Source organism: Prosthecobacter gellanilyticus (assembly GCF_007992435.1).
Lineage (GTDB): Bacteria > Verrucomicrobiota > Verrucomicrobiia > Verrucomicrobiales > Verrucomicrobiaceae > Prosthecobacter > Prosthecobacter gellanilyticus.
Map to the genome: position 1 here is coordinate 1 of NZ_BKAG01000056.1, position 43,666 is coordinate 43,666.

Annotated in this window: 31 protein-coding genes; 19 read left to right on the forward strand and 12 right to left on the reverse strand. The window is 61.7% G+C overall.

Annotated elements, in window-relative coordinates:
* Positions 1-46 precede the first annotated feature (46 nt).
* The gene (locus tag BGE01nite_RS24710) at positions 47-1,213 is read right to left on the reverse strand and encodes a S1C family serine protease (RefSeq protein WP_146854797.1); all 1,167 of its coding nucleotides are present in this window, start codon (positions 1,211-1,213) and stop codon (positions 47-49) included.
* 142 nt (positions 1,214-1,355) lie between these two features.
* Between BGE01nite_RS24710 and murI the strand changes: the two genes are divergently transcribed.
* Positions 1,356-2,168 carry a glutamate racemase gene (murI, locus tag BGE01nite_RS24715; RefSeq protein WP_146854799.1) on the forward strand — a complete coding sequence of 271 codons (813 nt, stop codon included), beginning with the start codon at positions 1,356-1,358 and terminating at the stop codon, positions 2,166-2,168.
* Position 2,169: 1 nt separating this feature from the next.
* Here murI and BGE01nite_RS24720 read toward each other — a convergent pair whose 3' ends face one another.
* Positions 2,170-2,835, reverse strand: coding sequence for a PEP-CTERM sorting domain-containing protein (locus BGE01nite_RS24720; RefSeq protein ID WP_170267033.1), 666 nt, complete (start codon positions 2,833-2,835; stop codon positions 2,170-2,172).
* Between the two features lie 229 nt (positions 2,836-3,064).
* Between BGE01nite_RS24720 and BGE01nite_RS24725 the strand changes: the two genes are divergently transcribed.
* Complete coding sequence (locus BGE01nite_RS24725) at positions 3,065-4,288, forward strand: Tm-1-like ATP-binding domain-containing protein (RefSeq protein WP_146854802.1); 1,224 nt, start codon at positions 3,065-3,067, stop codon at positions 4,286-4,288.
* Between the two features lie 36 nt (positions 4,289-4,324).
* Positions 4,325-5,437: a zinc-binding dehydrogenase gene (locus BGE01nite_RS24730; protein WP_146854804.1), complete on the forward strand. Its 1,113-nt coding sequence runs from the start codon at positions 4,325-4,327 to the stop codon at positions 5,435-5,437.
* 25 nt (positions 5,438-5,462) lie between these two features.
* Here BGE01nite_RS24730 and BGE01nite_RS29140 read toward each other — a convergent pair whose 3' ends face one another.
* The gene (locus BGE01nite_RS29140; RefSeq protein ID WP_170267034.1) at positions 5,463-5,702 is read right to left on the reverse strand and encodes a hypothetical protein; all 240 of its coding nucleotides are present in this window, start codon (positions 5,700-5,702) and stop codon (positions 5,463-5,465) included.
* Positions 5,703-5,768: 66 nt separating this feature from the next.
* On the opposite strand from BGE01nite_RS29140, the gene BGE01nite_RS24735 reads away from it, so the two are divergent.
* Together BGE01nite_RS24735 and BGE01nite_RS24740 are read left to right on the forward strand one after the other, a co-directional pair.
* On the forward strand, positions 5,769-6,230 hold the full coding sequence (locus BGE01nite_RS24735; protein ID WP_170267035.1) for a periplasmic heavy metal sensor: 462 nt from the start codon (positions 5,769-5,771) through the stop codon (positions 6,228-6,230).
* Positions 6,205-6,816, forward strand: a complete 612-nt coding sequence (locus BGE01nite_RS24740; protein ID WP_146854808.1) for an RNA polymerase sigma factor — start codon at positions 6,205-6,207, stop codon at positions 6,814-6,816. The genes BGE01nite_RS24735 and BGE01nite_RS24740 overlap by 26 nt, the downstream gene beginning before the upstream one ends.
* 18 nt (positions 6,817-6,834) lie before the next feature.
* Here BGE01nite_RS24740 and BGE01nite_RS24745 read toward each other — a convergent pair whose 3' ends face one another.
* Positions 6,835-7,035: a hypothetical protein gene (locus tag BGE01nite_RS24745; RefSeq protein ID WP_146854810.1), complete on the reverse strand. Its 201-nt coding sequence runs from the start codon at positions 7,033-7,035 to the stop codon at positions 6,835-6,837.
* A 126-nt stretch (positions 7,036-7,161) separates the two neighbouring features.
* Between BGE01nite_RS24745 and BGE01nite_RS24750 the strand changes: the two genes are divergently transcribed.
* The 5 genes from BGE01nite_RS24750 (at position 7,162) to BGE01nite_RS24770 (ending at position 11,238) form a co-directional block, all read left to right on the forward strand.
* Positions 7,162-9,246, forward strand: coding sequence for a TonB-dependent receptor (locus tag BGE01nite_RS24750; RefSeq protein WP_146854812.1), 2,085 nt, complete (start codon positions 7,162-7,164; stop codon positions 9,244-9,246).
* A gap of 57 nt (positions 9,247-9,303) precedes the next feature.
* Complete coding sequence (locus tag BGE01nite_RS24755; protein ID WP_218033092.1) at positions 9,304-9,627, forward strand: type II toxin-antitoxin system RelE/ParE family toxin; 324 nt, start codon at positions 9,304-9,306, stop codon at positions 9,625-9,627.
* Complete coding sequence (locus BGE01nite_RS24760; RefSeq protein WP_146854814.1) at positions 9,624-9,914, forward strand: helix-turn-helix domain-containing protein; 291 nt, start codon at positions 9,624-9,626, stop codon at positions 9,912-9,914. The genes BGE01nite_RS24755 and BGE01nite_RS24760 overlap by 4 nt, the downstream gene beginning before the upstream one ends.
* A 3-nt stretch (positions 9,915-9,917) precedes the next feature.
* Positions 9,918-10,364, forward strand: coding sequence for a pyridoxamine 5'-phosphate oxidase family protein (locus BGE01nite_RS24765; protein WP_146854816.1), 447 nt, complete (start codon positions 9,918-9,920; stop codon positions 10,362-10,364).
* A gap of 109 nt (positions 10,365-10,473) precedes the next feature.
* Complete coding sequence (locus tag BGE01nite_RS24770) at positions 10,474-11,238, forward strand: YdcF family protein (RefSeq protein WP_170267036.1); 765 nt, start codon at positions 10,474-10,476, stop codon at positions 11,236-11,238.
* Between the two features lie 123 nt (positions 11,239-11,361).
* Here the strand turns inward: BGE01nite_RS24770 and BGE01nite_RS24775 are convergent, their stop codons facing one another.
* The 3 genes from BGE01nite_RS24775 to BGE01nite_RS24785 all read right to left on the reverse strand — a co-directional run bounded on the left by BGE01nite_RS24775 (position 11,362) and on the right by BGE01nite_RS24785 (position 15,604).
* A complete protein-coding gene (locus BGE01nite_RS24775) occupies positions 11,362-13,386 on the reverse strand; it encodes a sulfatase family protein (protein ID WP_170267037.1) in 2,025 nt (674 codons plus the stop codon).
* A 179-nt stretch (positions 13,387-13,565) separates the two neighbouring features.
* Positions 13,566-14,660 (reverse strand): histidinol-phosphate transaminase, encoded by a 1,095-nt coding sequence (hisC, locus tag BGE01nite_RS24780; RefSeq protein WP_146854822.1) that lies wholly within the window; start codon positions 14,658-14,660, stop codon positions 13,566-13,568.
* Between the two features lie 146 nt (positions 14,661-14,806).
* Entirely contained in the window at positions 14,807-15,604 is a 798-nt protein-coding gene (locus tag BGE01nite_RS24785) for a sialate O-acetylesterase (RefSeq protein WP_146854824.1), read from the reverse strand.
* Positions 15,605-15,718: 114 nt separating this feature from the next.
* On the opposite strand from BGE01nite_RS24785, the gene queA reads away from it, so the two are divergent.
* Positions 15,719-16,693 carry a tRNA preQ1(34) S-adenosylmethionine ribosyltransferase-isomerase QueA gene (gene queA, locus BGE01nite_RS24790; protein WP_146854826.1) on the forward strand — a complete coding sequence of 325 codons (975 nt, stop codon included), beginning with the start codon at positions 15,719-15,721 and terminating at the stop codon, positions 16,691-16,693.
* 102 nt (positions 16,694-16,795) lie between these two features.
* On the opposite strand, the gene BGE01nite_RS24795 is transcribed toward queA, so the two are convergent.
* Entirely contained in the window at positions 16,796-17,716 is a 921-nt protein-coding gene (locus tag BGE01nite_RS24795; protein WP_146854828.1) for an adenylate/guanylate cyclase domain-containing protein, read from the reverse strand.
* Positions 17,717-17,891: 175 nt separating this feature from the next.
* On the opposite strand from BGE01nite_RS24795, the gene BGE01nite_RS24800 reads away from it, so the two are divergent.
* On the forward strand, positions 17,892-19,373 hold the full coding sequence (locus BGE01nite_RS24800; protein ID WP_146854830.1) for a carboxypeptidase M32: 1,482 nt from the start codon (positions 17,892-17,894) through the stop codon (positions 19,371-19,373).
* A 131-nt stretch (positions 19,374-19,504) separates the two neighbouring features.
* Positions 19,505-20,029, forward strand: a complete 525-nt coding sequence (rlmB, locus tag BGE01nite_RS24805; protein ID WP_246145794.1) for a 23S rRNA (guanosine(2251)-2'-O)-methyltransferase RlmB — start codon at positions 19,505-19,507, stop codon at positions 20,027-20,029.
* Between the two features lie 4 nt (positions 20,030-20,033).
* Here rlmB and BGE01nite_RS24810 read toward each other — a convergent pair whose 3' ends face one another.
* From BGE01nite_RS24810 to BGE01nite_RS24825, 4 genes are all read right to left on the reverse strand, one after another.
* Entirely contained in the window at positions 20,034-21,251 is a 1,218-nt protein-coding gene (locus BGE01nite_RS24810) for a hypothetical protein (protein ID WP_146854833.1), read from the reverse strand.
* Between the two features lie 137 nt (positions 21,252-21,388).
* The gene (locus tag BGE01nite_RS24815; protein ID WP_146854835.1) at positions 21,389-22,330 is read right to left on the reverse strand and encodes an MJ1477/TM1410 family putative glycoside hydrolase; all 942 of its coding nucleotides are present in this window, start codon (positions 22,328-22,330) and stop codon (positions 21,389-21,391) included.
* A gap of 43 nt (positions 22,331-22,373) precedes the next feature.
* Entirely contained in the window at positions 22,374-23,117 is a 744-nt protein-coding gene (locus BGE01nite_RS24820; protein ID WP_146854837.1) for a hypothetical protein, read from the reverse strand.
* 143 nt (positions 23,118-23,260) lie between these two features.
* Positions 23,261-27,940: a DUF4175 family protein gene (locus BGE01nite_RS24825; protein ID WP_146854839.1), complete on the reverse strand. Its 4,680-nt coding sequence runs from the start codon at positions 27,938-27,940 to the stop codon at positions 23,261-23,263.
* A 202-nt stretch (positions 27,941-28,142) separates the two neighbouring features.
* Here BGE01nite_RS24825 and pyrR point away from each other — a divergent pair, with 202 nt between their 5' ends.
* The 6 genes from pyrR to BGE01nite_RS24855 all read left to right on the forward strand — a co-directional run bounded on the left by pyrR (position 28,143) and on the right by BGE01nite_RS24855 (position 43,604).
* Complete coding sequence (pyrR, locus tag BGE01nite_RS24830; RefSeq protein ID WP_170267038.1) at positions 28,143-28,703, forward strand: bifunctional pyr operon transcriptional regulator/uracil phosphoribosyltransferase PyrR; 561 nt, start codon at positions 28,143-28,145, stop codon at positions 28,701-28,703.
* Between the two features lie 37 nt (positions 28,704-28,740).
* Positions 28,741-29,667: an aspartate carbamoyltransferase catalytic subunit gene (locus tag BGE01nite_RS24835; protein ID WP_146854843.1), complete on the forward strand. Its 927-nt coding sequence runs from the start codon at positions 28,741-28,743 to the stop codon at positions 29,665-29,667.
* A gap of 338 nt (positions 29,668-30,005) precedes the next feature.
* On the forward strand, positions 30,006-39,494 hold the full coding sequence (locus BGE01nite_RS24840; RefSeq protein ID WP_170267039.1) for a choice-of-anchor Q domain-containing protein: 9,489 nt from the start codon (positions 30,006-30,008) through the stop codon (positions 39,492-39,494).
* Between the two features lie 80 nt (positions 39,495-39,574).
* The gene (locus tag BGE01nite_RS24845; RefSeq protein ID WP_146854847.1) at positions 39,575-40,513 is read left to right on the forward strand and encodes a hypothetical protein; all 939 of its coding nucleotides are present in this window, start codon (positions 39,575-39,577) and stop codon (positions 40,511-40,513) included.
* A 58-nt stretch (positions 40,514-40,571) separates the two neighbouring features.
* Complete coding sequence (locus BGE01nite_RS24850) at positions 40,572-43,277, forward strand: beta strand repeat-containing protein (RefSeq protein ID WP_146854849.1); 2,706 nt, start codon at positions 40,572-40,574, stop codon at positions 43,275-43,277.
* A gap of 60 nt (positions 43,278-43,337) precedes the next feature.
* Positions 43,338-43,604 (forward strand): hypothetical protein, encoded by a 267-nt coding sequence (locus tag BGE01nite_RS24855; protein WP_146854850.1) that lies wholly within the window; start codon positions 43,338-43,340, stop codon positions 43,602-43,604.
* Positions 43,605-43,666 lie beyond the last annotated feature (62 nt).

Here is a 43,666-nt window from a genome sequence, read left to right on the forward strand (position 1 = left end):
TTCGCGACTTCGACGCGACTCACCTAACCACATTTGCCACTTCGCTTCACCGGGCATCCGGCCTGCGGCCGATGGTGACGGGAACGTTGATGATCTGGCCGTTTCGAAAGACGGTCAGCGAAGCTCCAGAGCCGGGAGGGAGCTGGCGGATGGAGTCCAGCAGCTCGCGTGGAGTTTTGAAAGGCTTGTTGTTCAGCGCGGTGATGACATCACCCGGGGCGACGCCTGCTGTGAGCGCGGGCGAGCCTGCATCCAGATCGGTGACATAGGCACCGACACGGGAAGTGCCGAGCGAGGCATCAATGCTGACCGATTCTGAACTGAGTTCGAGGCCGAGGTAACCTGAGGTCACATTTTTGGACTGGGTGAGGACGGCATCAATGACGGTCTTGGCATCATTGGAGGGCACGGCAAGGCCCACCCCCTGCCAGGCGCGGACGTTTTCATCACCCCGATAAATGGCCACGTTGATGCCCACGATCTCGCCCCGGATGTTCACCAGAGGTCCGCCGGAGTTACCAGGGTTGATGACGGTGTCCGTCTGGAGGTAGTCGAGCTGGCTGTCACTCAGGTGACGGTCACGGGCACTGATGATACCCTGGGTGACGGTGCCGCTGAGACCGAAGGGATTCCCGACCGCGAAGACAAGCTGGCCAACCTTGGCCTGGTCGCTGTTGGCAAAGCTCAGCGCGGGGAAATCTTGTTTGCCGCCTTCGATCTTCAGGAGGGCGATGTCGCGCTCCACGCTGGCCCCGAGGATGCTGGCGGAGTACTTTTTGTTATCGTTGGTGGTGATCATCACCTCACTCACATCCGCGATGACGTGGTAGTTCGTGACCACATGGCCTTCCTTGGAGATGATGGCTCCGGAACCGAGACCGGGAATGACCTGGGGTCTGCCGGAGACGAGGCCGAAGAAGGGATGCCAGGCCGTCTGGCCACGGCGGACGGTGCGGGTGGTGACGCTGACCACACTGGGCAGGACGCCCGCGCTGAGCCTGGCAAACTCGTCATTCATGGCGGACAGGACCTTCACATCCTCCAAATCCAGCTTTGGAGTGGCTTGTGAGGTAAACTTCTCCTCACCGGGCTTCTCACCCCGGAGAAAGTTCAGCAGTCCATATCCCTCCTGCCCACCGCGCCAGAGCGAAAAGACGATGATGGCCAGCATGAAGACGGCGATGGCGAAGATGAGGCGGCGGAAGGTGTCCATGACGGGAGGCTAAAGATACGGATGATCCTACTATTCTGTCTGCGGATCGCAGGCAAAGATGTTTTCAGGCAAACGTCATTACGGACAGCGCAAACGCCGCTTGCCCTGCCGCCCGCCCGTGCTTCCAATCGCCCATCCCCAAATGTCTGCTTCTGATCCCCAACAAGCCCCGCTCGGCGTCTTTGACTCCGGGGTGGGCGGACTGACCGTGGTGCGTGCCCTGCGTGAGCTGCTGCCGAACGAGTCCATCGTCTACCTGGGTGACACCGCGCGTGTGCCCTATGGATCCAAGTCTCCCGATACCATCCGCCGCTTCTCGGTGGAGGATTCGCAGTTCCTGGTCAGCCACGGGGTGAAGGCGGTGGTGGTGGCGTGCAACACGGCGACGGCGCATGCGCTGCCGGTGTTGCAGGCGACTTTTCGGGTGCCGGTGATCGGGGTGATCGAGCCGGGTGTGGAGGCCACTTTGGCAGATGGCAAATGTGAGCGCGTGGGGATCATCGGCACCGCAGGCACCATCCGCAGCAGTGCTTACCAGTATGCGCTGGCCATGAGGAGGCCGGGTTTGCAAATCCATGCCACAGCCACGCCGCTGCTGGTGCCGTTTGTCGAGGAAGGCTGGGTGGAGCATCCGGCACTCAAGCTGGTGCTGAAACAGTACCTGGATCCGCTTTTGGAAAAAGGCATTGATACGCTGATGCTCGGCTGCACGCACTATCCGCTGCTCATGCCGGTGCTGCAAAAAATGCTCGGCAAAAAGGTGCACCTGATCGACAGCGCGAGCACCTGCGCCGCGCATACCAAGCGGGTGCTGGAAGAGCAAAAACTGCTGCGCAAAGGCCGGGGCAAGCCCACGCTGGACATCTATCTCACGGACCTATCCGAGCAGGCCGAGGCCATGGCCCGGCGCTTCCTGGGCACGGAGTTTGGCAAGGTGAAGAAGGCGACGCTATGAGTCACGCCTTCAGCCGGCGACGGCGTGCCGCCACGGATGCGAGGCCAAGCATAACCAACATTGCTCGCGAAGGCTCGGGGACGGCCGTGTAGGTGTAGATGAGGCTGCCCGTGTAGCCGGAGGTCGACCCATACGTCGTCGTGAAAGGAATCGTGTTCGGATTCGGCGATGTCTGGGTGTAAGTGGTTGTGTTGCTCTGCGTGGAGTGAGTGTGAGCATTGGTCAGCCCCCAGATGATGTTCAGGGTGCCGGTGCCCAGATAAGACGTGAGGCCCGAGGTGAGAACACTGGAGAAATCACCCGAGTTCGCATTGTGCGTGCCGGAGACATTGACGGGCGAGGAGAGATTGGACCAAGTCTGTGAGACACTGCCCACGTCCACGATCCCCGTCGCGCTGAGTCCACCAGGGCCGGTGAAGCTGACGTTCGTCTTGTCTGTGATGAAAGCATAGCCACTCCAGGTCGGGTTCAGTGTGCCATTGGTGACGGAAATGTTGTAGGAGAGCGCGCTGGTGTTTACCGTGACCAGCAGTGAGACGGATTCCAAAACGCCTAACGTGGAATCAAACTGCGGCACTGAAATACTGCCTGAAGGATTCTGTGTGGCCGCGGGACCGGTGAGCGAATGGATGACGGTCGCGGCGTTCGCTCCGCGATGGAGGGCCAAAAGGAAAAGGCAGAACAACAAGATTCGCTTCACCCGTCCACCCTAATCAAAAACCCGCTCTGATGACAATAGTGAAGTGCATTTTAGGTATTCTGATTTTTGAGACTGGTCGGAAAATCCATCAAGTGGTGGATTTCAGTGAGGTGAAAGTGGAGCGGGACGCTTGAGAAAGGCACACGGGTTTCGTTCACTAGGCACGTATCTGGTAAAATCATTTCCCCCGAACTTTATGCCTACCATCGCCGTTCTCGGCACATTTGACTCCAAAGGTCCTGAACATGGCTTCGTGGCCGAGCGCATCCGCGCGCGTGGCTTTGAGACGCTGCTCATCAATGCGGGCAGTCTGGCCGAACCAGGGATCACACCAGACATCAGCAGCGATGAGGTGGCTGCCGCAGGAGCGCCGGACTGGAAGGCGGTGCTGGCGAGGCAGGATCGCGGTGAATGCGTGAGCCTGTTGGCCGCAGGCGCGGCGAAGGTGGTCGCGGAGCTGGTGGAGAACGGGAAGGTGCAGGGCATCATCTCACTCGGCGGCGGGGGTGGCACGGCCATCTGCACGGCAGCCATGCGCGCGCTGCCTATCGGCTTTCCGAAAGTCATGGTGAGCACGCTGGCGAGCGGCAACACAGCGCCGTATGTGGGCACGAAGGACATCGTGATGATCCCGGCGATTGCGGACGTGGCGGGGATCAACCGGCTCACACGCGTCATCTTTGAAAATGCAGCGGGTGCCATCTGTGGGATGGTGGATGCCGCGGAGGGCCGCAAGCAGGCTCCAGCCTATGACCGGCCGCTGATCGTGGCCAGCATGTTTGGCAATACCACGACCTGTGTGACCGAGGCCAAGAAGGTGCTGGAGCATGCGGGCTATGAGGTGCTGGTGTTTGCGGCCACGGGCAATGGTGGACGGGCAATGGAGGCGCTGATTGAAAGCGGCATGGTGGCCGGGATACTGGACGTCACGACCACGGAATGGGCGGATGAACTGATGGGGGGTGTGCTGAATGCCGGACCTGAGCGGCTGGATGCAGCGGCGAAGGCCGGGGTGCCGGCCATCGTGGCGCCGGGCTGCCTGGACATGGTGAACTTTGGCGAGCCGCAGACGGTGCCGCCGAAGTATGACGGGCGCACTTTCTACCAGCACAATGGGCAGGTCACGCTGATGCGCACGAATGCTGAAGAGTGTGCGAAGCTGGGCAAGATCATCGCGGACAAGGTCAATGATTACACCGCGCCTGTGACGGTGCTGCTGCCAAAGAAAGCGATCAGTGTCATCAGCGCGGAAGGCAAGCCCTTCCATGATGCGGCGGCGGACAAAGCGCTCTTTGAGGCGATCAAGACGAACCTGGATCCGCGTGTACCGGTGATCGAGCTGGATCTGGAGATCAATGACGCGGTCTTCGCCTCTGCCTGTGCCAAGGCGCTGCTGGAGAACATTGCCGCGAAGGCATGATTGACAGGCGGTGAAGGTTTCCGCTTCACTCCGCGCATGCCCAAAGCCCTCGCCGCCGTCCTTTACGAATCTGGAAAGCCTCTCGTCATCGAGGAGGTAGATGTGGCCGAGCCGCAGGCCGGTGAGGTCATGGTGCGCATGAAGGCTGCGGGCGTGTGCCATAGCGACCTGCATGTGATGAAGGGTGATCTGCCCATGCCTGCGCCGATCATCCTGGGGCATGAAGGCGCGGGCATTGTAGAAGCCGTAGGACCAGGGGTGATCAGCGTGAAACCGGGGGATGCGGTGTGGCCGATCTGGCGCTCCTCCTGCGGGCGCTGCGACTACTGCCAGCAGGGTCGACCTGCGCTCTGTGATCTCGGCACGGCGATGCGTTTCACGGGATTGATGCCGGATGGGAAGACCCGCTTCCGCAACTCGAAGGGTGACAGCGTGCGGCACTATGCGGGTGTCTCGACCTTCAGTTCCATCTCGACGATGCCTGAGGCTGCTGTGGTGAAGATCGAGGGTGATTTTCCGCTGTGGAAGGCGGCGCTGATCAGTTGCGGTGTCATCACGGGAATCGGTGCGGTGACGCATGCGGCGCAGGTGCGGCCAGGATCCACAGTCGCGGTGTTTGGCTGCGGTGGGATTGGGTTGAACATCATCCAGGGAGCGCGCATGATCAGCGCGAAGCAAATCATCGCGGTGGATACGGTGGCTAGCAAAGAGGTGCATGCACGTACGATGGGGGCCACGCACTTCATTGATTCCACCACCTGTGATCCGGTGAAGGCCATCAAGGACCTCACGGGCGGACTGGGTGTGGATTTCTCTTTTGAGGCGATCGGGCTTCCGGGGCCGATCGAGCAGGCTTTCGATTCGCTGCGCAAGGGAGGGACCTGCGTGGTGGCTGGCATCTGCCGGGGTGATGCACGGGCCCAGATCAACGCCAACCAACTGCTCTATGCGGAGAAGACGCTGAAGGGCAGCCTCTATGGTTCGATGAGGCCGCGAATCGATCTGCCTCGCCTGATGGATCTGCACCAAACTGGGGCGCTGAAGCTGGATGAGCTGCTGACTCGAACCTGGCGGCTGGATCAGATCAATGAGGCCTATGCTTCTCTGGAACGTGGCGAAGTGGCGCGAAGCCTGATCGTCTGGGATTGAGGCTGATTTGAGGCCAAAAAGGGATTCAAAAGCTTCCAAAGCCATTCATAGATGCAGCGATGAACGACTCTGACCTCAACGGCATGCTCAGACGGGCCGCTTCGGCGGCACCGGCGACTGTGCCGTCGTCGCTGGAGGAGGCGATCATGGCGCGGGTAAAAGTGGATGACGGCCGGGCGAAGCGCTGGCGCTCGTTTGTGCAATGGTTGTTAGTCCTGGCGCTGATTTCCGGCGTGATCACGGCATGCATGATCTGCTGGTCCATGGCTTCACGCGACACCACACATTCCGTGCCACCGACAATGGAGCTTTTTCGAGAGGGGGGGCAGCCATGAGTTCGCGTCCGAAGTGGCTGATCCTCTCCGTGCTCTGCTCCATGCTGCTGGCCGGAGGCACGGCGTGGTTCGTGACCGACTGGGTGCTGCATCGTCATGCCGAAGGGCACGCGCATGCGCATCTGGAGCCGGACTTTCATGCGTGGATGCATGAGCATCTGGACATCACTCCGGAGCAGCATGACAAGCTGGAGCCTCTGGAGGAGGAGTTTGAGCAGCGGCGCATTGTTTTGCGCAAAGAGATCCGCGAAGCGGGAATGGAACTGGCCTCAGCCCTTAGTGAAGCGGATGCGAACGACGCGAAGCTCAAGGCGGCGCTGGAGCGGCTTAACCAAAAGCAGGGAGAACTGCAGCGGGTGACTTTGGAACATTTCTTCACCATGAAGCGCTACCTGCGCCCGGCGCAGGCGCAGCGGCTGATCGAATGGACGCATGACAGCCTTACCCGCGAGCATTGAACTCCTCTTTGTGGAGACCGAAGCTGCGCCGCATGAGAGTGTGGAGCAGCAGAAGGTGCGTGCCGCGCAGGCGGGGGACATGGCAGCGTTTGAATGGATCGTGCAGCAGCATGAGGAGCGCGTGTTTGGTTTCTGCTGCCGCTGGCTGCGCTGTGTGGAAGATGCACGCGAGGTGTGCCAAGATGCCTTTGTGCGGGCCTGGCAGGCGCTGCCGGAGTTTGAAGGACGGGCGAGGCTTTCGACCTGGCTTTATCAGATCGCCCTGAATCTGTGCCGGGATCGGGCGAAGACCCGTGCGACTCGTCAGCGAGACAGCACCGTGGCGCTGGATGAAGTCATCTCCCAGCCTGAGTGTCCGAAGCAGTCCCCGGATACGAACGCCGAATGGCAAAGCGAGATGCAAAAGCTGGAGCGCGGTCTGGCTGTGCTGCCGGAGAAGCTCCGAGCCGCGCTGATGCTGACCACGATGGAACACCTCAGCCACGAGGAATGCGCGCAGGTGCTGAACTGCTCCGTGCGCGGTGTGGAGGGACGGATTTATCGGGCCCGGCAGATGCTGATGGAGTGGTGGGAGCGGGAGGGGTAAAGCTAACCTTCAGAAGCGTCATCCAAGTCCAAATGTCTGGCGGATGGATTGATGCTTATGCTTGCGACCTGATTTGAGATCATCCAGCCCTGCCTCGATCTTCTGACGCACGTAGATTTGATGCATGAGATCATCCCAGGTTGCTGTCTCAGGCAGGGCGCTGACCAGACGCAAGGCTTCAGCCTTGATAGTGATGCATGAATGTTTCGAGACAGGCATGAGCTAGATTGACCGGCCAATGCAGCCAAAACAAGATCTGAATGGCATCTCTCATAAGATAGGAAATTATTTCTGTGGGGTCGGGGTCGGGAGGTCGTCTCAGGATGCGACAACTCTTTCCCGAAGATGCTTTCCTCCCGAATCCCCCTCTGGCTGGGCCTGGCTTTTTGCCCGGTGCTGGCTGCACAAACACCTGCCGCGACTCCCTCTGCGGCGCCGGCCAGCGGTGAGGTGGAAGAACTGCCTGAAATGGTGATCGACGGGAAGGCGGACGATCTACTGGGGCTGACGGACACGGCGAGCAAGGGGCGAGCGACGCAGCAGGATTTTCTTTCCCGTCCGCTGCTGCGCAAAGGAGAAATCCTGGAGACGATCCCGGGGATGACGGTCACCCAGCATGCAGGCGGAGGTAAGGCGAACCAGTATTTCCTGCGTGGATTCAACCTGGACCATGGCACGGACTTCAGCATCAGCCTGGAAGGCATGCCGCTGAACATGCGCACGCATGCCCACGGCCAGGGTTACACGGACCTGAACCCGCTGATCCCGGAGCTGGTGCAGTCGCTCGACTATGCGAAGGGCACGTACACCGCCGCCGATGGTGACCTGAGCAGCGCGGGCAGCGCGAATTTCCTGCTCTGGGATGTGATGCCACAGAACATGATCCGTCTCGAGTTCGGCGAGTATAACTACTACCGCGCGCTGGTGGCTGGCACGCTGCCGTTTGAAGCTGGTAAAGAGGATGGCGTGACGCAGGGGCTGACCTATGCGCTGGAGTACAACTACTATGATGGTCCCTGGCAGCAGCCGGAAGAGTTCAGCCGCTGGAACGGGCTGCTGCGCTGGTTCAAGCAGGATGATGACACGAAGCTCTCCGTGACCTTCATGGGCTATCGAGGTACCTGGACGAGCACGGACCAGATTCCCTCTGACCTTGTGGAGAACGGCACACTGGATGCCTTTGACACGCTGGACCGCACGGCGGGTGGTGAGAGCGAGCGCTACAGCGTGAACGTGGCCTTTGAGCATCGCGGTGACGATGATGTGGTGACTCGCGCGAACCTGTATGCGATCCACTACATGCTGGATCTTTATTCGAACTTCACCTACTTCCTCGATGACCCGGTGAATGGTGACCAGTTCCAGCAAGCGGAGCAGCGCTGGGTGCTGGGTGGCAATCTTTCCCGCACGTGGGAGAAGCGTTCTTTGTTCGGCGCTGAGACAGATTTCACCCTCGGTCTACAGACACGCACGGACATCATTGATGGCATCGGGCTGTGGAAGACACGCCAGCGCAATCGTCTCTCACAGGTTCGTCAGGATGACATCCTGGAAAGCAGTGTGGGCCTGTATGGTGAGGCGGTGACACGCTGGACGCCATGGTTCCGAACCACGCTGGGGCTGCGTGGCGATCTCTTCTACTTCGAGCCGATGAAGAGCAGCGTGAACGGTCAGGATGCGGAGGTGGATGGCATCATCAGCCCGAAGTTCAGCGCCGTCTTTGGCCCCTGGAAGAAGTCGGAGCTGTATCTGAATTTCGGCACGGGTTTCCACAGCAATGACGCGCGTGGTGTGTCGGCGGGCAAAAACTCCGCGGATGCTTTGGCGAGGACAATGGGCGCGGAGATCGGCCTGCGCACCCAGGTGGTGCCGGACCTGACGACGACGCTGGCCTTCTTCTGGCTGCGCAGTGACAGCGAGCTGATCTATGTGGGTGATGCGGGCACCAATGAAGCAGGCCCGGGCAGTGATCGCTACGGCGTGGAGATCGCGAGTTACTGGCGTCCTACCAACTGGTTCACCGCGGATGCTGAGCTGGCCGTCACTCATGCTCGTCTGCGTGATCAACCGAACGGGGCAGATCACATTCCGAACAGCATCCCAATCATGTTCAGCGGTGGTATCACTCTCGGGGCGCAAGGGAATGACAATGGCTTCTTTGCCGGTGCGCGTGTACGCTGCTTTGCCAACAGCCCGCTGGAGGAGACAGACAGCGTGCGCGGGCGTGACAGCGTGCTCGTGAACGCGGTGGTAGGTTATCGCCGCAAGAACTGGGAGTTTGCCGTGGACGGCCTGAACCTTCTGGACCGCGAGGACAATGACATCTCCTACTTCTACGACAGCAATCCGGGCACGGGGGTGATCAGTGACACGCACATTCATCCGATGGAACCGCGTATGTTCCGCTGCCGAGTGACGTATCGGTTTTGAGTGGTTCTGATGGAAAACAAGCGCTTGCGCAGATCCGTCATTGACGGATATTGAGGCGTGCGCCTGACCTTTAAAGAAACTCCGGTTTTCACCCGCCAGATCAGTGATCTGATTTCGGATGATGAACTCAGTGCTTTGGAGTGGGTGTTGATGGCCAATCCAGAGCGAGGCGATCTTATTCGTGGCTCCGGTGGTCTGCGTAAAATCCGCTGGGCAGGTTCGGGCAGAGGAAAGCGTGGTGGGTTGCGAGTGATCTACTACTGGCATGTGCCGGGCAGCACCATCCTCTTTCTCCTCGCGTATCCGAAAAACGAACAAGACGACCTGACGCCAGCTCAAATCAAACTCCTGAAAACCCTCGTCCAAATTGAATTCCCATGAATGAGCAACTCTTCCAGCAGCTCGTCACCAGCATCAAGCAAGGCGGGCCCATTTTGCGCTCTCAGAAGAAGGCGTCCCGCAAGCGCACCCATGAATGGCCGGACGCTCAGTCTGTCCGCGAAAAACTTGGCCTAACCCAGGCTCAATTTGCCGCCCTCATCGGTACCAGCGTCCGCACCCTGCAAAACTGGGAGCAAGGACATCGGCGTCCAGAAGGGACTGCGCGAGCCTTGCTGCGCATTGCAGAACGTCATCCCCAAGCTGTGCTGGAAGCCTTGCACGCATAGACCATGTCCCGGCCACAGCCCAAGCCCGTCGTTCCCTCTGAAGTCCGTGACCTTGCGCTCGCCACACTGAAGCGGGCGAAGTTTCCGGTGCTGGCGACAGTGGAGGGAGATCAACCAAGAGTGCGGCCGGTTTCGCCGGTGAAGACGGACGGGTTCACCATCTATGTGGCGAACCTGAGGCGATACGGGAAGACGGCGCAACTGGCGGCGAATCCGAAGGCGGAGCTGTGCTACACGGATGACGATCATCATCAGGTGCGCATCACGGCGACGGCGAGTGTCTTGACGGATCCGGTGATGCTGAAGGAGATCTGGGATGGGAATCCACTCTTGAGAGCTTATTTGCGGACGCCGGACAATCCGGAGCTGATCATCTATGTCTTCACACCTAACGAAGTGCGGTACATGCGCGAGTGGGCGCTGGAATATCATCTGGTTCCGATTGAGTGAAGAGTGTTTCACTTTGGCTAGCGCACCTGACGAAACACTTTGGGCTTGCCGAATCCCCGGGCAGGCGGTCTTCTCGGGAGCTTAGCTCCCTGACGCACCCATGGATTTGATGAAACAACTGCTCCTCTTTGTCCAACCGCTGGGATTCGCGTGGTTGCTGCTGACGGTGTGGCTGGGGTGGCGGTTTTGGAAGAAGGAGCGCCGAGGGCTACTGCTGCCCTTTGCCGCGTGGGCGGTGCTTTCACTCTTTTCCTGCACGCCGCTAACGGCCTGGCTGCTGCTGGGGCTGGAGGACAAGTATCCGTCCATCAAGGTGGCGGATGCGCCGACGGCGGATGCGATCATCTGCCTGGGCGGGAGTGCGGCGCCATCGCTCACCGAACCCACAAGAGTGAACTTTAACAGCAATGTGGACCGGGTGACGAGTTCGTTAGGCCTGCTGACGCAAGGGAAGGCTCCGGTGATGATCGTGACAGGTGGAGCCTACAAGGAGAAGGGGCAGTGGTATTCGGAGGCGGACGTGGTGGTGGCTTATTTGAAGGAAACGCTGAAGCTCACGCTGCCGATTGAAAGCCTCGGCCGATGCGCGGACACGCATGATGAGGCGGTGAAGATCGCGGCGCTGGCGAAGGAACGAAGCTGGAACAATGTGCTGCTGGTGACCTCGGCGGCGCATATGCCGCGGGCGGTGGCGGTGTTTACGAAAGCGGGAGTGAAGGTGCAGCCGATCCCCTGTGACTACATCAGCAGCTTCAAGATGATGGGAGATGACTCATGGGTACACCTGCCGCAGCTCGGGTCCATCCAGGGGATCACGTCATGGCTGCATGAGATGATCGGGTGGGCGGTGTACAAGTGGCGGGGGTGGATTTGAGGGCGCTCCCAGAGAGGGCGTGATGTGCGGAGGTTGGCGCGTGACAGCCACGCGGTTTAGAGCGCCAGAGGACAGGCGCAGTCCAGGACGCTGGCGCGACTTCGTGAGGACCGTGTGAATGCCTTATTGCCTGGCGAGGACGAAGCGCTGGAGGCCCATCTCGCCATCGAAGGCGATGAAGTTTGCCTGCACTTTTTGTTCGGCGAAGATGGGATTTTTCACCTTGGTGGTGGTGCCGGCGACCTGGACGGTGAGCTCGTCACCCTTGAAGGTGGCGCGGATGGGGAGCCATTCCTTGGGACGGAACTGAACTCGTGTGTGAGCCAGGGAGAGCGTCTTGTCAGGGGCCTCACCTTTCTCGGGGTTCCTGGCGATGTCCATGAAGCCGTGGGAAAGCACGATGCGGAAGCTGCGGGCACCACCAGCGGTGTGGATGCGCAGGGAGTGGCGGTCGGCCTCGCCAAGACGGAGTTCGAACTCGAGCGAGCCGTCCTTCATGTCGAGAGGGCCGGTGAGGGCACTGCCCTTCTCCCCTGCCCTGCCGAGCATGGCCTCACCATGGGATGACCACTCCTTGCCGCGTGAGGATTTGAAGCTCTTCAGATCTACGGGCTGCGCATTGGGGATCGGAGGCAGCTTGGCGAACAAGGTTTTGGGTTTGGCATCGGCGGGCGGCACCTCGCGGCTGTAGCCGCCATCACGATAGCGGTTGAGGAGGGTTTCGAGTTCTTTCACCACCTCTGGATGCTGGGCGGAGACATCTGTGGTTTCGGCAACGTCAGCCTTCAGGTCGTAGAGCATGCGCTTCATCTGATTGGCGCGGGCTTTTTTGGCAGCGGGCTTCACGTCGTCCGCTGGCACGCCTTCGATCCATTTCCACTGGCCTTTGCGGATGGCGAAGGTGCCGTCCGAACCATGGACGATCACGTCCTGACGGATGGGGCCTTCATACTTCTCGCCTAACCAAGCCTTTGACACGTCACGGCTGTCCTCGGCAGCTTCGCTGACCTTCGGAAGCTTGGCACCGGTGATGGTGGCGATGCTGGCGAGGGTATCGACAATGCTGACAGTGTCATCGCAGACCGAATCTGCGGGCACGTGACCAGGCCAGCGCACAAGGTAGGGCACGCGAAAGCCGCCTTCCCAGACATCATGCTTGCCGCCACGGAAGTGGCCCACGGGCTTGAGTCCAGCGTTCTGCGCCACGTTCTGTGGCGTTTCGCCCATGGGTTTGTTCACGCCACCGTTGTCGCTGCTGAAGAGGACTAACGTGTTCTCCGCGAGGCCTTGCTTGTCGAGGGCTTCCAGCACACGGCCGACACTGATGTCGAGATCGCTGATGAAGTCGCAGAAGGGGCCGCCCTTGCTTTTGCCGGCGGTTTGTTTGGATGGCGTGATGGGATTGTGCACGGCCACGGGGGTAAAGTAGACGAAGAAGGGTTTTTCTTTCGTCTGCTGGCCGATCCAGGTCACGAGCTTGTCCGTCAATGTGGCCATGACCTCGTCGTCCACGCGTTTCGGGACATTCAGTTCGAGAGCAGCGACGGGCCGGCCCTTTTGCTGGCCCATGGTGACATAGGGAGGGCTGGGTGATTTGGGGCTTTTCTTGTCCAGGCCATAGACCCAGTGGTTCTCGACATACACACCGGAGAGGTCGCCGTGATTGGCAGGCACGCCGAAGTGGTAGTCGAAGCCGATTTCGAGCGGGCCAGGCTTCAGTTCCTTGGTGTAGTCACAGCGCTCAGCGGTGCCGTAACCGAGGTGCCATTTACCCACCGCAGCGCAGTTGTAACCCTGGGCCTTGAGCATGGAGGCGATGGTGAGGCGGGTGGGCTCGATGTGCAGAGGTGCCCAGGTGCTGAGGACCTCGCTAATCAGGGAGGTGCGCCAGCAGTAGCGACCGGTCACCAGCGAGTAGCGAGTGGGGGAGCAGACGGAGGAGGTGGTGTTCGCATCCGTGAAGCGGCGGCCTTCCTTGGCGAGGCGGTCGAGGTTCGGGGTCTGCACCAAGTCAGGGTTGGCACCATAACAGCCGATGCTGCCCCAGCCGAGGTCATCGCTCAAAATGACGACGACGTTAGGTTTGTCTGCGGCGGGAAGGAGGGAACAGAAGGCGAGAAGGAGGACGGCTGGGAGGAAGCGTTTCATGCCTCCAGGAACGACAGATTGAGGCGTAGTTTTCATCCTGTCGTGGATACGTCTAGCGACCTCCGTCCGGCCCTGTCATTCCTCAGCCCGAAAACAGTCTGCCCCGTCCGCTGAAAGGCGGACGGGGCAGACGTGAGATTTGGTCGATTAGATGGGCAAGCTGGAAGCTTGCCCCACCTTTACTTGCCGAGGACCTGCTTCAGGACCTCGATGCAGCGCTCGTTCTGCGGCATGGTGCCGATGCTGATGCGGACCCACTCAGGGAGCTTATAAGCGGCCATGGCGCGGACGATGATGCCCTTGTCCATCATGGCCTTGAAGACGGCATTGCCATCTCCCACCTTCACGAGCACGAAGTTCGCGTAGCTGGGGATGTACTCGAGGCCGAGCTCGCCGAACTTATTTTGCAAATAGGTGCGGCCTTCGTCGGTGATCTGCTTGGTCTTGGCCTGGTGCTCGTCGTCCAGCAGACCAGCGAGGGCGCCTGCCTGGGCGATGGCATTCAGGTTGAAGGGCTGGCGGGTGCGCTGAAGCACATCGATCAACTCCTTGTTCGCGATGCCGTAACCGACACGGGTGCCGGCGAGGCCCTGGATCTTTGAGAAGGTGCGGAGGACGACCACATTACGGCCTTCGCGGACGTATTTCAGAGTGTCTGGCGGATTATCGAGGAACTCATAGTAGGCCTCGTCAAACACGACGACGACGTGCTCCGGGACCTTGGCCATGAAGCGGTCGATCTGCTCCTGGGTGACGAGGGTGCCGGTGGGGTTGTTCGGATTGGCGATGAAGACTTCCTTCGTCTGCGGCGTGATGGCGGCGGCCATGGCGTCGAGATCGTGGACATAGCCGGGATCTGGCACCTCGATGGTGTCCGCGCCGAAGACCTTGGCCATGAGTTTGTAGACCAGGAAGGCGTGCTCGGCTGTGATGATGTTGTCACCCGGTTTTAGGAAGGCGTGACCGATGAACTCGATGACTTCATTGCTGCCGCAGCCCATGATGAAGTTCCCCATCTCGAGGTTAAACTTCTCCGCGAGGGCATTGCGCAGCTTCCATGAGGCGCCGTCTGGATAGATGTGCACTTCCTCCACGGCCTTGCGCATGGCCTCAATGGCCTTCGGCGAGGGGCCGAGCGGGTTTTCATTCGACGCCATCTTGATGATGTCCTCCGGGCGAAGGCCGCGCTCGCGGGCCACATCTTCGATAGGCTTTCCGGGTTCGTAGGCGACGAGGTCTTTGAGCTGCGAGTTGGCGTGGTTCCAGATGGACATGAGGGTTGGCGGGAAAGCGCGGTTTATCAGCCGAAACGGGCGGGCTGGCAAGTGTGAAGCGGGAGGTGGATTTTTACCGAACCGGATTTAACCGCAGATAGCGCAGAGGGCACAGATGGCTCCAAGCCAATGTTCTGGCAGCTCTACTATTGTTGCTTGGTGAGCAGGGTGTAGGCGGCGGCGTAGCGTTTGCCGAACTCGCGGAAGGAGGGGGAGTCGAAGTGGATCTTGTCGCCTTTGTGCTTCAGGCCTTCGGAACCGACGTAGAGAGTGTTTTTGACCTTCTTGGGGAGGTTGCGATGGGCTTCATCCACGAGCTTCATCTCGGGGGTCCAGGGGACGTCGTCAAAGGAGCCCATCTGGCCGACGATGAAGGGAACGTCCGGGGCATCCAGCTCTTTGCGCAGGCGCTGGATGAGATCGTGGAGCTTGTCCTCATAGGTGGCGGCGAGCTCGGGTTTGCAGTCGGACTCGCCTTGATGCCAGAGGATGCCTTTCAGGGTGCCGTCCTTGAGGGCAATCTTGGCGCGGCGGATGGCATCGTCCCAGGGATGGCTTTTGGTGGGGGCATACATGATGCCGGGCTTCCAGGCATCAATGGGTGAACCGCCGACGGCGCAGGGAATGAGGCCGACGGCGATGCGTGGGTTGGCATTGGCGATCTCACGGCCAAAGGTGCGGCCCAGGCCGACGCCCGCGCTGGGTTTGTCCCAATGCATGGGGTCAACGGCAGGGGCCCAGGTTTCGTCCTTCCCCAGCATGTGGACGCGGCCGTGAACTTTCTGATCCTCAGGCTCCACGTTGCCGCGACCTGCCATGTTGGACTGCCCCACGAGGAGGAAGAGGTGCAGCCTGTCCTTCGGCGGGAGGATGATGGGATCAGCGGCAGAGGCGAAGGGCGCGGCGAGAGCGAGCAGCAGGAGGGCAAAGCGGCGGGAAATCATGAGTGGGGAAAAACGGGATGGTGGTGTGGGTTCTTCCGCATCGGTGAAAACATCCCGGATGACCAAGTGGAAGTGTTATGCAAGGGATGCGCTTCCCCTTTCCCTTCACGTTCCGTGCTTACTTCTGACTTCGACTATCATCTTCCGCCTGAACTCATCGCCAGCGAGCCGCTGACAGATCGTGCAGCTTCGCGGATGCTGGTGGTGCATCGGGAGAGCGGGGAGATTGAGCATCGCTCCTTTCGTGAGCTGCCGGGGTATCTGCGCGCGGATGATCTGCTGGTGCTGAACAACACGCGGGTGGTGCCAGCGCGGTTCTTTTCCAATGACGGCAGTCGTGAGGTGCTGCGGCTGGAGCCGATCTCTCCGCTGCGCTGGCGCTGCATGGTGAAACCGGGGAAGAAGTTCAAGATCGGGCACATGGTGCAGATCGGTGAATCGAACGGGACGGTGCGTGAGATCCTCGAGAATGGGGAGCGCATCATCGAATGGGACTCGCTGGTTGACGAAAATGTGCACGGGCATCTGGCGCTGCCGCATTACATGGGGCGTGATGACCAGCCTGCGGATCGGGAGCGTTACCAAACCGTTTTCGCGCAGTCAGCAGGAGCCATTGCAGCACCGACAGCGGGGCTGCATTTCACGCCGCAGATGCTCAGCACGCTGCCGCATGCTTTTGTAACCTTGCATGTGGGGGTGGGAACGTTTCAACCGGTGAAGGTGGAGAAGCTCAGCGAGCATCAGATGCACTCGGAGGTGTATGAAGTGGGTGTCGAAACCTCAAAACGCATCAGTAACGCTAAACGCGTTATCGCCGTGGGCACGACCTCCATGCGCACGCTGGAGACGGTGGCGCGGGACCATGGAAAAGTAGTGCCTGCGTCAGGTAGCACGGACATCTTCATTTATCCCGGATTTCAGTTCCGGGTGGTGGGGGCACTGCTGACGAATTTCCATCTGCCAAAGTCCACGCTGATGATGCTGGTGAGTGCCTTTGCGGGACGTGACCTGATCATGAAAGCGTATACAGAAGCGATACGTGAGCGTTACCGATTTTACAGTTACGGGGACTGCATGCTGATTGTGTGAATAAGTTATTCACAGTTCGGTGTAGCCCGGAATGAAGTCCTTGATGGATTCGATACTCAAAAGGACTCCTTAGCGCCACCCCATCGGAATGGGGTGGTACGTTCAAGCAAGCACGGGATTGCTCTCGACCAGGGCGTAGACCTCGACGGGGTCGGGCTGGCCTTTGACGGGATGCACGCCGACGTTTTTGTAATCGGCCAGGCCATCGGGCCAGCCTTCGACGAAGGCGGCTCCGGCGAGGACCGGGACCTGGAGCTTGCGGGTGAGGCTCTCGATACGGAAGGTGACGTTCACAGCTTCGCCGACGGCGGTGTTCACGCCGCGGCCCATGGCACCGAGGGCCACGTCCCCGATGTTCAGGCCGATGTGGCAATGGACTTCGAGATTGCGAACTTCCTTGAGCTGCTTCCGCACGGGTGAGTCGCTGGCTTCGGGGCCGCTGAGCAGTCGAGCGGCTTCGGTGGCACGGACACGCACTTCCAGGCTGTCGCCCGCCCAATAAGCGAAGACGCCATCGCCAATGAACTTGTCGATGATGGCACCACGAGATTTGAGCACCTGCTCACACTGAGCATACCATTCGCGCAGCATGGCGGCGACTTCCTCCGCACTGAGCTGGGCGGAGATGCTGGTGAAATTTCGCAGATCGCCGACGAGCAGCGTGGCTCTCACGGTCTTCACCGGGAGGGCCACGGTGTGCAGCATGCTGTTACCACTCACGGACTGGCCGGTGTGGTCACCATCGTCCGTTTCAAAAGTAAAAAGGCAGGTGCCGAGCTGGATGCGGTCTCCATGACGCAGCGCACGTGCGGTGGTCACAGCCACGTCATTGACGAAGCTGCCGTTCGCGCTGCCGAGGTCAGAAACCCAGTAGAGGGTGCCATCACGACGCACGGTGGCGTGCTGACGCGACACCCCTCCATCCTGGAGGCGGATGGTCGCGTCCGGGCTGCGCCCCAGGAGGTTGAAGTCCGCGAGCGCGTACTCCACTCCCTTGTCATGCTGTCTCAAATAGGCGGCCATTGTTTGTTTTCTATGTTTTTTCAAGCAACTGCCACGCCGGAAGTCAAGCCTCCCGCGAAGAAGTTTTCTGAAATGAACACTCTGCGATAGAACGCCACCGGACGGCTTCTGTGTGCAGTAAAGATGCAGAGCGCCGGGCTTGCGCGGCGGAGAGTGCTCACGATCATGGAGTCACATGCCTGCCAACGCCTACGACCAGCTCTGCGACCATGTGCGCGAGGTTTCCCTCCTCACCTCCACTGAATCCACTCTTTCCTGGGATCAAGAAACCTACATGCCAGCGAAGGCGCTGGCCTTCCGCGCGAGACAGATGTCCTGGCTCAGCGGCAAGGCGCATGCGCAGGCGACAGGACGCATGATGCAAAAGCTGCTGGTGCAGGCCAGCGAGTCCAAGCTGAATGATGCGAAGCAGGCCGCAAATGTGCGCGTGATGACAGAGGAGCATGAGCGCAATGCGAAGATCCCGAACCGTCTCGTCATTGAGGAAAGTGAACTGACCGCGCATGCCAAGCATGCGTGGGTGGAGGCGCGGAAGAAGTCTGATTTTTCCGGCTTCGCACCGCATCTGGAGAAGCTGCTGGGCATCGCCCGGCGCAAGGCAGACCTCTGGGGTTATGCGGATGAACCGTATGATGCGCTGCTGCACACGTATGAGCGCGGCACACGCACGCGTGAGGTGGCGGCGCTCTTTTCGAAGCTGAAGCCGGAGCTCACCGAGATCGCGCGAGCGGCGGTGGCACGTGGCAAGCGTGTGAAGCCCAATCTTCTGCGCGGCAACTATCCGGTGGCGAAGCAGCAACAGCTGAATGCAGAGATCGCCGCGAGCATCGGCTTTGATTTTGAGGCGGGCCGCATCGACACCACGGCGCATCCTTTCTGCACCACGCTGGGTCCGCGCGACATCCGCCTGACCACACGCTATGATGAGAAGGATTTCACTTCATCACTCTTCGGTGTGCTGCATGAGAGCGGCCACGGTTTGTATGAGCAGGGTCTGCCGGAAGATGATTTCGGACTGCCATCCGGGCGTGCGTGCTCGCTGGGCATTCACGAGTCGCAAAGCCGTCTGTGGGAGAATCATGTGGGACGCTCGACGAGCTTCTGGCAGAAGTGGCTGCCGCGTGCGGCGGAGATCTTTCCGAACCTGCGGAAGATCAAGCTGGAGGACTTCATGGCCACGATCAACCGCTCCGAATATTCCTTCATCCGCGTGGAGGCTGACGAGGCAACTTATGATCTGCACATCCTCCTGCGTTTTGAGATCGAGCGCCGCATGGTGAATGGAGATCTGCCGGTCGCGGATGTCCCGGAGGCCTGGAATGCGCTCTTCACGGAGATGTTTGGCATGACGCCGCCAGATGCGGCGCATGGCTGCCTGCAGGACATTCACTGGAGCATGGGCGGGCTGGGCTACTTCGCCACTTACACGCTGGGGAATCTGAATGCGGCGCAGCTCTTTGCGACCGCGAGGAAGCAAAAGCGCATCGCGGCAGGCATCGAAAAGGCGGACTACGCACCCCTGCTGGCCTGGCTGCGGAACAACGTGCACTCCCTGGGTGGCGCCACGTTGCCCGGAGACATCATGCAGCACGCCACCGGCAAGGCCACGGATGCGCGGCACCACCTGAAGCATCTGCGCGAGCGGTTTGTGGGGTGACGTGATGAAGTGATGAGGCCCTCAGGGCTTGACGCGGCGGGGGAACTGCCTTGATGGTGAGGGGTCTTTTCACCATGCCCAAGCCACCGCCCGTCGCGCGCCAAAATCGTCACAGCTCACCCTCCGCGGGAATGCCGCATCTTTATGAGGAGGGGGATCTGCCGGGACTGCTCGCAGACAGGCCTGATCCGCTCATTCTGATCCTGGACTGCATCCAGGATCCGCACAATCTCGGGGCCTGCCTGCGCACGGCCGATGCGGCGGGTTGCGCCTGCGTGATCATGCCGAAGGACAAATCATGCCAGGTCACGGAAACGGTGGTGCGTGTGTCCTGCGGTGGCGCACACAGCGTGCCGCTGGTGCGGGTCACGAACCTCGCCCGCGCCATGGAACGGCTGAAGGAGCTCGGCGTGTGGATCGTCGGCACGGCGGATGAAACCACGCAGTCTCTCTACGACATCGATCTCAAGGGCCCCATCGCCATCGTGGTGGGAGCGGAAGGTGAAGGCATGCGACGTCTGACAGGCGAGCTGTGTGATTTCCAGGCGCGCATCCCTATGGCGAGCAGCGGCCGAGTGCCTTGTCTGAACGTCTCCGTGGCCACGGGTGTGAGCCTGTTTGAAGCCGTGCGGCAGCGGAAGGCAGCGAAGAAGTGACGCTTTACTCCCCCTCGCCGGTGGTCGGGGGGGACACCAGGGTGACCCAGCCAGGGACGACGACCTCGGCGATCCATGCCTGATCGTGACTGACGGCTTTCTCGGGATACGAGAGCTTCACAGTGAGAGGCAGAGGATCTGAGCCTGAGGATGAAAGCCAGGTGGCAATCTGACGGCCCAGGTCACTGGTGGTGGGCACGTAACCATAGACGGGGGCGGCGGTGGGATTTTCCGCCGGCACGAAGCGCACGCAGCTGAGCGTCCTGGCATCACTGAAGGAGCCGCTGAAGTGATCACCCGCAAAGGCCAGCACACGCATGAGCACGGGCTTCGTGGGGCGGGTCTGGCGCATCTGCTCCCACTCGAGATCACCGAGGGCCACAAAGCTGGCCCAATCAACACGCGGACCTTCAGGCGTGGTCATCACGGCGGCGAACTTGCGGGTGCCGTCTGTCAACACGACACGGAACTCGGCAAAGTCACTGCGCAGGCTTTGCGGATGGCGCTCGACGTGGCTGTAGGAGAGAGCGCCGACCTGATGCTTCTGATAGTAGGCACGCATGGCGGGCTCCACACGCACAGCGTCATGCACGAGGGCCAGCTTTTCATCCACCGTGGGAGCCTTGAGAAACGACTCCAGGGCGCCTTGAGATTCATCCGCCGGCCTTGGCGTGGTATCCGTGGCGGAACGGAAGGTGATCCGCATGGGAGACGAAGGACTGGCAGCGTGGGAGGGTCCAGCAGGCGCTGGCACAGCCGAGGCGACCGGGCGCGGCTGCGATTGGACAGCGGCCTCCGTCTTGGCCATGACGGACGCTGAAGCGGGAGACTCAGCCACATCGGCAGAGGTCTCCTCAGGCTGGCTGCGTGGAGACGTGAAATGCATGACCGCGAGACCGATCACGAGGGCGACGACACACACGGCACCCACCATGAACTGCCTGCGGGTGCGGATCAGCTCAGGGTCCAGGCACATGCGCTCAAAGGCATCACCCGGGAAATTGCTGGCCTCATGACTGACCTCGGCCTTGAAGGGAATGCTGTCCGTGGGCGGAGTCGGTGCCATGAGCAGCGCCTTGTGCTTCACCCGGGAGGTGCGGCCTGCGAACTGCAGCATGATGGACTGCCCGCACTTCGGGCAGGGACGCGAGCGCGTGACCGCCGTCACCTGGATTTCGACAGGCGTCTCACAGTGAGGACATGTGACTTGGGCGGCAGGCATTCGTCAGGGGGACAACGAACAGCTACCATGCCAAAAAAGGGCCCAACTGGCAAGAGACGAGGTTAAAAGGTTTGTCAGGGACATCCCGGCAACACGCCCGTCAGCAGGCCTACAAACTTCTTACGAAGGTGGCTGCTTTAGCGGGACTCGCCCAGCGTCGTCAGTTCGCGATCCGTGAGCAGCAGGGTGAAGCCCTGTTTCGCAGCCGCGCTGAATGCCGCGGGATAAATATCCTTTGATTTCGGGTAGTCGATGACAAGCACCCGTTTTCCAGAAGGTTGCAGCTTCTGCAGGAAGCTCATGACATAGCGCGACTGCGCCGCCGTGGTCAGCTTTTTGCCAGCCACGAACAGATCCTCCACCCCGATGGCGCTGATGAGTTCGCGGTAATCGGCATGATCGAGCAACTGAGAGGCATTCTGCGGAATGACCAGGAAACCGGGACGCTTGGCACGCGCACGTCTGGCGATGGTGCCCACCCAGGCGATCATATCTCGGCGATAGGTGGCACCCGTCTCGGGATTTCGACGGTCATCAATCCAGTCCTTTTTCGCCGCGTCGTATTCGTAAAACTCAAAGGCGTCCACGATGTCGAGATAGATGCCGTCAAAGCCCTGGGCGACGATCTGGTCCACGTAGGGCAGCATGATCTGCTGCCAGGCCGGCTGCCAGTAGCGCACGCGGTAATTACCCTCCCAATCCGGATTTTCGATATTCAGGAAAGCGGGCGCGCCAGCATCTGGCTTGCCGTCTTTGTTCGCATCCCAGGACTTCTGCCAGTAGGGGCGGTAGTCCTCGGCCTCGCCAATCGAGAGATAGGCGACGATCCGGCGGCCGCTTTTGCCACGACGGATCGTTTCAAGCTCTGCGGAGGTCCATGCACCACCCGGCTGCGTCTGGTAGGACGCATCGAGCACGATGAGGTCGCGACCACTGGCGGCGAGCTTTTGCACCACAAAAGCACGATTCGCCGCCAGACGATCCGCCTGCAGGACATAGGCGAAGGACTTTGGTGACCACACTTGGGCCTCCGCATGAAAGCAGAAGACAAGCAGACAGCAGGCGATGATGAACTTCATGGTTAAGTGAGCCAGGGCAGGTTAAGCCAGGCCGCCCATAGTGTCATTCCACCTTCGAACTGGCACTCTTTTTCTTCCCGACGGTCACGGGGGTGAGCTTGGGCAAGGAATCCCGCTTCGCGGCCCATCCTGCCTGGGCTTCGGGTTTGATGGACCAGAGGGTCACGTTGTCGAGTTCAGCCACGCCGTCTTTGGGTCCCGCGATGCCGAGACCGGAGCCACCTTTCTCCGCCGGCTTGGCAAAGCCGGGATGCTTCGCGTAAAGCGTGGGGCCATCAGCGAACTGGATGACGAACTCATCGCCCTTCATCTCGGCGAGGGCGTGATACCACTTCCCGGGCTCATACTTGAGCTCCTTGGATTCAGCGACCTTCAGTGATTCGCCATCGGCGAGCATTTCTGCACCGTCTTTGGTTAGGCGGAGGCGGCAGACATGATGACCGAACTCCATGAAGGGCACGATGGCGGTCTCGCTGCCACCGGTGAAGCGCACCGAAAACTGCGCGATGAACTGCGGCGGTGTGACCGGCGCGGAGATGCGCGGCTCGTAGCCGAAGTGGTCTTTCTTCCTGGCCTGGAACTCGGGCGTGGAGGGTTTGCCGCGGAGGACACCCTCTTCAACGGACCATTGTGTGCCCTGACGTGCGCCCCAATGCTGGCGGTTGATGGGGCCTGGCTTCGAGAAGTCATCCTGCATGACGATCTGGTCAGGCTGGGCGAGCAGAGGTTTTAATTCGGCGCCTTGGGAGAGGCTGGCGGCACTGAGAATGGAAAGGATGAGACGCATGCGTGCACTTGGAACGACGAACAATGAGTGAAATTGCGTTGTTCTTGGTCACCATAATTCCCAAACCAATTTTGGTAGAAAAATTTAGGGGTAGAAAGATTTCAGAAAATTTTTCTACCCTTAATCTTTCTACCAAACCTCATTCACTTCCGGGCCTTGGTGGCGATGGCTTTGTAGTAGCTTTCGATGGCGGCGCGATATTCGGGAGCGGCTTCGGTGCGGGTGGCTTCGGTGAGGTCCTCGGCCATCTTGCTGGGCAGGTGGCCCCAGTCGCCTTTGACGAGGATGATTTCTTTGCCGAGCACGCCGTCCTTCAGCATGGCCTGGATGTCGCCATCCGCGTTTTCCGTGGAGGCCTGGGACTGGTTCTGCTGCTGCTTTTGATTCTGCTGATTTTGCGCCATCTGGCTGGAGGGCTTCGGCTGCTGCGTGCCTGGGGTCTGGCCCTGGTTGCGCTGATCCGCCATCTGCTGCTGCTGGCTCTGCTGAGCCTGGGAGAGGCTCTGCTGCGCGCCGGGCTTCTGCGCCTGCTGCTGGCCTTGCTGTCCCTGCTGCTGTTGCTCACCACCTGGCTGGGGCTGGCCGTTCTGTGCCTGCATGGGGTGAAGCTGGGCATCAAGCTGATCGAGAGCCTGCGCGAGGAAGGTGGCCTGCACGGCTTCCAGCGGATGCGGCGTCATGGCCGGAGGTGTGGCAGCCGCAGTAGCTTCCGCGGCTTTCGTGGCCTGTCCTGCAGGTGAGAGAGCCTCCTGGCCGACGGGCTTCGGTGTGGGAGGTGCAGGCTGGCCTGGGGCTGCCGGTGAGGTGCGGGCAGCGGAGGCCTGCTTCTGCAAGGACTGGGCTGCCTGAGCGGTTTGCTGCGCGGCTTCTTTCTGACCAAGACGTTCTTGGTGACGAGCCACACGCTGCAGATCATTGGCGGCCTGCTCGGTGGCGAGGCCGAGGTTGCTCGGCTGCTGGGCTTCCGAGGCCACGGCCTGCTCGCTGGCTTTCGCGGTTTGTTTGCCAAGTTCGGCGAGAGCCTTCTGCATGGCAGCATTCTTGGGCAGTTCCTTTTCAAGCTCGGCCAGCACCTTGCCAGGATCTTGCTGCGCATCCTGCGCCATCTGGGCAAGAGCCTGGGCACGGGCATAAGCTTCATCAAGAGGCTCCTTCACTCCGATGTCCTGCTCCATCTTCGCAGCATCGGCGAGCTCTTGAGCGCTCAACTCCTGGCCTGCTTCGGCCTTGGCCATGTTCTTGGCGAGTTGATCCAAGGCTTGCGCAGCTTGTTGTTGGGCCTGCGCGGCTTGATTCAGCGCCTGGGCCTGAGGCTGGCTCTGCTGGGCCTCGGAAGCCTGCTTCAGGTTCTGCTCCACCTGCGGCTGGGCCTGCTGCATCTGCGCGAGCGCTGCATCCGCGGTGCGGGCCATCTGGCGCTGGCTTTGCTTTTGCAGATCGGCGGCGTTGGCCTCCTGACGAAGAGCGGCCTGCACTGACGCCATCTTCTCGGCATTTTCCTCGGACTGGGTTTGAAGCTCGGAGGCTTTCTGCGCGACATCAGCCACGGGCTTGTTCGCCTGCGCTTCAGCGGCGGCAGCCTGGGTTTCCTGCTGCGTCTGCTTCAAGTCCTGCGCCACGGCCTTCATCATGTCACTCACCTTGGGTGTGAGCTGGGCCAGGGCTTCACGTGCCTCACCTGTTTGCTCGGCGAGCTGCTGAGCCACTTCTGAAGCCTGCTGGCGGGCTTGTTCAGCAGCCTGCTGGGCGGGTTGTGTATTCAAAGGTTGGTTAGGCGGCTGGGTGGCGGCCTGGCGCTCGAGGTTCTGAAGCTGCTCGGCCGCATTACGGTTCTGATCCGCGGCTTGCTGGGCCTTCTGTGCAAGCTGCTGCGCTGCCTGAGCCTTTTGCGCATCCGGCTGCTTCATGCGGCGGATGTTTTCAGGAAGCTGACGCAGGGCTTCAGCGGCGGCGCGGGCTTGATCAGCGGCAGGGTTTTCATTCGGCTGCTGCGTGGCGCTGAAGGCGGCCTCTTCCGCAGCCTTCATGGCTGTTTGCGCCAAGGCATCGGCCTCAAGAGCACGCACGGCATCACGAAGCTGCTCGGCTTTCGCCACGAGAGGATCAGGTGTGTTGTTCTTGTTGTCCTCCTTGCCAGCAGGCTGGGGCATGGCGCGGGCACCTTCAGGGGTCGTGGCTTCCTGGACTTCGCGGGCGAGCTTGTCCGCAGCGCGGCTGGCGCGGTTGGCATCGAGCGCGGCCTCGTCATTGGTGAGGGCATTCTGCTCGCGCAGCGCTGCCTGCTCCTCGAGCTGCTTGGCAGCATTCGCGAGCTCCTTGGCGGCCTTTTCCTGGGCGGTGTCGCCATTGCGATCTTCACGTGGCTTTTGGTTAGGCTTCTTGGCCTCGGCAGCGGCCTGGGCGACGGCCTCGCGGGCTTCATTCAAAGCCACGACGGCCGGGTTCTCCTGACGGGCGATCTGCTCACGAAGCTGCTGCGCGCGGTTCGCGGCCTGCTCAGCCATGGCACGGGCTGCATCGGAGGTGCGGGCGAGACGCTGGCGGAGGTTGTCTGCGGCGCCATACAGATGCTCCGGGCTTTTGGCCTGATCCGGTTTGTCGAGACTGGCGGCGAGATCGGCGCTGGCTTCGGTGAGTTGTTTTTGAAACTCCTTGAGCTGGTTCTGCTGACCACCATCGACAAGCGGTTTCAGCTCTTCCATCTGCTCACGCAGAGGCTCGGCGGCGGCGAGGGCGCCGCGCTGCTGCTCCTGCCATTTCGGGCGCTGGGCGGCATCGCGGTTCGCCGGAAGAGACTGCTCGGTGAGCAGGGCTTCTTGACGAGCTAATTGCTGGGCCTGCTGGGAGACGAGGCGGGCGTTGTCCTCAGCCGCAAAAGCACGCGCGGCACTGGCGATGGTGTCGATGTCTGACTGCGCCTCGCTGGCAGCGTGCTTGATGCTTTCGGTCTGCTCGATATCGCCCGACATCTCCTTCTCCATCTGCTTCAGCGAATCCTGACGCATGTGGGCGAGGCGCTCGCCAAGCAGCTGCACTTCAGCGGCATCGAGATGCGTGGGAGCCTGGCGGGCACTTTCCTGGAGCTGCTTCCAGAGGTCCTCGGCTTTTTCCTGCACCTTTTCCAGATCCCCCTGCGCACGTGCCACGGCATCCTGGGCAGCACGCGCGGCGTCAGGATTTTTCTCGGCCTGCTTCTCGGTCCTGCGCAGTTGTTCCGTGGCTTTGCGGAGTTCACGTGCATCTTCAGAGAGGCTTTCCGCCTGCTGCGCAAAACGGCGTGTCTGCGCTGCCCACTCACGCTTCTGCGGACTCATGGTCTGCTCGAGAATGACAATGCGCACCGGCTCCGACTCCGTCTTCAAACCTTTGAGATCGATGGCGATGAGCTTGAGCATCACCGTGTCCCCGGCCTTCACCTGCAAGGGAGAAAGGGGCAGAGTGGCCTGCACCTGGGATTCCTTGCCGGTCTTGCCGGAGAGTTCCTTCTCAGTCCAGTTCCCGGCATTAATCTGATGCGCGAGCTTCACCGAAGCGAGGCCCACATCATCCGTGGCCGCGCCGCTGAAGCGGATGGATTCATCTGGCAGCATCTCCAGCTGCTCCGCAGGCTCGATCACCTGCACAAAGGGAGGCAGGTCAGGAAGCACTGTGACGCTCCAGGGAGAGAATTCCTCATTGGTGAAACCGGTTTCCTCGGCAGTGAGGGCAATCTGCCAGGACTCGACCTCTGGCTTAACCAACAGTTCAGCATGGATGGTGCCGTCCTTGATTTCCTTCACCGGAACGGCGGGAGGATGATCCGCATGATCAGGATTCAGGAGAAGCTCCGCCTTGGTGACCGGCTGGTTGGCCTTCAAGGAAAGCTTGAGCGTGCTGCCTTCGAGGGCTTCGACATCGCCATGGTCCTCGGTGAGCTTGACCTCAGGAAGACCGGAGTAGGCGGGCGGGACGATGGTCTTGACGAACTCGGTAACACGCGGACGCGGACGAGCGCTGAGCGTATGCCAGGGGCTCATGGCATCCTCCGCGACGATGCGGTAGCGCAGATCACTCTGGCCGATGCTGACGAGGGCCTGATACTGCGAGCCTGCGCGCGTCATGTCTTGAAGGCGGGGTTTGGAATCGCCGGAAACGGTTTCGATCTGCACGCGCTCCGGCTGGGGACCGACGACATCCGCGAGGATCTCCAACTCCGAAGCGATGGGCACGAGCATGCTCGCGGGTTTCGGCGCGACGATGTTGATCTGCACGCTCGAGGGGCGGGCAAAGTTCACAAAGGGGAAGGCGGCGCGGGCGAGGAAGCCGGGAAGATGCAGGCTGGAGACCAGGCACAGACCGATGATCAAGAAGAAGGCACCGCCAGCGCCCAGGATCCAGGGTTTGAGCGAGCGGGAAGGCAGCGCGGAGTCTAACGAAATGTTTTTCACTTCACTGGCCACTTCATCTTGCAGGCGGGCGCGGAACTCCTCGGACTCGTTGCTGTGGCCTTCGGAAAGCTCGACCGCCGCGATGAGGCGCTCATGCATGTTGGGCGCGGCGGCTTCAAGCAAGCGAGCTGCGCCGGGGAGGCCGCGGGCATCGCCAATGAAGCGCCAAGCCACGCGCCAGGCGAAGAAGGCGGCGCCAGCATAGACGCTGAGCGTGAGCCAGGGGCGGATGAACTCCGGCATGAGGCGTGCGCGGTCGAGCAGCGCGATGACGAGCAGGGCAGCGAGGGCGATGCCTGCCCAGGCGAGGTAGGCGCGCCATTGGAGGAGCTTTTGCCGGCGCTGGCGAAAAGCGGCGAGGGCTTCGAGCGTGGCGGGGCGGAGGGAGACGTTCATGAAAAAAGGGGGAGCGCAGACAACGTGCCGTTTGGCAGGGTTCTTCCCTGCGAAGACCAGTCTTTAAACCACTAATGGACACTGATTTACACTTATGACCAAGCCATTCTGAAAAGAGCGAGCAAGCTGCGAGTGTCTGGGCGATGTGATGGACTCGACTTTTGCCGTTGACGCCCCTGCCCTGCCGCGTTCATCTCAGGGCGTGCCTGACTCCTCCCCGACCCAACGCCAGCTTCTCGATGCCGCAGGGGTGAACCGTTGCCTGGATGAGATCGCCGAGGCGATTTATGAGCGCTGGAAGGATGAGGAGAAACTGGCGCTTGTGGGGGTTTACCGCCGTGGTGTGCCGTTTGCGGAAGCTCTCGGTGCCCGCTTGATCGCCAAGGGCTTGCAGATCGAGCTCGGGAAGATCGACATCACCCAGTATCGCGATGACCTGCACTCCTTCACCGTGCTGCCGAAGCTGGAGGGATCCGAGATCGATTTCGACCTGGATGATGCCGTGGTCATTCTCTGTGATGAGGTGGTCTACACAGCTCGCACTTCGCGCGCGGCTTTGGAAGAGCTTCTCGGCTTCGGTCGTCCACGCATGGTGCAGATCGCCGCGCTGGTGGACCGTGCGGGTCGCGAGCTGCCGTTCACTGCGGACTTTGCCGGCTTGAAGGTGGACCTTCCGAAGGAAGACCGCGTGAGAGTGCGCTTCGCCGCCATGGATGGCCGTGACGAGGTCTTTGTGACCGCCTGGCACAACAAGACTGCCTGATTTTCTTCCCTTACTTTTCTTTTCCGACCTACTCACCATGACACCCCGCAAAGACCTCCTCGATATCGCCTCTCTCACGGATGAAGAGATCGAGTTCGTGCTGGCGAATGCGGGGCCTTTCAAAGACCTTTTCAAGCGCACCGTGAAGAAGGTACCGACGCTGAAAGGCAAGTCCGTGCTGACGCTGTTTTATGAGCCGAGCACACGCACGCGCTCCTCATTTGAGGTGGCCGCGAGCCGCCTTTCCGCAGACGTGATCGGCTTTGACATCGAGTCCTCCAGCGTGGTGAAGGGCGAGTCTGTGCTCGACACGGTGGAGACTCTGGAGTCGATGAAGGTGGACTACATCATCGTTCGTCACAAGAAGTCCGGCACGCCGAACCTCATCGCCCAAAACACCCGTGCGAGCGTGATCAATGCCGGTGACGGCTGGCATGCGCATCCCACGCAAGCACTGCTGGATGCCTTCACGCTGCGGGAGAAGTTCAAGGATCTGCGCGGGGCGCGTGTGCTGATCGTGGGAGACATCCAGCACTCCCGCGTGGCACGCAGCACGAGCCTGATTTTACGCCGTCTGGGCATGAACGTGGCCTACCTCTCCCCCGGCTCCATGATGCCGAGAGAGATCCCGCAGGAGATCGCCCAGTTTGGCAATTGGGATGATGCCCTGGCCTGGCGTCCTGATGTGGTGTACCTCCTGCGCGTGCAGAGCGAGCGCATGGACGAGCCTTTCTTCCCCAGCGCTGCGGAGTATCACCGCAACTACGGCCTCACCGATGCGCGTGTGGACATCATCCGCGAGCGTGGCCTCTGGCTCATGCATCCAGGTCCGGTGAACCGAGGTGTGGAGATCACGGATCGTGGCATGAACTATGAGAAAAGCCTGATCAACCAGCAGGTGGAAAATGGCATCGCCGTGCGCATGAGCGTGCTCTACTGGCTGAAGCCGGGCGCGGAGGGCTAAGTGCGGAGGTTTGAGGCCGGAGGGCGGAGTAGGGCGTTAGACCTCGTGGGGCGGATGCAGAAGACTGGGAGTGATGGAGTTTTGGGGGAATGGAAGTGAGGAGGGTAGAAAGATTGTGGGTAGAAAGATTTCAGAGAGTTTTTATACTTTTGGTTTTTCTCGATCTTGAGGATCAGGCGAGGGATTGGGCTTCCCGGATGGAAGACATCCTGCTATGGGAGTAATGATGCGTCGTTGTTACGGTTTATAGAGCCGTGGGCAGATCCCCTGAAGGCTGCCAGCCCCCTCCCTTTTGCATTCGCTTTCCCATGGTCTTCTTCACGTCTCAGCGGTTCCTCTTGCTGCCCCTATTGGTCCTGTCGGGACTGCTTGCCACCTCCCTGCACGCAGGCACCTGGACGGTGCAGCCCTGGACCGGCGATGCCTCCACGGGCATCATCAATGGCGAGACGCAGTGGGCCTACCACTTTGGCTCTGCCACCGCCGCCACGGTCAATGGCGTGTCCGTCCCGGGCTTCGCCGGACCGCCGCCTGTCAATGTGGCGGGCCAGTTCGACCTCACCGGCGCACAGTTTGTGCTCAATCCTGACCCCAACAACCTGACCAGCCTGGGCGGCACCAGCAGCGCGATCATGGGCGGCAGTTTCTTTTATGGCGGACTGCCTTCCACCAACCTGACGGTCAAAGCCGCCTCCCTCCAGGCTGGGGGGCAGTATGTGGTCTCCTTTTACAGCGTGGGCTGGGATGGGCCCACCGACCCGCGTTTGATCAAGTTCGTCTCCGGCACCGATGAGATGGCGATTGATCAAAACCTGTATGGCGAAAATTTTGGCCTGCGCGCGGATTATGCCTTCACGGCGGGTGCGGGGGATCAGGCGCTGCGGGTAGACATGAACAACGCTTTCAACCGCACCTTCCATGTTTATGCCGTGGCGCTGAGGAAAGTGGCGATTCAGACCAATGTCACGCTCACATCGAGCGCCAATCCAGCGGTGCCGGGCGCATCGGTCACCTTCACCGCCACGGTCACCCCGGTCTCGGGCGGTGGCACACCCACGGGCAACGTCGTTTTCAAAGACGGAGCGACGACTCTGAACACCGCCACCCTCAATGCCGGCGGTGTGGCCACCTACACCACCAGCGCCCTTAGCGAGGCCAGCCATGACATCACCGCCACCTACGTAGGCAGCACCACTTACCACAGAAAGGTCTCCCCCACGCTCACCCAGGTGGTAAGCAAGATAAACACAAACGTCAGTCTGGGCTCGAGCGCCAACCCCGTCCTGCCAGGCACGCCCGTCACCTTCACGGCCACTGTCACCCCCCTCACCAGCGGCAGCACGCCCACGGGCATCGTGACCTTTTTCGACGGCGGCACTCCGATAGGCGGTCCGCTGGCACTTGATGGCGCGGGTTCCGCCGCGTTCACCACCAGCGCGCTGACGGCGGGGCTGCACAACATCACCGCCAGCTATGGTGGCAACACCATTTACAATACCAGCGTTTCCGGCCTCCTGCCCCAGTCTATCGCAGGCACCTACACAGTCACGACGACAGCTGCTGCGGGCGCAGGCTCCCTGGCTCAGATCCTCACAGACGCTTCGCCAGGCTCATTTGTGGTGTTTCATGCCAGCCTCGCGGGGCAGTCGGTGCAGATGCCCGCCAGCGAGATCATCCTGGACAAAGACGTCACGATCGATGCCGCCGCCCTGACGGGTGGAATCATCCTGCAGGGCGGTGGCACGAACCGGCTCTTTTACATCCAGGCAGGCAAAACCGCCATCTTCAAAGGACTCACCCTGACCGGTGGCGGGGGTGCGGGAGCGGCAAACACACTGCGCGGTGGCGCCGTTCTGAGCGCGGGCACCCTGACGCTGGAGGACTGTGTCCTCCGAGGAAACACGGCCAGCCTGGGAGGAGCTCTCGCCAGCGGCTACTCCACCCAAAACACCTCGCTGACGGTCCGCCGCTGCCGTTTCATCGGCAATTCAGCCGCCGCAGGGTATGGAGGTGCTTTGATGAATCTATGCCTGAACAGCACGACCGCGCAGGCGCTGGTGGAAGACAGCACCTTCACCGGCAACACAGCCTCCGGAGCTGGCGCAGCGATCTACAACAGCGGCAACACAGGCACCTCCAGCCTGCAACTCCGGACCAGCACGATCCAGGGAAACAGCAATTCCAGCCCTTTGATTGGCGGCAGCGTGCTCAACTACTCAAACAACGTCACAGGCACTGCCAACATGACAGTGGATCAGTGCACCATCACCGGGAACACGGCGGCAGCTTCGGGAGGTGGACTGCTCAACGCCGCCTACGACACGACCGCGGGATCCCCCACCGGTCCCGCCAGCCTCACCATCACCCACTGCACCGTGGTGGGCAATGCGGCCCGCAGTGGCGGCGGTCTGTTCTCCCAGGGCGCTCCGGCCGTCACGACCGTCACCTCCAGCATCATCGCCGGCAATACCAGCGTTCAAGACGGCAGAGACGTCCGGCTTGTCTCCGGCACCGTCACAAGTCAGGGGGGCAATCTCATCGGCTCCACCACGGACAGCCAGATCACCTGGCAGGGCACTGACCTCACCGGCACGGATGCCGCGCCCCTGAATCCGAAGCTGGCCCCCATCGGTTCCTATGGCGGCCTCACCGCCACCATGCCGCCGGCTTCCGGCAGCCCTGCACTGGACAGCGCCCCCACCCCTGTCTTCCCCACCGACCAGCGCGGCCTGCCACGGGTGGTGGATGGTGATCAAAACGGCACCGCAAGCGCAGACATTGGCGCGGCGGAGTCTTCCTTCATGCGGGTGGATGTGGCGACGGATGAACTGGACGTGCCTGCAGGCGCGGGAGATGTGTCCCTGCGCGAGGCTCTGCGAGATGCTCCCGACGGAGCTATCATCACCTTCGCCCCAGGTCTGAGTGGCACCACGCTTAATCTGGCCGCCGGACTAGGTTCCCTGCAGCCAACCAAGTCGGTTCTGGTGGATGCCACCAGCCTCCCGGGCGGCTTCACCATCCGGCGTGAACCAGGAGGCCCCAGGCTCTTTCAGGTCGGCGCGGGAGTGGGTCTCAGCTTGAAAAACCTGTTTCTCACTGGCGCAGTCACCACTCTGGCGGACGCCGGGGGCGCCATCTTCAACCTGGGCGGCTCCGTCAGCCTCGAAAAGTGCATCATCACCGGTCACAATAGCAGCGCAGGCGGTGGGGCCATGTACCTGAGTTCAGGCAGCCTGGAGATCTCCCAGTGCACCATCTCTGGCAATACTTCAGGCACCCTGCTGGGCGGTGCCATCGGCGTGGGGTCAGGCACCCTGACACTCAAAGACAGCACCCTGCTGGAAAACGGCACCGGTGGCAAAGGCAGCGCTCTGTTCATGACCGGTGGCACGGCCATGGTGAGCCAGTGCACCTTTGAGGGAAATGCCGCCGGAGCGGTGAAACTCAGACCTGTCGATATCTCCAACATACCAGTCCTGAGCCTCACTCACTGCACGATCACCCGCAATGCCTCATTGGACGGCGGTGGCGGCCTCCTGATCGCGGGCGCCACAGCTCCGGTCATCAGCTTGCACAATACCCTCATCGCGGGCAACACGGGCTCTCTAGGCTGCCCGGACATCAGCAATCTCGACAATGCCCCCATCACCCGCAGCGGAACCAATATCATCGGCAAAAATGACGGTGCTGAAGCCGTTTTTGCCCCCGGCTTGCCGAATGCTGCTGGCGACTATGTGGGCACTGGGGCAGCACCGGTGGATCCTTTGTTAGGCGCGCTGGCCAGCAATGGTGGAGCCACCTTCACCTGCCTGCCTCTGGCTGGCAGCCCGGCCATCGACCACGCCTCAGGAACAATCCCCACTTCCGACCAGCGCGGCCTGTCCCGCCCACGAGATGGGAATGGCGACAACACCTTCGTGGCAGACATCGGCGCGGTCGAGATCGGCCCCCCGGGAGTGTATCAAGTCACCACCCTCGCGGACGAACTGGACACACCTCCGGGGGCCAGTTTGTCCCTGCGTGAGGCCGTGCGTGACGCACCTGCGGGAGCCGTCATCACCTTTGCCCCGGCGCTGTCGGGCAAGACCCTCATCCTCGATTCAGTGAAGGGGGAAATAGCTCCCACCAGAGCCGTGATCATTGATGCCTCTGCGCTGCCGGACGGGCTGATCCTGGATGGAGGCCCGGGGACAAACCGACATTTTTTTGTCACTGCAACAGCGGGTTCATTTGAGCTGAGGCACCTCACCCTCACCGGAGGCGGTGGCACAGGGACGTCCAACAGCGGCTTCGGCGGCGCCTTCCTCAGCATTGTACCGACCACTCTGGTGGACTGCACCTTCCGGGGCAATCAATCCACGAATCGTGGAGGTGCCGTCGTCGTGGCTAGCGCGACGGCGCAGTTCACCCGCTGCACGTTTCACGACAATCTAAGTTCAGCCAATCTCGGTGGTGCACTTTATCTCCAGACCTCAGTCGCCGTGCTGGACCACTGCACCCTGACCCGCAATCACTCGGGAGGTGGAGATGGCGGAGCGATCTTCACCTCCCAAGGCACCTACCTGACCCTGACCCACTGCACCATCGCCGGAAACACCTCCAGCGACAGCAATGGCGGCATCTCCGTCTTTGGTCAGGCAGGGGATAGGCTCACCCTGACCTCCACCGTCCTGGCCGGGAACCTGGGGCAGGATCTGCGGCTTTATAATGTATTTCCCACACCTGGCAGTGGTGGTGGCAATGTGCTGGGTTTGGATGACTTCTTCGTCAACTACAACCAGCCCACAGACACCCGCAATGTCACCGCCAGCCAGCTCAATCTGGCGGAGCTGGGCCGCTACGGCGGCCTCACGGATACCATGCCGCCCATGCCCGGCAGCCCGGCTCTTGACCGTGCCACCAGTTCCACCGCCACCGCCGACCAGCGTGGCTTTGCACGCAACTTCGACGGTGATTTTAATGGCAGCGCGGTCTCTGACAGCGGCGCGGCGGAGTCCTTCATCGTGCGGACAAACAGCTTTAATGACGAATTCAACACCCCTTCCGGGACTTCCGTTTCCCTGCGCGAGGCCATCCGCGACGCCCCTGTCGGAGCCGTGGTCACCAGCACCGTCAATGGCAGTTCGGTTTTCCGGGAGGAACTGGTCCTGGACAAGCCGCTGATCCTGGCCGGCAATGCGGTGACCTGGAGCATTGCCCCCACTTCCTTACGCGTCTTTTACGTGGCCCCAGGGGCGCAGGTGCATATGCACCGCATCTCCATTCCAGGGACTGGTCCCAGCTTCGGTGGCACCGGCACGGGTGCCGTGGCGAGCGGCAAAGGGGGTACGATCCTCAACCAGGGCGTGCTCTCCATGACCCACTGCACCCTGGAATTTGGGAAAGCGGACTATGGCGGCGCGATCGCCAACGGCATGGCCCCCACTCCCAGCACCCTGGTCATGCGCCGCTGCAACTTGGGTGCAAACTCCGCCACCGCCTACGGCGGCGCGCTGTACAATGCCTCCGCCAGTGGCGGCGCGGCCACCGTCATCCTGGAAAACTGCCGCATTTACAGCAACACCTCCGGCCGGCACGGCGGCGCTTTGGTGAACACGGCCGGCAATGGCCTTGCCAGCATGACCCTGCTGCACTGCACCGTGGTGGGCAACAGCGCGGTCGCCAGCGGCGGCGGCCTGCACACCTTCTCCACCGGCACCAGCACCACTGCGGTGACGACCACCCTCACCTCAAGCATCATCGCCGGCAACACCGCCCCCCAGGGCCCGGACGTGCAGTTGAACTCCGGCGCCGTCTCCAGCCTGACCAATCTCATCGGCGTGGCGGACAGCGGCGGGGGCGGCCTGCTGACCGGCGGCACCAATCTCACCGGCACCCTGGCCGCACCGCTGTCTCCCGGCCTTTTGTTCCACCCACCGCGTGTCAACTCTCTGCAGCCTCTTCTCGGCAGCCCCGTGATTGATGCCGCTGACCCCGCTGCCGCCAGCACTCTGGTGGTGGATAACCTCCGGCAGATTCGCGTGGTGGATGGCGACCTCAATGGCACCGCCCTGCCGGACATTGGCGCGGTGGAGGCGGTCGCGGTCAAGGTCACCACCGCCGCCGACGAACTCGACACTCCCGCCGGTGCTAATGTGTCCCTGCGCGAGGCGATCCGCGACACCACGGCCAGCAGTGCCATCATCCGCCTGGACCCCGCGCTCAGCGGCCAGACCTTGACTCTGGATGCCGCGAAAGGGCAGATCACCGCGGGAAACAATCTTCTCCTGGACGCCAGCGCGTTGCCCGCGGGGTTCACCATTGACGCCGGCTCCGGGGCCAACCGCATCTTTCAAACCAGCGGCACGGTGCGCCTGGCCGGCCTGACTCTCCAGGGCGGCGAAGCCGGCTCTGACGGCGGCGGCGCCATCCTCATGACCGGGGGAAGCCTCACCCTGGAGCGCTGTGTGGTGCGTGGCAACACCACCACCGGCAGCGGCGGTGCCCTGAACGTGACCGGAGGCACGTTGCTCACGCTGAACCAGTGCAGCTTTTCCGGCAACTCCTGCACCGGCGGTTCGTCCTTGGGCGGCGCGGTGAACTCGTTGGCCAGCAACATCCGCTTCGTTATGACCGAATCCAGTTTCACCAGCAACACCGCCAACGTGAGCGGCGGGGCCATTCTATTGGAAACCAGTCGTGACCCAGCCAACCTCATCCGCCAGTGCACGGTGGCTGGCAACCGGGCCGCCGGCAGCGGCGGCGGGATCCGCATCGTCAACGCCACAGCGACCGTGCAGCAATGCACGATCACTGGCAATGAGGGTGTCAATGGCAGCGGCGGCGGTCTCCAGGGGACGAGTAATTCCACTATGTCCATGCTGAACTGCGTGGTGGCGGGCAACCGCGCCCCCACGGGTCCGGATCTGGCCAGTTTGGATTCAACCGTGACCACCCGTTCCGGCGCCAATGTCATCGGCCAGAACAAGGACGTGAGCACGCTCTTCCCCGCCCCTGCCGTCCCCGGTGCCGCCAATGCCAACGGCGACTATGTGGGCACCGCCGCCGCGCCCCTGGATGCCCTGCTGGCACCCGCCGGCAACTATGGCGGCCCCGCCCTGGTTCAGACCTGCCCCCCCATGCCCGGCAGCCCCGCCCTGGATCGGGCGGTGGGCACCAGCCTGACCACCGATGCCCGCGGCGCCGGCTTCTCCCGCGTGGTGGACGGCGACTCCGATGGCACCGCCCGTGCGGACATCGGCGCGGCGGAGGCCGTGATGGTGCGGGTGGATGTGGCCAACGACGAACTGGATGTTCCCGCCGGTGTCAATGACGTGTCTCTGCGCGAGGCCGTCCGCGATGCTCCGGAAGGCGCCGTCATCAGCTTCGCCCCGGCACTTTCCGGGCAGACGCTCACGCTGACGGCGGGGGAGCTTTTCCCTTCCCGTTCCGTTATCCTAAACGGCAGCGGGCTGGCAGCGCTGGTGAACCTGACTGCGACAAGTGGCAGCCGTATTCTCAACATCTCCTCCGGCGTGTCCGTCGGCCTGTCTCACCTGCGCCTTCGGGACTGCAGCCTCGCAGGCTCAGGCGCGGCGATCCTCAATGCGGGCATGCTTGGCCTCGCGGACTGTGAGTTCATCAACAACACCGCCGTCACCTCGGGCGGGGCCATCCGCCATGCACCTGGCAGCGGCAGCAGCCACCTGCGGGCGGAGCGCTGCCTGTTTTCTGGCAATGTGTCCTCAGCCAGCGATGGCGGCGCCATCGACGGGGTCTCCGACCTCGCACAAAACCCTGTGCGATTGCTGCTTGAAGACTGTCGTTTCACGGGCAACACCGCGCTGGCACTGGGGGGAGCGGTGGAATGCAGCAGCAACGGAGGCGCGTCCATGACCTTGAAAGTCCTGCGCAGCACCTTCACCAGCAATACCGGATACAGGGGCGGGGGGCTGTATGTCGCCACTGGCGGCGCTGGCTCCGTAGGAACGGTGTCCGTGGATGCCTGCACCTTTTACGATAACAAAGCCCCGGGCTATTCGGGCGGCGGGCTCGGAGTCGGAGCCTTCGGTGGCGGCAAACTGACTACCGTGGTCAGCCAGTGCACCTTTGCCCAGAACAGCTCCGGGCCGGTGAGTGGTGGCGCGGTGATGAACGATGGATTTGACCCCGGCTCCAGCAGTCTGCTCACCCTGCGGCGCTGCACCCTGGCGGGGAACACCACCACCCACGCCCAGGGCGGCGGCACCTCCATTGACGGCTACAACTCCGGCAGCGCCACCACCGTTCTCGACGGCTGCCTCATCGCCGGAAACACCTCCGCCAGCACGGCCATGGATGTGGGCCGTTTTAATGGCGCGGTGGTCACCAGCCTGGGGAACAACCTCATCGGCAACATCACCGGCACCTCCAATGTCACCTGGCTGGGCACTGACCTAACCGGCACCGCCGCGGTTCCTTTGAACCCCATGCTTGCCTCCCTGGGCGACTACGGCGGCCCCACCCAGACCATGCCGCCGCTGCCCGGCAGCCCGGCGCGGAACCCCGTGGGCGGCACCTCCGCAGCCATCGTGGGCATGCTCAGAGACCAGCGCGGCGGCGTGCGGCTCCAGGGTGAGACCATGGACATCGGCTCCGTGGAGACCACCGCGGAGGATGCACCGGGCACGATCGCCTTTGGCGCGCCGGTGGTGCGTGTGCAGGAGGGAACCACCGCCCTAGTGCCCGTTTACCGCACCGCGGGAACCATCGGCACGGTCACCGTCAGCTATGCCTCCCAGTCCGCCGGCCTGGGCACCGGCTTTGCCACCCCACCGGAGGATTACACCGCTGTCAGCGGCACCCTCACCTTCGCGCCAGGAGATACGGTCAAGACCATCTCCATCACCGCCGCCACGGATGCCCCCACGCTGAAGGAACCGCATGAAAGCTTCACCCTCACGCTTTCCAATGTCACCGGCGGCGCCAGCCCGGGCGCGCAAAGCAGCACCACCGTGCGCATCCTGGATTCCGTGGATGCGGCGGTCCCCACCCTGGTGCTGACCACACCCAAGGCCAACGCCATCTTCCTGGAGGCCAACGGCACCGGCGTCAGCGTCACCGGCAGCGCCAAGGACGACAAGGGCGTGCAGGCCGTGCAGGTGCAGCTCAATGGCGGTGCGTTTGTGGATGCGGTGCTCGCCCCCTCCACCACCAGCACCATGCCCACCTTTGCCCTGACCGTGACGGCCGTGCCGGGTGTGAACACCCTGGTGGTGCGCTCCGTGGATGAAAAGGGCAAGATCTCCGCCCTGCAAAAGCGCAGCTTTACCTATCGCGTCATCCGCCCGCTGATCACGTCGGTCTCAGGCGGTGAGGCCGGCGTCGTTGGCACCATCACCCGGCCCGCGGCGGTGGACAAAACGGTGCCTAACAGTTTGTATGTGGGCATGACCTACAAGGTCACCGCCACGCCAAAGCCAGGCTACCTGTTCGGTGGCTGGTATTATTCGTTTCCTACACCGCCCCCAGGCATGCCCCGGCTCACCCTCGCGGACATCGGCCTCACTGCCGCCAGTCTTGAACTGCCTGCGCTGAGCTTCATCATGCAGCCTGGCCTGACGCTAACGGCGAATTTTTCCCCCAACGTTCAACCTGACACCATCGGGATTTACACGGGCCTGATCCTGCCGTCCTCCACAAAGCCCGCACCGGGCGGCACTTCCGCTAAAAACGACACCACCGGTCTCTTCACCGCCACGCTCGCCTCCACCGGCGCCTTCAGCGGCACCCTGAAAATTGACGGGGCCAGCCTGCCCTTCGCCGGCACCACGAACACGGCCGGGGAACAATCACGCCCGGGGGAATAGATGGCGCCCGCTTCGGAACCGCCCGCACGCACACGCTGACTCTTCTGCGCAAGGGCAAGCCCGACCTCGTGCTGGGCCTGATGGCCTTCTCCAACAATAGAGAAGCCTCCACCATCGAGGGCACCCTGACGCAAAAGCAAAACGGCACAGGCACCATCCTGACGGTGTCCACCTTCACCGCAAGCCGTGCCAAATACAGCGCCAAGATCAAGGTGCCGGCCACCCTCATGACGGGCACCAGCCAGCGGTTTAACGTGATCCTTCCCTCTGTGCCGCAGGACGGCCTGCCCGCCAGCAAATATCCCCCGGGGACCGGCATCGGCTCCATGATCCTGGGTTCTGATGGCACCGCCAAGTTCGCCGGCATCCTGGCCGACAACACCCCCTTCACCGCCAGCGCCGCGCTTTCCCCTGCCAATCAGGCTCCCCTCTTCGTCTCCCTTTACACGAACAAGGGCCACCTTGCCGGCACTGTCAACGTCCTGCCCTCCAACAATCCGGGCTATGACACCTACGGCGTGAACTACCTCTGGAACCGCCCCGCGCAGCCGCCCCCCGCCAAGGTGCAGTGGTACCCCGAGGGCTGGCCCAACGGCATCATCCTGGACATGGTGGGCGCGCAATACAAAGTCCCCGCCGCCACCCTGAACCAGAGCGTCATCCCCGGTCTCGGCCCGGTCCATTCCACCAACGGCAACGCCACCCTCACCTTCATGGACGGCCTGCTCAGTTCCACGCGCAACTACGCCGTCAACATCACGACCAAAGACGCCGTCACTCCCCTGCCCCTGAAGACCAAGGACTTCACCCTCACCCTGACCAAAACCACCGGCGAGATCAGCGGCACCTTCACCCATACCGACACCAAAAAGCCCGCCTTCAAAGCCACCACCATCCAGAAGCCCGGCGACTACCAAGGCACCTATGGCTTCTTCATGAGCGTCCCGCCTGACAAAACGAGCACGAATGGCGAGGGAGGATCGGTCATGCTGCTGCCAGGCGCATTGGCTGCGCCCTGAAAGGCGCTCACCACCCCTGTTTTCAAATTCAAATCCGTCCTCAACGAACCTTCCCCCCATGACAAACCGCTTCCTTTCCCGTCCTGTGATCGAACACCTTGAGTCCAAAATCGCTCCGGCCGGAACGGTCACGGCGGTCATCGCAGGCGGCGTCCTGACCTTGACCGGCGACCTGGAGGCGAACGACATCGTCATCACGGAACTCATGCCCGACCGCTTTCGGATCACCGGCCAGGCCGGCACATTCATCAGGCTGGGCCCGGCGGCAGGCGCCCTCTCGGTGGACTTCGATGCAACGGTGACATCCATCAAAGTGGACCTCAAGGAAGGCGCGGACGTGGTGCTTTTTGATCAGGTTAAACTGGTGAAGGACGTGACGGTGAACCTGGGCATCGGCGCCAACACCGCCCGCTTCAACGCGCTGTCCATCGGTGGGAATCTTTCCATCCAGGGGGGCAACGATGCGGATCAGATCTTTTTCCGGGACCGGCTGCTGGTGGGAGGGAACGCCACCTTCGCCATGGGGAATGGCACAAACTCCGTGGAATACACCCCTGGCGCACCCGGCTTTGACGCCATCCAGATCGAAGGCGCGCTGAAGTACACCGGGGGCAGCGCCGGGGATGGCCTCCTGTTCAACATCGCCTCCGCCATCCTGCTGGGCTCGGTGGACTTCGCGCCCGGCGCCGGCGGTGGCTTCCTGACCCTGAATTCCGCCAAGGAAGTCATCGTCGGCGGCAAGTTTAACCTCACCACGCTGGACCACGCGGGTGCTCTTTTTGAGACAAGGGTGGTTTCCCAGGAGATCGTCTCCATCGGCGGGCCCGTGACGGTGAAGAACGGCACGGGTCAGAACGTGATGTTGATGGAAGGGACGGACGCCCTGCTCATCGGCGGCGCGGTTTCGGTGACCCAGGGCAATGTCAGCGGCGCTTCGAGGAGCGAGGTCATCCTGACTTCGACCGACCATGTCTCCATCGAAGGCGGGGTGACCATCAAGAATGGCAATGGCGACTACACCAACCGAATCTCGGCGGCGCAGGTGGAGATTGACGGCGCGGTGGCGGTGACAAATGGCAACTCGGGCGCGACGAGCACCCGGAACGAAATCACCAGCATCGGGGGTTCTCTGGATATCCAGGGTGGAATCTCCTACACCAACGGCAGCGGCACCTACACCAACGAGGTGGGGCTGGTCGGGTCCTCGGTGAACGTGGGCGGCACGATCAACATCGTGAACAAGGACTCGACTGCGGATTTTACCGTGAACACGATCTCTGGAGCGCGCTTGTTCAGCGCCGGTGTGAGCATCACGAACGGCATGGGCAAGTTTTCCAATTTCGTCTCGTTTGCCGATGGACGAATCGCAGGGAACCTGCAAGTCACCAACGGAGACTCCACCGCGCAGGTGAACAACAGCTTTTCCCTGCCGCTGGTGACGGGGAACCTCACCCTGAAAAACGGCAATGGGGACTACGAAAACAATTTCTTTTCAGGCAACAGCCCAAGTCTCCGGGTGGGGGGAAATTTAAGCATCACTAACGGCACGGCCACCGCCGAGACCCGGAATCTATTCTTTGTCTCCGCCCTGGATGTGGATGGCAGCCTAACCATCAAAAACGGCGACGGCCATTGGGACAACTTCATCGGCAGCAGCCTGGTGAACATCAAAGGCAGCTTCTCCGTGACCAACGGAAACACCAACAATTCGATCAATAACAATTTCAACGTGCTGGAGGAATTCCGTGTGGGCGGCTCGGTCAGCATGGTCAGCGGCAATGGAGAGGTCATCAACTTCCTCGGCAGCGGCGGCGCGCTACTGATTGGCGGCAGCGTGCTTCAGCAGACCAGTGTTCGGTCCTCAGGCGCAACCCCCTTTATCATCTCTTCTCCCAACTTAGTCATCAAGGGCGGTGTGACCTTCAAATCCGCCGGGGGCGACACGACCACGGTGCTCGGAAACGGCGGTCAGCAGGTCTCCGTCGGCGGTGCCCTGAACGTATCCATGGGGGATGGCAACGACAGCTTTTCTGGCTTTGCCTTCCTCACCCTGAACACGGGGGCGGTTTCCATGTCGTTTGGAAACGGTAATACGAGCAGCACCCTGGGCTCTAACTTTGGCACTGTCATCAAGGGCGGCCTCAGTGTGACCTCCCTGGTGGGGGATGACAGCTTTACGCTGGTCGGCGGCAGCCGCATCAACGGCTCGCTCTCTGTCAACTACGGCGCTGGTTCCACGGGGACATTCGTCGCCAACAACTTCGAGTCCGTGGAAGTGGCGGGTGCGGTGAACCTGAACTTTGGGGGCTTGACGGGCGCGGCCACGGTGACGCTCAACCGGCTGGCGGCTCAGGGAAACGTGACCTACGTGGGCTCCACCGGGGCGGACACCCTCGCCATCCGCCAGGCGGCCTTCCGTGGGAACGCCACCTTCACCACCGGAAACGGGGCCGACCAAGTCTCCATCAACGACACGATCTTCCTGGGCACCCTGGGCATCCAGACAGGTGTGGGCGCGGACACCCTGAACATCGAACACCTGACCTCCGAAGTCGGGTTCAACCTCACCGCCCGCACCACCTTCTCCAAGGCGGTGACGATTTCCATGGGGGACGATGCGGACAGCGTGCTCATTGGCGGAGGCGTGGCCGCGCAGACGGTGGAGTTCAAAGCCGCGGCCCTGCTGGATGGCGGCATCGGCACGGACACGCTGACGACCGGCCTGAACATCATTGGCACACTGACGCCGTCGAACATTCCGTAAGCCCGCCTCCTCCCAAAGTTTCGGGTGAACTGCCTCTGGAACCGCCCAGCCTAACGGAAAGTGCAGTGGTATCCCAACGGCTGGCCCGGCAGCATCAACCTCGACATGGTCGGCGCCAAGTTTATGGTGCCTCTCGCCACCGCGAACCAGAGCGTCATCCGCGGCCTCGGCCCTGCTGACCTAACCAATACTGTCGAAAAATCCTCCCTCACCTTCATGGACGGCCTGCCCAGTTCCACGCGCAACTATGCGGTTGGACAGTTTCTCGAAAAGAATGTCATTTTAAATCGGCGAGCGCAGCGGCCTCAATGGCACGGGCCACAGTGACTCGTCGACACCGCTCTCGTCCGCACACGGCATTTTCGTCTAACTAGACTGGTTCTCGAAAA

Coding starts and splice junctions, on each gene's coding strand:
- BGE01nite_RS24815 (WP_146854835.1), bottom strand. CDS start 22,330: ATGAAGTTCATCATCGCCTGCTGTCTGCTTGTCTTCTGCTTTCATGCG.
- BGE01nite_RS24750 (WP_146854812.1), top strand. CDS start 7,162: ATGCTTTCCTCCCGAATCCCCCTCTGGCTGGGCCTGGCTTTTTGCCCG.
- BGE01nite_RS24740 (WP_146854808.1), top strand. CDS start 6,205: ATGACAGCCTTACCCGCGAGCATTGAACTCCTCTTTGTGGAGACCGAA.
- murI (WP_146854799.1), top strand. CDS start 1,356: ATGTCTGCTTCTGATCCCCAACAAGCCCCGCTCGGCGTCTTTGACTCC.
- BGE01nite_RS24845 (WP_146854847.1), top strand. CDS start 39,575: ATGGCCTTCTCCAACAATAGAGAAGCCTCCACCATCGAGGGCACCCTG.
- BGE01nite_RS24770 (WP_170267036.1), top strand. CDS start 10,474: ATGAAACAACTGCTCCTCTTTGTCCAACCGCTGGGATTCGCGTGGTTG.
- BGE01nite_RS29140 (WP_170267034.1), bottom strand. CDS start 5,702: ATGGACCAGCAGATCATGCATGCCGTGATCACGCCGGAAATCAGCGCC.
- BGE01nite_RS24760 (WP_146854814.1), top strand. CDS start 9,624: ATGAATGAGCAACTCTTCCAGCAGCTCGTCACCAGCATCAAGCAAGGC.
- BGE01nite_RS24735 (WP_170267035.1), top strand. CDS start 5,769: ATGAGTTCGCGTCCGAAGTGGCTGATCCTCTCCGTGCTCTGCTCCATG.
- hisC (WP_146854822.1), bottom strand. CDS start 14,660: ATGTCCATCTGGAACCACGCCAACTCGCAGCTCAAAGACCTCGTCGCC.
- BGE01nite_RS24710 (WP_146854797.1), bottom strand. CDS start 1,213: ATGGACACCTTCCGCCGCCTCATCTTCGCCATCGCCGTCTTCATGCTG.
- BGE01nite_RS24785 (WP_146854824.1), bottom strand. CDS start 15,604: ATGATTTCCCGCCGCTTTGCCCTCCTGCTGCTCGCTCTCGCCGCGCCC.
- BGE01nite_RS24775 (WP_170267037.1), bottom strand. CDS start 13,386: ATGAAACGCTTCCTCCCAGCCGTCCTCCTTCTCGCCTTCTGTTCCCTC.
- BGE01nite_RS24725 (WP_146854802.1), top strand. CDS start 3,065: ATGCCTACCATCGCCGTTCTCGGCACATTTGACTCCAAAGGTCCTGAA.
- BGE01nite_RS24835 (WP_146854843.1), top strand. CDS start 28,741: ATGACACCCCGCAAAGACCTCCTCGATATCGCCTCTCTCACGGATGAA.
- BGE01nite_RS24795 (WP_146854828.1), bottom strand. CDS start 17,716: ATGGCCGCCTATTTGAGACAGCATGACAAGGGAGTGGAGTACGCGCTC.
- BGE01nite_RS24820 (WP_146854837.1), bottom strand. CDS start 23,117: ATGCGTCTCATCCTTTCCATTCTCAGTGCCGCCAGCCTCTCCCAAGGC.
- BGE01nite_RS24745 (WP_146854810.1), bottom strand. CDS start 7,035: ATGCCTGTCTCGAAACATTCATGCATCACTATCAAGGCTGAAGCCTTG.
- BGE01nite_RS24765 (WP_146854816.1), top strand. CDS start 9,918: ATGTCCCGGCCACAGCCCAAGCCCGTCGTTCCCTCTGAAGTCCGTGAC.
- rlmB (WP_246145794.1), top strand. CDS start 19,505: ATGCCGCATCTTTATGAGGAGGGGGATCTGCCGGGACTGCTCGCAGAC.
- BGE01nite_RS24850 (WP_146854849.1), top strand. CDS start 40,572: ATGACAAACCGCTTCCTTTCCCGTCCTGTGATCGAACACCTTGAGTCC.
- BGE01nite_RS24730 (WP_146854804.1), top strand. CDS start 4,325: ATGCCCAAAGCCCTCGCCGCCGTCCTTTACGAATCTGGAAAGCCTCTC.
- BGE01nite_RS24800 (WP_146854830.1), top strand. CDS start 17,892: ATGCCTGCCAACGCCTACGACCAGCTCTGCGACCATGTGCGCGAGGTT.
- BGE01nite_RS24825 (WP_146854839.1), bottom strand. CDS start 27,940: ATGAACGTCTCCCTCCGCCCCGCCACGCTCGAAGCCCTCGCCGCTTTT.
- BGE01nite_RS24810 (WP_146854833.1), bottom strand. CDS start 21,251: ATGCCTGCCGCCCAAGTCACATGTCCTCACTGTGAGACGCCTGTCGAA.